Genomic DNA, 55,614 nt, shown 5'->3' with positions numbered 1-55,614 from the left:
TCGTGTTCTCGATCGCGACGCCGACGTTCCTCAGCCTCGGCAACATCAAGGCGATGCTCGTCGCCGCCGCGATCCTGGTCATCCTCTCGATCGGCCAGTCCTTCGTCATCACCACCGGCGGCATCGACCTCTCGATCTCGGCGACGATGACCGTCGGAGCGGTCGGCTTCGGCATCGGCTGGAGCGCCGGCTGGGGCTTCTGGCTCTCGGCGCTCGCGGCCCTGCTCTTCGCGGGGCTGATCGGAGTGATCAACGGCTTCCTGATCGCGAAGGGCAAGGTCACCGACTTCATCGCGACACTGGGCACGCTCTCGGTGGCGACCGGCCTCGCGCTGATCGTCTCCGACGGCAAGCCGATCACGGTCGGCAGCCCCGAGCTGCTCCGCCTCACCACCGGCTCGATCGGGATCATCGGCTACCCGATCATCCTGGCCGCGGTCATCGGAGTCGTCGCTTGGGTCGTCATGTTCCGAACCCGCTTCGGCCTGCACGTGCAGGCGGTCGGCGGCAACGAGGAGAGCGCGGTCGCCAACGGCATCAAGGCAGGACGCGTGCGCATCGCGGTGTACATCATCGCCGCCGTCCTCGCCGGAGTCGGATCGCTCCTCCTCGTCGCCCGCGTCGGCGCCGCGGAGCCGGCCATCAACACGCAGTACCTGCTCAACTCCATCGCGGCCGTCGTGCTCGGCGGAGTGAGCCTCACCGGCGGCAAGGCCAAGATCGTCGGCCCGATCATCGGAGCGTTCCTCCTGACCGCGCTGACCAACGGCCTGACCCTGCTCGGCGTCTCTCAGTTCTACCAGCCCCTCGCCGTCGGCCTGGTGGTCGTGCTCGCCGCCCTCATCACCCGCTACCAGAAGAAGTGAGCCCAGCCATGACCAGCGACATCCTGCTCGAAGCGCGGGACATCAAGAAGTCCTTCGGCGGCGTCCACGCTCTCAAGGGAGCGTCGATGTCGATGCGCCGCGGCGAGATCACCGCCCTGATCGGCGACAACGGCGCGGGCAAGTCCACCCTCGTCCGCTGCCTCTCCGGCGTGCACCCCGCCGACTCCGGCACCATCACCCTCGACGGCGACGTGGTGCACTTCACCACTCCGCTCGGCGCGCGGGACGGCGGCATCGAGACGGTGCACCAGACCCTCGCCCTGGTCGAGGACCTGACCGTGTGGCAGAACTTCTTCCTCGGCCGCGAGCTCACCAAGGGCGTGCCCGGGGTGCGGTTCCTCGACCGGACGCAGATGAAGAAGACGGCCCAGGAGCTGCTCGGCGACCTCGCCGTGAACGTCCCGCCGGTCACCAGCAAGGTCCGCCGCCTCTCGGGCGGCCAGCGCCAGGCGGTCGCGATCGCCCGGGCCGCGGGCTGGGGCAGCAAGATCGTGATCATGGACGAGCCGACCGCGGCGCTCGGCGTCCAGGAGACGGCGCGCGTCGAGAAGATCATCCTCAAGCTGCGCGACGCCGGAGTGGCCGTGCTGCTGATCAGCCACAACTTCGACCAGGTGATGCGCCTGAGCGACCAGGTGTGGGTGATGCGCGCGGGCCTCGCCGTCGCCGGCCGCCGCACCGCCGAGACCAGCGGCGACGAGCTCGTCTCGCTGATCACGGGCGCGAAGGCCGCCTGATGCACCCCGAGTTCCTGCACCGCGGGAGCACGGAGCGCTCGTCGCCGATCGGGGTCCACGCGGGCCTGCTCGTCGGCGACTGGACGCCGGAGTCGGGGCGCCGCGCGATCGGCGCCGCCGCCTCGATCGGCTTCGACCTGATCGAGATCCCGGCGCCCGACGACCCCGACGCCTCCGCGTGGACCGCCGACCTGCTCGACGAGCACGGGATCGACGCGGTCGTCTCGCTCGCGCTGGACGCCGACTCCGACATCACCGACCAGGCCACGGCCGGCCGCGGCGAAGAGCGGCTGCTGGCGGCCGTGCGGTTCGCCGAGGCGATCGGCGCGCGGTACGTCGGCGGAGTCACCTACTCGGCCATGCGCAAGTACGAGCACGCGGCCGACGCGGCTGCCCGCTCGCGCTCGCTCGACGTGCTGCGGAGGGTCGCCGCGGCCGCCGCTCCCGCCGACGTCGTCGTCGGCGCGGAGTACGTGAACCGCTACGAGAGCAATCTGCTGAACACGGCCGCCCAGACCGCCGCGTTCCTCCGCGACCTCGACGCGCCGAACGTGCTCCTGCACCTCGACACGTTCCACGCCCACCTCGAGGAGGTCGACCTCGCGAGCGCCGTCCGCGACGCCGGCGACCTGCTCGGCTACCTCCACGCCTCCGAGAACCACCGTGGAGAGCTGGGCACCGGGAGCACCGACTGGACCGGGCTCGCGGCGGCGCTCGCCGACTCCGGCTACCGCGGCCCGCTCACCCTCGAGAGCTTCTCGCCCGCCGTCCAGCCCCCGGCCTCGGCCGAGGGCATGGGCCTCTGGCGCGAGCTCTGGCACGACCCGGTCGCCCTCGCGACCTCCGGCCACGCGTTCCTCGCGGACCTGCTCGACACCGACCCCGCGGCCCGACGCCGCCCCTGAACCTCTCGAACCAAGGAGCACCACCATGACCACGAACCCTCTCGGAGTGCACGCCCTCGTCTTCGCCGGCGGCACCACCCCCGACGAAGTGACCGCGACGATCGAGCAGACCAAGGCGGCCGGATTCGACCTGCTGGAGCTCTCGCTGCACGACGTGCAGAACCTCGACACCGCCTCCGCCCGCGCCGCCCTCGAGGCGAACGACCTCGGCATCGTCTGCTCGCGCGGCCTCGCCTTCTCGGCCGACGTCTCCAGCGACGACCCGGAGGTGGTGGCCCGCGGCGCGAAGCTGCTCGCCGACTCCCTCGAGACCACCCACGCGCTCGGCGGCACCCACTTCACCGGCGCCCTCTACAGCGCGCTCGGGAAGTACAGCGCGCCCCTCTCGGCCGCGGGCCGCGCGAACGTCGTCTCGGTGCTGACCGACCTCGCCGCCGAGGCCTCGACGAAGGGCATGACCCTCGGCCTCGAGATCTGCAACCGCTACGAGACCAACGTCATCAACACCGCCGCGGACGCCCTGCGCCTCGCCGACGACATCGGCGCCGACAACGTCCTGATCCACCTGGACACGTACCACATGAACATCGAGGAGGACGACTTCTTCCGCCCGGTGCTGCTCGTCGGGGATCGTCTCGGGTATGTCCACATCGGCGAGAACCACCGCGGCTACCTCGGCAGCGGCCACCTCGACTTCACGACGTTCTTCCACGCCCTCGCCGCGATCGACTACCGCGGACCCATCACCTTCGAGTCGTTCTCGTCGGCCGTCGTCTCGCCGACCCTCTCGAACGACCTCGCCGTGTGGCGGAACCTCTGGAACGACGGCCCCGCGCTCGCCCGCCACGCCCACGGCTTCCTGGTGAACGCGCTGGAGAGCAGCCGTGGCGAGGCCTGAGACCGAGGTCGCGCCCGACGCGGTGCGGCCCGGCCTCGACGAGCTGGCCGGGCGCGCGCTCGCGCTGACCTCGCCGGGCCGCCGCGCGATCGTCGCGATCGCCGGCAGCCCCGGGGCCGGCAAGACCACGCTCGCCCGGGCCGTGGTCGCCCGCGCGAACGAGCTCGCGGGGGAGGGGACCGCCGCCTTCGTGCCGATGGACGGCTTCCACCTCGCCAACGCCACGCTCGACGAGCTCGGCCGCCACGATCGCAAGGGCGCCCTCGACACGTTCGACGGCTGGGGCTTCCTCGCCCTGGTGCGGAGGCTGCGCGCCGAGACCGACCACGTCGTCTACGCGCCCACCTTCGAGCGGACCGTCGACGAGGGAGTGGCCGGCGCGCTGGCCGTGCACCCCTCCGCGTCGCTCGTCGTGCTGGAGGGCAACTACCTCCTCGTCGACGAGGGCCCGTGGGCGCTGCTGCGCGCCGAGTTCGACGAGGCCTGGTTCTGCGCGACTCCCGAGACCGAGCGCTTCGAGCGCCTGGTCGACCGCCACGTCTCCTTCGGCCGCGCCCCCGAGGCGGCCTCCGCCTGGGCCTCCGAGGTCGACGGGCGGAACGCGCTGCTGATCGAGGCCACCCGCGACCGCGCCGACCTGATCGTGTCGGGAACGGCGGCGGGGGTGGTCTGACGCCCGATGTGGCGGAGGAGCGGTCCGCTTCGGGGCGCGACGTGGGCTCTCGGGCGTGTCCGGCCGGTCGGCCGGTCGGACGACGGAGGACCCGTCGCCCGGCGGATGCGGTCTCGACGGGTCGGGTGTCAGGCTCGAGGGATGGACGACTCGACACGGAACTCCTCGGAACAGCCCGCTCCCACCACCCCGCCGGCCGCTGCGCCCCCCGGAGCCGGGCAGCCGCCCCTCCCCGTCGCTCTCCTCCTCCTGCTGCGGCGGAGCGACGGGCGGCCCGCGGCTTCGTCGGGCGCTCTCGACACCGTCCTGGCCGCCTCCGTCCTCGCGGAGCTCTCCCTCCAGCGGCGCGTCGAGGTGGACGCCGGAGCCGTCGCCCTCGGGCCGGAGCGGTCGGCGCTCGGGGACGCCGTGCTCGACGGGGCACTCGGGTGGATCGCAGCGGAGCGAGCACCGCGCAGCGTCTCCTGGTGGATCGCCCGCCTCACGCGGAGGGAGCTGCATGCCGCCCTCCTCGAGCGGGTCGCCGCCGTGGAGCCGGCGGAGGACGAGCGGCTGCGGATCCGGGTCGCCGAGGTCCTCGCGGCTCGGACGGCGCCCCTTCCGTCGGACGCGGCGCTCATCGGCCTGCTCGACGCGGCCGGAGCGCTCTCGCCGAGGCCCGGCATCCCGGACCGGCAGGCGATCCGGTCGCTCGCGGCGCAGCACTGGGCAGGGCCGGCGGCCGCCGCCGTCCTCGCGGGAACCGCCGCGAGCGTCACGGGAGCCGCGGTGATCGCGGCGACGACGACGGTCACGATCACCGGCATGTGATCCGACGCGTGCGGCTCGCTGAAGCCGCGCGCCCCTACTCCGCCGGGTAGTCGGGCGCGACGAAGACGCAGAACGGGTGGCCCGCCGGATCGGCGAGGACGTGGAGCGCCTCCTCCGGGTCGTCGCTCCTGTCCTCGATCAGCTCGGCGCCGAGGGCGAGCGCCCGAGTCTTCTGCCGGTCGAGCTCGTCGGCGTCCGCGACCATGAAGTCGAGGTGCAGCTGCTGCGGGACGGGCCCCTCCGGCCAGGTCGCGCGCGGCAGGGCGGCCACCCGCTGGAACGTGAGCTTCGCGCCGTCGGCGGTGACGATCGCGACCCACTCCGCCTCGTCGTCCGAGCCGTCCGCGGGCGGCTCGTCGCCGGGGCGGTACTCGCCGCCGAGCAGGGCGAGGTAGAAGGCGGAGAGGGCGCGGGCGTCCTCCGTGTCGAGGACGACCTGGCGCAGGCGCATGCGGGCAGGGTACCGCCGGACGGCACCGGAGAGGGATGACGTGCTGTGCGGGACGGCTGCGGCGGGCCGGGCGTCGTGGGTCGCGGCCCGACGTCGGCTGAGAAGGGGGGTCCCTGCCCCGACACGGCAGGCCGCGTCTCAGCGGAGGTTGTCCAGCTCTCTCGCTCCCGACCGCGCCGCCCTGCCACTCCGCGCCCGCTTCCTCAACCCCTCCCGGCTCCCGGCCTCGCGCCAGGGCCCGGCGCGTACTGTGGCCGCTGACTCACGACGGCTACGAGGGAGACACCATGACGGAGCAGATCGGAATCCCCGAGGCCGCGGCGCTGGGGAGCGAGCAGCGCAGCATCGCGATCCTCGGAGCGGGCGGCGACCTCACCGAGCGGCTGCTGCTGCCGGGCCTGGGCCGGGTGGCCGAGCTCGCGCGCGACCTCGAGCTCACGCTGATCGGGGCGGCGCGCACCCCGCAGACCGACGAGGAGTGGCAGGGCCTCGTCCGCCGCAGCCTCGAGGCGGCCGGAGTCGCCGCGCACACGGTCGAGGCGCTCGCGTCGCGCGCGCGCTTCGTCGCCACCGACGCCTCCGACCCGGAGCAGCTGAAGGCCCTCCTCGACGCCTGCCCGTCGACCCCGGTGCTCTACGTCGCCCTGCCGCCGGCGATGGGGCACAAGGTCGCCGCCTCGCTCGCCGAGCTCGACCTGCCCGAGGAGCTGGTCGTCGCCATCGAGAAGCCGTTCGGCGAGGACCTCGACGACGCGATCGCCCTCAACGCGGCGTTCGCGAAGGTCCTCCCCGAGAGCCGCCTCTGGCGCATCGACCACTTCCTCGGCAACGCGACCGTGCTGGGGATGCTGGGCCTGCGGTTCGGCAACAGCATGCTCGAGGCGAGCTGGAGCGCCGAGTGGATCGAGAAGGTCGAGATCGTCTACGACGAGACGCTCGGCATCGAGGGCCGCGCGGCCTTCTACGAGAAGACCGGCGCGCTGCGCGACATGCTGCAGAGCCACCTCCTGATGGTGCTCGCGCTGACCACGATGGAGCGCCCCGACGAGGTCGCGCCCGACGAGGTCCACGCGCGCATGGCCGAGGTGCTCGGCGCCGTGCGGCTCTGGCGCGACGACCCCTCCTCCGCCCGCCGCGCCCGCTACACCGAGGGCCGCGTCGACGGCCGCTTCTTCCCCTCCTACGTCGACGAGCCCGACGTCGACCCCGAGACCGGCACCGAGACGCTCGCGCAGCTGCTGCTCCAGGTCGACACTCCGCGCTGGGCGGGCGTCCCCTTCGTCCTCCGCTCCGGCAAGGCGATCGGCGACCCGCGCCGCGAGGTGGCGATCCACTTCCGCGCCGCCACGCCCCCGCGCGGCCTGCAGGCGGCCGAGGGCGACGCCGGGTCGGTCCTCCGGATCGGTCTCAAGGGCGGCGACGTCAGCCTCGACCTGGTCGTGAACAGCGCCGACGAGCTGACCGATCTCGAGCGCACCACCCTGACGGCGCAGCCCGGCGCGGCCACGCTCGACCCCTACGCGCAGGTCCTCGCCGGGATCCTGCAGGGCGACACCCTGCTCTCGGTCCCGGGCGACGTGGCCGAGCAGTGCTGGCGCATCATCACTCCGGTGCTCTCCGCCTGGGCCGCGGGCGACGCTCCACTGGACGAGTACGAGGCGGGGAGCGCGGGGCCCGAGGGCTGGTGAGCTCGCGGTGAGGCGCGCGGGCTGAGGCGTCGGCGCGTGGCGTGCTGCGGGGTCGGGTCCGCCGACGCCGGTCGCGTCGCCTCCCGCCCGGCTCCGCTGCTAGCCGTCCCGCTGGTCGACCCGTCCCGCCGGTCGACCCTCCTGCTGGTCGACCTCGCCGCCCGTTGACCCTCCCGCCTGTTGACCCTCCCGCCGGGGGAGACGGGATGCTGGAGGCATGTTGGGCATCGGGGAGTACGCAGGCATCACGGGTCTGAGCGTGAAGGCGCTCCGGCACTACGACGAGAAGGGCGTGCTGGTCCCGGCGGAGGTCGACGAGCGGTCGTCGTACCGCCGGTACGCCGACGCCCAGGTCCGGGCCGGAGTCGTGATCAGCGCCCTCCGGAGCGCGGGGGTGCCGCTGCCCGAGGTCGCGGCGGCGACTCGAGCTGGCACCGCGGCGGAGGCGCTGCAGGCGCACAGGGAGCGCGTGCTCGCGGAGCGGGAGCAGGAAGACCGGGCGTTCGACGCCGCCGAGGTGACGCTGCGGGCGCTCGCCGTGCCGGTCGAGGTCGCCGAGCGGACGATGCCGGCGCAGCCGTACGTCGGCCAGGTCCTCACGATCGCGCTGGACGAGGTCGACGGTCCGGGCGACGACGAGGCGAACGAGATCTTCGGCGCGCTCGCCACTCGAGTGCACACGGCAGGGCTCGAGCCGACGGGACGTTTCTGGACGGCGCTCCGGGCGGGCGAGCCGGGTTCGGCGGAGCTCGTCTGCTGCTGGCCGACGTCGGTGGAGGCGGAGGGCGACCTCGCCGATCTCGCCGCGATCCTCCCCACGCGCACCGAGCTGGTCGCCACCTGGCGCCCCCGCGACAGGGAGGAACTGCCCGAGGGGACCCTGCATCCGGCGATCGTCGCGCTCTTCGACGCCGCCGGAGACCGCGGCCTGCGGCTCGACGGGGTCGAGGTGCGGCAGACGGTGCTGGGGGAGGGGCCGGAGGACGTGGCGGTCGAGGTGTCGCTGACCGTCGCGGGGTGAGGGAGGCCGGAGCGTGCCTCAGGTGGGCCGGGTGCCAGCGCTCGAGGACCGGCTCGGCAGGACCGGCTCCTCAGGACCGAGCGGAGGCGGGTGTGGCGCCGTCCGGCCGATCCCGCGCCACTTCGTGCCGCGGTCCGGGCCGTCTCCGTAGGCTCCGACGCATGACGAGCGGTGTCGAGGCCGGAGTCCATCGCGGTGACGAGCGGACGGTCCTCCACCGCCCGTGGTTCGCGGTCGCGGCCTCCCTGGTCTTCGCCTTCGGCTGGCTGGTGATCCCCGGCGTCGGCTGGCTGATCGGCGCCGTCGCCGTTCTCTGCAGTTCGGCGTGGACGCGGTCCGAGAAGGGATCGGCGCTGGCGATCCCGCTGGTCGCGGCCGCTCTGGTCGGCAGCGGGGTCGGGCTCTTCTACGGTCTGCACGGCGCGCCGAGCTCCAGCCTGACGACGTGGACGGCGGTGGGGGCCGGGATGCTGGCGGGAGGCGCGGCGACTGCGCTTCTGGGGGTCCGACTGTGCGCTCGGGCACTCCGCCGGCCGGAGGAGTCCGCTGGGGGCTCGCTCTCGGCAGCCGCCCCGGCCTCGGGCGCGCACGACGTCGGCTGAGAGGAGGGGCGTGGGCTCCTGAGGGAGGCCGCCCTGTCTCAGCGGGGGTTGTGCGGCCGCTCGCCGGCCCCGCTCGCGTCGTAGCGGAGCCGCACCAGCTCCGAGCCCGGCAGAACCGTCGCGTCGAGGAGGCGCAGCCCGTGCTGCGGCGCCCCGGAGTAGAGCGGCGTCCCGCCGCCCGCGAGGCCTGCGCCGACGAGGATGATCAGCTCGTCCACCAGACCCTCCTCGAGGAGCGGATTCCAGGTGGTGCCGCTGCCGAACATCAGCAGGTCGCCCCCGTCTCCCTGCTTGAGCAGCTCGATCTCGGCCGGACCCTGCTCCCGCGGCACGATCCGGGTGGTGGCGGCCCACGGCGCCTCCGGATCGGGAGCCAGGGAGTCGCTGATCACCAGCGCGTCGAGCGACGTGACCAGCCGCGCGGTCTCGTGCTCCCGCTCGCCCGCCGTCCCATCCGCGGCGACGGCGCTCCAGCTGTCCCAGTTGTCGCGGAACCAGCCGCCGCCGTAAACGAGCGTGCCCGCGCGGCGCAGCAGCTCGAGGTTGTGGTCGTTGAACGCGTCCTCGAACGGCAGCGCCGAGAGGTCGTGCCCGGGCCCCTCGAAGCGGCCGTCGAGCGAGGTGAGGACGGAGACGACGAGCCTGCTCATGCGGGGGATGCTACTCAGGCGGGGGTGCCGGGTGAAGGGGTGCGCACCCCTCCTCACATCGCCGCCCCCAGCGCGTCCCGCAGCGTCGCCCGCGCCCGCGCGTGCCGGCTCCGCACGGTCGCGGCGCGGAGGGACAGGATCTCGGCCGCCTCGGCGAGGGAGAAGCCGTCCCAGTAGACGAGGGTGATGATCTCCTGGTCGACGGGCTTCAGCTGCGCGATCGCGGCGCGGACGTCCTCCGCGGCGTCGTCGGCGGGTGCGGGTGGGGTGATGCGGAGCTCCTCCGCCAGCCGCTCGACGAGCGCGCTCCTCCGGGTCGCGGTGCGGCGCTGGCCCGAGAGCACCCGCCGGGCGACGCCGAACGCCCACATCCGCGCGCGCGTCTCGTCCTCAGGGATCGACCGCTCCTTCCGCCAGAGGATCAGGAGGGTGTCGCTGAGGAGGTCCGCGGCGTCCTCGGGGCTCGCCGTCCGCCGTGCGAAGTAGCGGAGCAGGTCCGGCGCCTCCCGCTCGACCAGGGCCGTGATCTCGGCCTCGCGGTCGCGCGCGGGGGAGCGGACGACGCTGCGGGCCAGGGACGGTGCCGCCTCGCCGGCGCTCATCACAGCTCTCCCGTGCAGTCGGTGCTGCCGCCCAGGCCGCCGTCGCCCTCGACGATCACGCCCTCGGGGATCGTGTCGAGGATGTGGTCGTCCGCCGCGGTGATCCAGGCGCGCCAGCGGATCGTCTCCTCCGAGAGGCCGGGGCCGTCGCTGTTCATGTCCGAGGCCAGCCAGGCGGGGTCGGTCGTGTAGGCGAGCGCGTCGTCGTGGATCCGCTGGCCGATGCCGTTCCAGTCCTGCGCGCGCAGGTAGTCGGTCGCGGAGGTGGTGACCTCGCGGTAGTCGATCTCGCCGTTGAAGTAGTCGATCGAGCACGACACCGCTGCGCCGGAGTCGGTGGTGTAGCTGATCGGGATCGTGAAGTCGGGGACCGAGCGGACGTCGGTGCCGGCGCTGGTCGCCAGCACGAGACCCGGGACGAGGAGGACGGGAGCCGCCAGCCACCACGCCCTCGACCGCGCGGGACGGCGGGGCGCGCGTTCGCGGGTCTCGGCGATCACGCTGTGCAGGGCGGTGCGGACACCGGGCGCCCGGTCGTCGGTCGCGGGGTCGCTGCGGGAGAGCAGGTCGTCGAGTGTGCGTCGCGTCATCGGGTCCATCCTTCGTCGGTCGGGCGTCTACCGAGTACGTGGCCGGGTGGGGCCCGAGCGTTGCACGGGACCTGACGGGAGGAGTGAGCCGAGCCGGTCGCGCGCGCTCACTTCTTAGAACTCCTTCGCGAGGACCCGTCAAAAGGCGCCATATTCGGCTTCACCCCGGTCCTTTTCTCATCGGTTATGGCCCCGACAAGGGGGGGCTCACTTCTCTATGGCGAGAGGGAGGCCGACCTATACGTTCATCTTCGGAAGCCCGCGGGGAATGCGTGCTCCCCTCCGGAGTCTGGGGCCTCCGCACTCGCTGCGACATCCGTGTCGTTCGTCGTGTCGACGTTTCGCTCATCTCCACGATCGACAACACGACTGAGAAGCAGAACCATGGCTTTCACGACCCGGCGGCGCCGCCACTCACGGCACCGATCGCCGTCGCGCCTCGGAATGCGGGCCGTCGTCTTCGCGACGATCGGCGCTCTCCTCGTCGGCTCGTGGGGGCTCGGCGACGTCTCCGCCTCGTCTCCCGCTCAGGCCGCGAACCAGGCGGATCCGGTCGCCGGCGACGCCCCCGCCCTTCTCCCGACGCCGGTCGCACCGACACCGCCGGCAGCCCCCGAGGCCGATCCGGCACCCGCTCCGTCGGCACCCACTCCGTCAGCGTCCGCCCCGTCGACGTCCGCCCCGCCCGCACCCGCCGAGGCCGCGGAGTCGCCGAGTGCCACGGCGGAGGAGCCCGCTCAGGACGAGCTCGATCCCGCAGCACCCCGCGGCGCCGCAGAGACGGAGCAGCCCGTCGAGACGGCGCCCGCCGGATCGGCGCCCGCTCCCACGGCGGCCTCGGACGACGATCAGGAGTCGGACCGCGGCCCGCCCGCGACGGCGCGAGCAGCGGGAGGCTTCTCCACGCTCGCGGCCGGCGTCGCCGAGGCCCCGCGGCAGGTGTGGACGGAGACCTTCGAGCAGGGCCTGACCGCCACCCCGAGCGCGCTCACCGCCTACGCGAACGGCCGCTACACGGCCGCCACCGGCTGGTCGACCGCCACGAACTGCACCGGCGTCCTGGTCAACTACACGGCGCCCTACCCCAACTCCGCCTTCTGCCCGACCCGGCCCCTCCTCACCGTCGGCACGGGATCGTCGGCCGCACGCGAGACCCGCCGCATGGCGGACGTCCTCGGACAGGTGGCGGCCGGAGTGCCGGGGTCCACCTCCAGCAGCGCCCCGGCCAACGGCTCGAACACCGGCACGCAGGCGAACCACGCCCTGGTCGAGTACCCGTACGCCGCCATCACCGGCGGCACGACCGTCGCCCAGAGCGCCGCGGGGATCGGCGTCTCCGCGCCCGCCGCCCGCTACTACGCCGTCGGCATGAACGCCGCCGGCGGGCAGTGCGGGACGAACAACGCGTCCCTCTCCCTCAACCTGGTGTCGGGCGGGTCCACCGTCCTCACCGGATTCGCGGCACCGGTCGTGCCCTGCGCCGCGACCGGCGGCGTGTTCTACACGTCCCCGACCCTCCCGCTGGTCGGCGGGCTCGGCTCGCTCGTCGATCCCGCGCTCCCCGCCTCCGCTCGCGCCGCCGCCTACACCGGCACGAGCACCGCGCTCCTCACTCCGGCGCAGATCGCCGCAGCCCAGGTGCAGCTCGTGAACACGGTCACCGGCACGGGAAGCGCCTTCGCCGTCGACGACCTCCGCGTGCTCGACGTCACTCCCGCTCTCGATGCGGCCTTCACGCAGGCCGTGCCGACCGCGACGGCGCCGACCACGCTGACCTACACGGTCACCAACACCAGCGACCTCCTCGCGAAGGCGGACTGGCGCTTCTCGACCGCTCTCCCGGCCGGCCTCGTCGTGGCCCCGACGCCGGCTGTCGGCGGGTCCTGCACCGACGTCACCGGAACGGCGTTCGCCGTGACCGCGGCCGCCGGATCCTCCACCGTCTCGACGCTCGGCGGCGATCTCGCCGCGGGTGCGACCTCGTGCACGATCTCCGTGGACGTGGTGGCCGCCGCCGCCGGGACGTACAGCACCGGGACCACGACTCCCACCGGCCTCATCGCCTCCGCCCCCACCTCGGTGACGATCCAGGCCGCGACGACCCTCACCGTCCGGAAGAACCTGCCGGTGCGCAGCGCCACGGGCGACCAGTTCACGCTCTCGGTGCGCAGCGGCACGACGGTCCTCGCGTCGGCGACCACCACGGGCACCGCCACCGGGATCCAGGCCGCGCAGATCAGCCGCCTCACCGTGCAGTCCGGAGCGACGTACACGATCGCCGAGGCGCAGACCGCGGGCGCAGGCCTGGGGTACTCCAACAGCTACGAGTGCTCGCGCGGCGGCACGGTCATCGCCTCCGGAGCCTCCGCCGCCGGGTCGATCACGATCCCCAGCGAGGCGGGAGCGGAGGTGCTCTGCACCTTCACGAACACGGTGCAGACGCCGCGCCTGTTCTGCGACACCGGCCGCTTCTACTCCCTCACGGCGGCCGGCGCCCTGCAGCAGGCCGACATCGTCACGGGATCCCTGACCTCGATCGGCAGCTGGTCGGGGACCGCCGAGGCCAACGCGCTCGGCGTCGGCGCGAACGGTGCCTTCGCCTACGCGCTGGACCGCTCGTCCGACGCGACGGACGTCGACGCCGTCCTCAAGTGGACGCCGGAGGCCGGCTTCCAGAGGATCGCGAACAGCGCGTACACGACCGTGGCCGGCGGAGCGCAGGTGACCGGCAGCATCGTCGCCGGCGCGGTCGACCTCCGGACGGGCCGGTACCTGTTCGGCAGCTTCGCGAGCGGCCAGTTCTACATCTGGAGCTTCACCGAGGCCAACCCCGTCGCCACCCGGTTCGCCCTCGTCGGCTCCTTCCCCACCTCCGGAACCCCCAACGGCAACGGCGACATGGCGTTCGACGCTCGCGGCAACCTCTACGTCGTCGGCGCGGGCTCGGTCAACAACGCCAGCAGCGCCGCGATCTTCACCGTGCCGGCCGACGCCCTGGCTGCGGCGACCGGCGGCACCCTCCCGGTGAACACCTCGATCGCGAAGGCCGTGACGGGGACCGACGCCGCCTTCGCCAACATCAACGGCATCGCCTTCTCGCCGCGCGGAACCGTCTACCTCGCCAACGGCGACGTCGCCGCCGCGAACGGTGTCCCCGCCATCCCCGGCAGCGCCTACGAGTTCGACGCCACCACCTGGACCCGCGTCAGCGGCACGCCGCGCGTGAGCGTCAACGCCGTCGACCTCTCCGGCTGCTCCTCGCCGGCCACGATCACCGTGCAGAAGAGCGTGGTCGGGCGCCTGGCCGCGGCGGACCAGTTCCAGCTCACGGCGGCCGCCGGCTCTCCGGCGTCGCCCTTCGCCACGGCCACCACCACCGGTGCCACCACCGGCCGCCAGACCGCGCAGATCGGCCCCTTCCCCACTCCGATCAACAGCACGGTGACGGTCTCGGAGGCGATGGCCGCGGGCTCCGCCTCCCCGATCACCGCCTACACGAGCATCTACGAGTGCTACGCGGACGGCGTGCGGGTGAGCACGGGCTCGAACCCGACCGGGACGGTCACCCTCCCGAACCGGCTCGGCGTCAACGTCACCTGCACCTTCTTCAACTCCCCGCGCCCCGCCTCGACGGTGCGCATCACCAAGACGATCCGGGACGCCTCCGGCACGACCCGCCCCGGCGTGGACTGGACGGTGGGCACGACGGCGACGGCCACCGCGGGCACCGTCGCCCTGCTGCCGGAGCAGTCGCCCCGCCAGCAGACGGACGCGGCGGGTCAGGCCGCCTGGACCGTCCTGTTCGGCACGGAGGCGTCGCGGGCGACGCTCACCGTCTCGGAGGTGCAGCAGACGGGCTTCGCGTTCGTCAGCGGCGCCTGCACGGTCAACGGCGCCGCGCGGGCGACCACGTTCTCGCAGTCCGGGACCGTCATCAGCGCGAGCCTCACCGGCATCGCCTCCGCGGCGGTCGTGGAGTGCTCGATCGTGAACCGGCCCACGGCCTCCCTCACGCTCGTGAAGACGGTGAGCTCCGGCAGCGCGCTGCCCAGCGACTTCACGCTCAGCGCCACCGGCCCGACCGGCGCCCTGCCCGGCCCGACCGGCCGCGCGGGCTCCGCGGGCGTGTCGGCGATCCCCGTCACCCCGGGTGCCGCCTACCGGCTCGCCGAGACCGGGGGCTCCGCCACCTATGTGCAGACCGGGCCCTGGCAGTGCCGCACCGACACCGGCGCCGCACTCACCGTGAGCGCGGCCGGAGACGTGACCCCGACGAACGGCGCCGCCGTCACCTGCACCGTGGACAACGCCAGCGCGACGATCACCCTGGTCAAGCAGGTCCTGCGCCCCCAGACCGGCTTCCAGGCCGCCGACTGGCGGGTCACCGCGACGCCCGCCGCACTGGCCGGAGCGACGCTCCCGACGGAGACCCGGGCCGGCGCGGAGTACGTCGCCGCGGGCAACCCGGCGAGCACCTTCGAGGTGCGACCGGGTCACGGCTACACGCTGTCCGAGGCGGCGACGGATCCGACGCGCCGCCTCGCCTACCAGGAACTGCGTCTCGAGCGCCTGACCGGGACGACGTGGTCCCCGGTCGCCTCGCGGACGATCACGGCACCCACGGCCGGTCAGACGGCGGTCTACCGCTTCGTCAACGCCCCCGTGGACCCCACACGCCTGCCGCTGACCGGTGGCGCCAGCACCGACGCGTTCCTCCTGGGCGGGGGGTCGGTGCTCACTCTCGCACTCGGCCTCCTCCTCTGGGAGCGGCGCCGGAGGCTGCGAGGCCCCTCCCGGTGACGCCCCGACCGAGAGCCCCGGCGCTCTCCCGCAGACCCCTTCCCGCACACCTTCGACTCCACGACACCAGCACTCACGACCTCAGTAGGAGAGATCACATGTCCCGCTCACTCACCAGGCGGTTCGCCGCCGCAGCCGGCGTCCTCGCGCTGAGCGCTGCGGCGGTCTTCACCGCCGTCGCGCCGGCGTCAGCGGTCACGCTGCCCGGCAACATCGACCCCACCATCAGCCGCACCCTCACCGTGCACAAGCTCGCGCTGGGCTCCAACAACGGCCAGGCGATCGGCACCGGCCAGGAGATCACGGTCCCCGGGGACGCGCTGCCCGGCGCCGTGTTCACCGCCGCGCGCGTCCAAGGCGTCGACCTCACCACGCCCGACGGCTGGAACCAGGTCGCGAACCTGACCCCGGGCACCGCCGCGACCCGTGTCACCGCCGCCGACACCTTCACCGCCACCAGCGGCACGGACGGCGAGGCCGTGTTCAACAACGGCGCGAGCATGCCGCTCGGCCTCTACCTCGTGACCGAGACCCAGCTCCCCGCCGGAGCGACCAACGGCGCGGCGCCGTTCCTCGTGACCCTGCCGTTCCCGACGGGCCCGACCGGTGCGCCGGCGAACCAGTGGATCTACGACGTCCACGTCTACCCCAAGAACGCGGTCACGGAGCTCACCAAGACGCGCGTCCCCGCGGCGGCGAACTCGGTCGAGGCGCGCAACCCCGACCTCATCCGCTGGGCCATCGCCTCGGACGTCCCGGTGCTCGCCGCCGGTGACACGCTGGACACGTTCACCCTCACCGACACGCTCCCCGCCGAGCTGACCTACCTGCCGACCGGCCCGGCCGGCGTCGCGCCCACCGGCATCACGGTGACCAGCGCCGCGGGCACCGCGCCCGCACCGGCGTTCATCGCGAACACCGACTACACGCTCGGCTACGACGCCGCGACCCGGAACGTGACGCTGAACTTCTTGCAGTCCGGCCTCACGAAGCTCCAGGGCCTGCAGGGCGGCGTCGTCACCCTCACGGTGCTCACCCGCGCCACCGCCATCCCGGCCAACGGCATCATCACCAACTCGGCGACGAGCGTCGTGAACGGGGCCACGGAGACGGTCACCGGCAGCACCCCGATCGGTCAGCTGACCGTGTACGCCTACCAGAACAACGGCGCCAACCGCGTGCCGCTCGCGGGTGCGGTCTACCAGGTGTTCCTCACCGAGAACGACGCCAACCTCGGCCAGAACCCGGTGTTCATCAACGGCAACCAGAACTGGACCACCGGAGCGAACGGCTTCGTCGAGATCCCGATCATCACGCCGGGCAACTACTACGTCCGCGAGCTGACCCCGCCCGCCGGATTCCGTCTGCCCACCCCGGCCCAGGTGCTGACGCAGGTCGTCGCCGGACCGAGCTCGGCCACCGCGCCGATCCAGAACTACGTCGAGTTCCTCCACACCCAGGTGCCGGCGTTCGCCCTGCCCCTCACCGGTGGCGGCGCGCAGTGGTTCACCCTCGGTGGAGGCGCGCTCCTCGCCCTCGCGATCGGTTCGGGCCTGATCGCCTCGCGCCGCCGCACCGCGCTGGCTGCTCAGACCGCGGAGTAACGTCACACCATGACGAAGTCGAATGCGGGGCACCCGTCGGGTGCCCCGCATTCCTCTGTCTCCGACCAGTTCCCCAGCAGGCGGCTGCTCCACCGCCGACCGCGGTGGCGGCTGCCGATCGCCCCGCTGGTCATCGCGCTCATCAGCCTCTCGGGAGTGGCGCTGCTGCTGTACCCCGTCGCCGCCAGCTGGCTCAGCGCCGTCGAGCAGGCGCGCGAGATCGACTCCCTCACGCAGGACATCACCGACCTCGGCGCCGAGACCCTCCGGCAGAACCTCGTCGAGGCCCGCGCCTACAACCAGAGCCTCAGCGGAGGCGGCGCGGCCGTCGCCGCGAACGAGCGCCTCCCCCTCGCCGACGACGAGCAGGTCGCCGACCGCGAGCGCTACTCCTCCCTCCTGCGCGGCGACGCCGAGGGACTGATGGCCCGGATCAGGATCCCCGCCATCGACGTGGACCTGCCGATCTTCCACGGCACGAGCGACGCCGTCCTCGAGCGCGGCGTCGGCCACCTCGAGGGCACCGCCCTGCCGGTCGGAGGCCCCTCCACCCACTCGGTGCTCACCGGCCACCGCGGCCTCGCCTCCGCCGAGCTCTTCACCCACCTCGACCGCGTCGACGTCGGCGACACCTTCACCATCGAGGTCTACGGCGAGGTGGTCACCTATCGCGTGCGCGAGACGCTGGTCGTCGAGCCGGAGGACACGCAGAGCCTCCTCGTGCAGCCCGGCCAGGACCTCCTGACCCTAGTCACCTGCACCCCGCTCGGGATCAACACCCACCGCATCCTCGTCACCGGCGAACGGGTGGTCCCGACGCCGCAGTCGGACGTGGACGCGGCGGGGGAGTCGCCCGACGTCGCCGGGATCCCGTGGTGGGCGGTCGCGGCCGGAGGCGCGGTGGTGGCAGCCGGGTTATACGTGTGGTGGGCGGGGCGGCCGGCGCGGGGTGCGTGGGCGCCGGTGGTGGTCGCGGACGAGGAGCGGGACAGGGTTCCCGCGGGTCCGTGAGGCGAGGGGGTGCGGATCTCCGCCGTCCTGCTCCGGTCGCCTCGGCGCCGTGCTGTCCTCGTCGGCGGGATCGCGGCCGTGCCGGCCCGGTCAGGCGGGGCGCCACTCCTCGAGGAACTCGGCGACCGTCTTCGTCTCGAGGTCGAGCTCGACCTGCCCGAGGAGGTAGTGGGGGTCGGTGAGGTCGGCCTTCACGCGGATGATCTCGGCTCCGGTGTCGAGGCGGACGACGACGAGGTCGTAGGGCGCGAGGAACCCGCTGCCCAGCGCCATGTCGATGGTGAGGCGGAGCCGGCCGAAGCGCCGCAGCTGCAGCTCCGCGCGGAGGTGCTCGGCGGCGACCTCGGGGGCGTCGGGAGTGAGGTCGGGCATGGGGGAGACGGTACCGAAGCGGGGGTGGCAGATCCCTGGCCGCTTGTAAATGGGCGGGTCGTGACAGGAGCTGCCGTGAGGCAGTCCCGCAGACCGACCGTCACCGCCCGGCTCTCCGGCGCCTCGATCAGGTTCTTCGCCACTGCGGCGGAGAGGTAGGACGTCGCGTCGTGCCGGCGCAGAGTGACGACCGAGGCGACGGCTCGCACCGCCAGGACGATCGGAGCGAAGCTCGGCCCTGAGGTCAACCAGTCTCCGACCGCGACGCCGACCTCGGTCATCGGGATCAGCAGAGTCATCGGATCGAGTCGCCCTGCGTCTCTTCGCCTAGTCGCGGAATCATTCCTGCCGCCTATGCGGAGGCGGTTCGGCTGGATACGGTCAACGCTCGTGGCGTCGAAAGTACCGCCCGCCAGCGCCGTTCGCTAGCGACCCGCGAGGCCGGACCCGCCACCATCCCTGTCCAGATCGCGGAGGGCGACGAGACGACTGCGGTCCGGATCGTCCAGCGGACCAGCGAGAACGATCAGTTCCCCGATCTAGCGTCCGCGAACCACACCGCTCCGCGCAGCGCGCCCTCGACGAGCGAGCTTGCGCACAGGCCAAGGCCCCTGCGGAGGCCGAGCTGACCGCCCGTGGATTCGCGATCCTCGACAGCGAGGTCTACTACGGCTACACCAGCCACACCAGCATCCGCGACCTCCGCATGGAGGACGGCTCCCGCGTGGACGCCGCCGATATCGAGAACGTCGAGGGACGCGCCTCATATGTGCGGGTCGTGTTCACCGGCAAGAGCGCCGATCTCAGCTACTACCTCTCCGACCCGCGAGCTGCGGGCTTCCGCAAGGAGGGCGGGAACACCGCAGGCCCGATGACCGACGAGCAGAAGGCCGAGCGGCGCATCCTCATCACCAACAACAAGGCGTGAAACGCGGCCGAGACGGTTCGCCGCGAGTGGATCGCCTCGTTCCTCTCCCGCAAGACCCTCCCAAAGGACGCGGACCGCGTAATTGCCCTGGGCCTCACCGTGCACCGCTTCTCGGTGTCCTCCGGGATGAGCGACGGCAACGCCCTCGCGCACACCCTCCTCGGGATCACGCAGCCCTCCGGCTACCACGCCGACGCTCTCGGCGCGCTGGTCGAGGCGAACCCCGCGAAGGCCCGCCTCGTCGCGCTGGCCGTCGTCCTCGCAGGGCAGGAGGCGAACACGAGCAGGGAGTCGTGGCGCCGGGGAGATGAGCGCGCCGCCGCTCACTTCCGCCAGCTCGCGGCCTGGGGCTACGCGCTCTCCCCGGTCGAGCAGGTCGTCACCGGCGACACCACCGCAGCCGACGCCGCGGGCCTCAGCTAGCCCTCTCCGCGGGGACCGGCAGCCGCCGGTCCCCGCCCTCCCGCCTCGACTCTGCAGAAAGGCCCACCATGACCACCACCACGACTCCCGCCGTCGACGTCGACATGTGGGGACACACCCCGGCGCTGCGCGACGCGCAAGGCGCCGTCGACGCCGCCACCGCCTCCGGCGACCCCGACGCGATCGCCACGGCCGCGCGTGCGCTGATCGTCGCCGCGGCCGCGCACGGCTGGCCTACCGCGACCGCTCTCGTGTTCAAGTACGAGACGACCGGTCCCGTCGCCGGAGTGTGGGGACTTTGGCGAGTCCTCGACGCCGACCGGACCGTGCTCCGAGCGTGGGACGACGACCCCGACCCGATGACCGACGAGTCGGAGGAGGAGTTGGTCGCCCTCGACCTCATCAGCAACCGCCGAGCGACCCAGGACTACACCGACTTCGGAACCCCCATCGGCTCCACCGTGCTCATGCTCCGCACGATCGCGCTCTGAACAGGTGCGTGCGGGCCGACCCGAAACGGGCCGGCCCGCACGAGGGGGAGAGCCCCCTCGACCCCCCGGTCACGCGCGTGAAACGGCCGCCCGCGCTCGAGCGGTGATCAGCGGCGAGGGCGCGGCTTGTACGTTTTCCCCGCCCGGATGTTCCGGTTCTCAATCACGCCGACGACCGCTAGGCCGACGGCCACGGCGATGAGCAGTACCCATCCGAGGACGTTGAACCACTCTCCAGTGAACGCCGCAAAGGTTTGCTCGCCGGCGACCGCGAAAGCATCGACGACAAGCCGAACCACACCAAGCCGTTAGAAATTAGTGCTGCGCGCGCGAGCTTGGTGCGAGGCTTCAACATGCGCTCACCCTCCCACCGGGTTCTGAGCGTGTCCACCGCACTCCCTCATCTGGTTGGCGGTTATCAACTCTCGTCATCGTTCCGCGAGCGATGCGCGCGGACGGCAGCGACGACGGCCAAGACGCTGAAGAGCAGCGACGACCGGCGCGAGCACGAAGATCAGCGCCACCGGACCCAGTTCCAGCACATCCGCAGGAGAGGCGCCCAGCTCAATCTGCATGCGACTACTGGCCGGACGCAGTTCGCGGTCGCCCCTATGATCCGGGCATGGTCTCAGTACTCGTCCGGAAAATCACCAGCAAGCACGAACGCGACATCCGCACGATGCAACGCCGACTGTTCACCGACGCAGGAGAACGGATCGCCGCGACCCCCGGGCTGCCCGACGCCAAGGCAGCCAAGCTCGCACGAGCTCGCGCACGAGACATGCCCCACCTCCGCGGACGCTCACTGAGCAACCGACGCGCCGAGGTGTCCGTGATCATGGACCGCGGCCCCGCCGCCGACCTTGAACCCGACTCCGGCGTCGACCCGACGCTCTCACTCGTCAGCGTGTCCGTGAAGGGCTCGAATCTCCTCGTCGGCAACTCCGAGATCCTCGGCCCCGAGGAGTACGCCGCCTGGGCGCAGGCCGTCGTGGGGGAGTCCTGGGCTGGCGGGCTCTACGCGGCAGGGGCACTGTCGGGGAACGACGACAAGCGGCTCTCCACGTTCTACTTCTACGTATTCACTGACCGCGACGGCCGCGCCGTCGAAAAACCGGCCAACTGGTCGCTACCGCTCGAACCAGTCGTAACGTAAACCATTTCACGTTGGAAAAGAAAGAATTTGTCGACACATATGCGTCAGGAGGCTGTCGGCACATCGCTTGGAGAAACGTTCTGGCGATGACCGGACTCCTTCCATTTCGGTCCAACAGCAGCGTATAACTGCCGGAAAAAATCATCCGCTGTCCAGGTGATGAATCGATCTGTATAGTCATCGACGTTAAGCTGCCGATCCTTCCACCCTTGCAGGCGAGAGGCCTGCACGAAGGCCATGACATTCGGATCGATAAACGGAGAAACCCAACGCTCGTGAAACTTGTAAAACACCGGATCCTTCCAGACGGTGTCAAGGTCCCGGTCCCGCATGCTATAGCCCACGTACCACCACGGACGAACGCTGGATTCCTCCATTCTAACAACCACGCTGCGGATCGCAGTCGATCGCGCTTCATTCAAGCCTGCGGAAGTGCGACTGATATTCGCGACAATAGTTTCGGGTTTAGTGATGTCCCCGTGCAACTTGAGTAGCGGCACGGGCCCGCCATTCTCGAGATATGTGTCAAGGGCCGCGGGGAACGCCTTGAGTTCTTCTTCCGTCGCAAAAGCTTGCACGTCTCCGGCTTCACACCTGGCTTCAATAACTTGATCGAAGTTCACGGTGATCAGCAATAAGCGCCGCTTCAAACTAACAAGGCTCCTGAGTGGATCATCTCCCACTCGATTTTCTGTAATTGCAGCTATAATCCTGTCGTGCATTTTTGCGAAGCCGACCAGGGAACTAGAAAACCTCTGCGACTCCTCTTGTTGCTCATGTTCGAGAACTGTCTCGAGGGTTAAAGTATCCACAAAAGATTCTTCACCCACTGCAATCTCAATCGGGCTCAGCTGGCCACTTGCAGCCAGATCAGCCCACCATTCGTGAGCCACAATATTGAAGGTGCTCTCATCGACAGGCTGCTCCATCAATCGGCTTAACACTTCATTACGCAATTTATCACCCGATGGCAACCCGAAGCCCACACTGGCGCCTGCGCCGAGGAACAATACGAATAAGGGCATTGAAGACTCATCGTGCCGCGATATTGTCCTTAGCGGAAGAGCTGACTTTCTCCAGACATTTCGCCACCCAATGCCGTCGTTCGCAATTCTAGCGAGCAAACTCGGATCACCGCTGCAATGAATGTCGACGTGAAGTTGCCCTTCGCATGACAAGAGCAAGGTTGTCCCCGTTGACATCCCAAGCAAGGTCGGAAGGTCGTTGACGAGATCCCATATAACTCTTGTGTGTTTATGTTCTAACGAGGCCTCAGAGTAGGCGAACGCGACCAGATCGGACTCGCGAAGGAGATCCGTACACAAGCTGGTAACAATGTCGCGAATCGTCTGCTGAGCAGCGTTTGCCGAGTCGTAGTCCTGCGCACCAACAACGCGAGCTCGGTCGGAATCGACCTCTAGGCTGAGAGCAGCCTCTGGATAGTCGACATTGAAGCTGTCGAGCAGAATATTGATCGCCGCTATCATCTTGGGGGCATCAGTTGATAGATCACCGGATTCGACCCAATCCGCACCCGCCCCGGACGAATCAAGAAGCACGCCGTCTTCAGCACGAAGCGCCTCGCTGATTAGAGGCATCCACTTCTCACGCTCAGCGAGCCATACAGACAATATTCGAGGGCTACTTGATTGCTCGCGCGCAGCATGAGATTTCAAGGACGCTTGCAACCATTCGAGCACATCCGCGGTATTCAAGGTTCTGACACCCTTTCGCCGTCTGTCCACTGCAACAGCTCGGCCCGCAGACGCAGAGTATTTGAAGGGCGCTCGAAGGCCACGCCCAATGCGCTCAAAACCGGCCGAACGCTCTGGTAGGCGGTTAGTGCACTGTCGACCGCTACGAGTGCTGCTTCTCGCCCAACAAGGGCTTGCCGCAATCTAAGCCTTGCCGCCAACTCCCACTCTGGGTCGATCCATATGCCTTCGTCTCCTTGATGCAGACCTTGACCGAAGCGACGCGCGATTTCACCGAGAGCCCAGCCTCGATACAAATCTAAACCCCGCTCAGTTGCCTTGTCCTGCTTAGATAAAGCATGAGCAAACGACAAAGTGGGTATCGCAATTGCCCGAGATATTTCGTCTGACTCAGCTTGATTGCGAGGAGCCGGCAGTCGGCGCGACCGGTCAGTGTTTCGATTCACCAAGAGTACGAAGAGAAGGCCCGCCGCCGTCGGCCGAAGGGTCGCTGTCTCTTCTTGCAGGAGACCAGTGACGCTACGAATCCGTTGCTGATTCCATTCTTTGTACACTGAAGTGAGCGTTGCGAGTGCGTTCATCTGAATTTCCGCGGATGGCATTTTTACGATGCCGGGTTCGTACGGGCTTTCTCTTGCCTGCAGAAGTAACCAGAGAACTACCACGCCCTCAGGAGTAACCAGCCAGCGGTCTGCACCAACAGCTAGAAACAGCTCTTCCTGCTGAATGGAGGCATCTAGGCGAACGCTAGATAGTCGGCTCACCTCTTCTCGCAATCGTTTGCCGCTCGCGATCGGATCGAACCACCGGCGCAGAAAGGACAGTGACGTGAGGAGATCGTCTATAGTGCGCAGCTTCAACTCGCGCGCTTCGCTTTTGATTGTTCGGTACTGTACGGTGAGAACCATATCTAATGCGTGGCGAAGCGACGTGGCCTCTAGTGACGTCAATTCGTCAGAAACTCCAAAGATTTGCACTACTTGGCCCTCTCAATGTCGCCGGCGAGCGATTCCACAACGTAATCCGACGCTGCGAAAAGGGCGGTCTGTGTTCTCGCCTCGAACTCGACCTGGTTGTCGCTGCTAGGAAGCATGACAACGACCTGACTCGCGATTGTGCCAAGTACATCGGAGCGAACATATTGCATCAGCTGGCCGAAGCGATCTCTTGCAACGAACGCTCCAAACTCGTCGAGGAATACCAAAACATATTCGGCCCGGCTCGACAAGTTTTTTAGCGTTTCTAGCTTCGCTCTCGTATACGCGAATACTTGTTCACCTGATGAGAATGCTTCAAGCGGCCGACGTCGACGCTTGCCGTCTGAGGAACGCCAGACCACCGCTCGTCCCTCGAGGTCGTAGTCAACCTCGCTTGCGTCGTCGAACAGCTCTCGACGCAATACGTCTTGCGACAGGAGATCGCTCACTTCTCCTTCGACCCACCTGCTGAGATGGTGTCCGAGCGACGTGTCGTTCAGATTGCTCAAATGCCACTGTTGAGCGTCCTGATGCACCAGCCTTGGCGCCAAATTGTGCGCTTCGCGCTGCAGGAAGGCTGTCGCGGTCGCATACCGGTCTCTCACAGTGGACGCCGCATCTTCAAGCTCTTCGATCAAGTCGCCGATAAAAACGACGAGTTCAATCAGTATTGCTTCTTTTGGGAGCAAACTAGGCGCGTCGAGGTTGACGGTTAAGCTTTCCGCGAGATCAGGCAGATCATCAAGCGAGCATTGGTGTTTCTTCATCCACGGGGCAACTGCTTCTCGCAACGTGCCCCAACCAGGTGAGGTAGCCAGCGAGTTCGCAAACGCTGAGATATGTGAGCGCAGAGATCGCACTTCCGCTCGGGTGCGGGTTAGCTCGGCGTTGTGATCCCTCTCCAGCGCAATCGTGGCGTCAAGCTGTCTTTGGGTGTTGAGCACGTCGGACATCGTCTCCGTCATGCGCGCTGGCAAGTTGGTTCGCCAAGTCTCCAGGTCGAGAGTAACGTTTTGCAATCCGAGCGCTTCAAGTTTCGAGGATACGACCGCGTTTATCTCCTGTTTCAATGCGTCCGGGTGGATGAGCCGGTCGCCCAAGTCATCGAGGGCCTGATCTGCCTCGTCCTGGTCGCTCTCAGCCGAGTAAATTAGTTGCGACGCGTTATCGGTGACCGAGTCAACACCCGCCGCGGCGCGCACCTGCATGACAGCAAGCAGCGCCTCACTTGTCGCAGCAACGAACTGATCTCGTTTGTCAGTTAGTGCCGAAGTGACATAATCACGTTCTTGGCGCTCACTTTCGGACAGCTGAAGAAACTCGTCGAGCGCTTTATTTGCGTTTTCGAGATTCTCGCTTTTTCGGTCCACCGCGGAGACGATTTGCGGAAAGGATTCGAGAAGACGGATCCGAACGGATAGCTTGGTTAGCTCGGCTTCTATCGCTATGACTGCATCGGATTTAGGCACATCTCGCAATGAAGACCGACGACGGGAAAGACCTTGTATCAATTCACTGGCGGTGATTTCGCGATCAAGCTCTACCACTACCTCATCATGAAGGTCGTTGGGTAGAGTCAGTAGTGTTCGTTCTACCGCTACTGTCACCTCGCGGATGGAACCCGCCGCATATTGAGTCTTTTTTGCTTTTTCTAGCTCTGCTCGGTCTGTTCTTGCGTCAGTAAGCATCCTGTTTGCTTGTAGGCGCGATGGTCTCTCGCGGAGTCCCAAACTGCGCAAGACTTCGGCCTCGTCGAAATGCGCACGAGTGTATGCATCGGTCCGTAATCGTACCAAACGCGCTAATTTCGCGAAGTCATCGCGCGAGCCTAACAGGCCCGCGTTCCGACTGTTGAGTAACTGTTCTTCCAGGCGAGAAATATCGTCTTTGAGAGTTGAGCGTCGGGTCCAAGCATCCTCGTACTCTCGAAGCGATGCTAGTCGGGCGTCAATTCGCTCGAGAACTTGAAGGTCCGAGAGCGCTTGATTTGCGCGCTCGGCCCCTTCTTCATGTGACCTTCGTCGCTCGTCAAGCTCCTCACGTTCGCGCTCGAGGCGTGAAGACCGATCGATGAGAGCGAGGCCTTCGCGGGCGGAGATTTGCGGTGTCCCCAAAAGGCCAGCCCAGACGTTAGACCACCTGGTTGTCAGGCGATTCACTGCCTCAGCCCGGTGCGCAACCTCTTGTGCGCGTTGATGAAGCGCCAGGCCGATTGTCTCTCCTAAAGTTTCATCGCCTGCGACCCGTCGAACCTGGATCTTTGATCGAAGGGTTGGCCAGTCGACCTCAGTGCCATCTATGAAAGCTTGCCCGGGGTTGCGTGCGGCGCTGGCTTGATCAGCTGAGTTCCAAGTGCTGCTGTCCAGCAGGACTGTTATCAGAGGACCGGTGCTTGGCTCAAAGTTGATTTTGATTTGACCGAGTTGTTCGACCAAGCTACTCCACGCTCTGGGGAGGCCAGCGTAGGGAAGTTCCCCTGCAACGAGTTCAAGCAGCCGCGCGGCCAGAGACTTTCCGATCCCGTTTCGACCTTCCAGACGAGCAAGACGAATATCCGGTATCTCCGGGATGACTCGAAGTGAGCCCCCGATCGTCTCGAACGTTATACGCATTAGTTCTGAGCCTGTTGTAAAAATAGCTCCGCGATCATGTCGATGGGATCACGCGGTTCGCTCTCGAGATGCGCTTGGAGGACTGTGGTGAGTGCGGCGGTGCGGGACGGAGACAAGACCTCCAAGTTGCGCGGGTCAATATTCGATATCTTTCTTATCGTCTCTTGCAGGCGAACGTCGCGCTTACTCTCAGTCATCGAAGGTCCCCTGCGAGTCGGCGCTCTTTTGCTAGACGCACTCTTCGACGGGCAGTAGTTGCATAGCTTTCAGAAAGCTCGATCCCATGCGCCCTTCGACCAGCAAGTATGGCTGCCTCCAGAGCACTTCCCGTGCCGCAGAACGGGTCAAGGACAAGGCCGGCTGGCGGCGACGACGTTTCAATTCGAGGACGTACCAGATCGACAGGGAAGGTCGCACTATGGCCGCCTGTACCGCGGTGAGGGTTCACGCGGATTACATCGTTTGCGCCCGGCTCGGCTGCGCTCAGATCGTAGTAGTATTTCGCTCTTCCTGTTGAAGGGCGGAGCACAAAGTGGAAGAGGTGCTCATGGGAGAGGCGCAGTCGGTCGCCCTCGGCGCGGGGTGGGACGGATGTCTTCGCCCAGATGACATCGTTTCGCAATATCCATCCCGCGTCTTGCATTGCAATGGCGAAGCGGGACGGAATCAGTAGAAGCTGTTTATCAACGAACGCGCCGCCCGACGGCGTTCTGCGTCGTGTGCGCCCGCCCGCACCAAGCCCCTGCCTGCCGTCAGAGCGAATACTTGACCACCGGGCGAAGTAGGTGTCGCCTAAGTTTACCCATACGCTTCCAGTTTTTTTGATGGCTGGCTTGAGACGTTCGAAGATTTCTACTAGGTGCCCAACGAACCACTGTGGGTAGGGCTCTAACCCGAGAACGCCGCCGTTTGCTCGGTACCAGTCGTATCCGGGTGCGTGATTGGCGAGGCCGGCCTTTGGAATGTTGGGGTGCGCCGATGCCCATTTGTCGAGCACCTGCTCGTCGTGCTCGTGACCATATGAGCGGAGGCCCCAGTAGGGAGGGCTTGTTACTACGCAGTCGACCGTCGACGGTGCCAAGCGAGCTACGCGGTCGTACGCGTCTCCGACTGACACAGCAGGGAGAGGTTGAGATGTCTGGTATTCATCGTCTGGCGTCGTGGTTTCGTGCGACTCACCCAGTGGCTCGTCCAGGTGCATGTGGCCTCCATCGACTGCAGTGCGTACCCATGAGACTACCGAGTGACGGGCAAGCGTTGAGTGCGGGGTGCCGACGGTCGGCGCCAGGCCGCGCGCGTACCGTCCACGGCGATTCGGCTCCTGAGTACGGAGGCTTGGAAGGTAAAGCGTGGTGCGAACCCGCGCCCGAGCCTAGCGGCGCACAGACCGGGTATGGAAGCGAAGAGGCCGACGGAACTTCTGGTGCTCCGCAGTGAGCGCCAGTGGATGGCTTGGAAAGCATTAGCTTCCTGGGACTCGCGGTCGCCTCACGGGGGAAGCCCGAGCGCTCGTCGGATCTCGGGCGCACGTTTGTCTCGGCAAGGCGTCTCGTGGCGGGACGTCTCGCTTTGGGTTCGCGAGGGGGTCTTTGAGGCGGAGCCGCACCACAGTTGCTTGGCCTCGGGCGCACGTCCGATAGATCGTTGCGCTCGGCTGCACCTCGACGCGCCCGTCGCTGCTGGGATCCCGCAGCTGCAAGCTCTGCGTCGTGGCGCCCGGGGAGCAAGGCCGTAGTCGAGCGCTCTGGGGTGAGGATGCGCCTCGAGTGAGCCGAGGGGCAAGTTGGTGCCTTCGCGTGTTGCATCAGCCGATTCAGCCGGATCGTGATTGCTCTACTCACACCGCCACCCTGCTGACGGAGCGCGGGTCATCCGATTGTCGTTCGAGGTGCGTCGGGAGCGTCAGTGTGCCCTTGCGCGAGGGAGGGAGCCCGTCGCGGCGCGCGCCGTCACCCTTCTACTTCCGCCGGTTCAGCACCTTCGTCCCCACCCCCGCGATCGCAGCTCCCACGATCGGCGCGACCAGGAACACCCACACCTGCCCCAGCGCATCCGGCCCCGCGAACACCGCGGCGGCGATGGACCGCGCCGGGTTCACCGACGTGTTGCTCACCGGGATGCTGATCAGGTGCACGAGGGTCAGCGTGAAGCCGATGGCGAGCGGCGCGACGGCCTTGTACTCACTCTTGGCGGTGACGGAGAGGATGACGGCGACGAAGACGGCGGTCAGGACGATCTCGGTCAGCAGGACCGCGCCGAGGCCGAAGCCGCCGGGGGAGGCGGCGCCGTATCCGTTGGAGGCGAAGCCGGAGTCGCGGGCGGCGGCGAGGTAGCCGGCGGGGCCGTCGGCGGCGACGAGGAAGACCACTGCGGCTCCGACGAGTCCGCCGAGGATCTGGCTGACGATGTAGCCGGGGATGTGCTTCCACTCGGTGCGGCCGGCGATGGCGAGGCCGATGCTGACGGCGGGGTTGAAGTGGCCGCCGGAGATGTGGCCGACGGCGTAGATGCCGGCCATCACGGTGAGGCCGAAGGCGAAGGCGAGGGCGACGCCGAGGAAGCCGACTCCGAGCGCGTTGCCGGAGTCGGGGAAGGCGGAGGCGAAGACCGCGGTGCCGACGCCGCCGGCGACCAGGAGGAAGGTGCCGAACGCTTCCGACGCGTAGCGCGCTCCGGCCGAGTACTGCTCGGCGTGCTCAGTGCGCTGCTCGCTCGTGGTGCGGCTGGCGGAGTGGGGGCGGGCCATGGTCGTTCTCTCTCTCGGGACGGGGGAGTGCTTGCGGGGTCACCGGGCACCGGGACACTCCAGCACCCGGCAGCCGAGCCGGAGCCGGGACGCGGAGGGCTCTCAGACTCCGTCGCTCGACGGTTCCGTGAGCGGCCGGGAGCCACTCGCTCGGAGGCCATCCCGGGCGCCCACACACAGGTGTCCGTCACGGTAGCGACCGGCCGACACGTGCACGTCGCAGCACCGGGGACAGGCGGGAATCACGCCCCAGGTGGCACGCGCACGCCCTCACCCACCTCCCTCTTCTCCTCCGCCCGCCTCCCTGCTACGGTTTTCTGAACCGGTTTACAAAACCGGTTCAGACGTGGCGACGAGCGAAGGAGCTCCTATGGCGGGCAGACCGACGATCCTCGACGTCGCGCGTGAGGCCGGTGTGAGCAAGGCGCTCGTCTCGTTCGCGCTCAACGACCGGCCGGGCGTCTCGCCCGACTCCCGCGAGCGGATCCTCCGCGTCGCAGCCGAGCTCGGCTACCGGCCCAGCCTCACGGCCCGCTCCCTCTCCACCAGCGTCTCCTTCGCGGTAGGCCTCGTGGTGGCGCGCGACCCGGCGGTCATCGCGGCCGACCCGTTCTTCCCCTCCTTCATCTCGGGGGTCGAGCGGGTGCTCGCCGAGCGCGGCCGGGTGCTGGTGCTCAGCGTCGTCGACCCGGGCGCCTCCGAGGAGGCCGTCTACCGCACGCTCGCGGCCGACCGCCGCGTCGACGGCGTGTTCCTCACCGACCTCCGGCAGGACGACTCCCGGCCGGCGCTGCTCGCCGAGCTGCAGATCCCGGCCGTCACGCTCGGGCGCCTCGAGGGCTCCTCCTCACCCGCCGTCGTGATGGACGACTCGGCCGGTATCGCCGACGCCGTCCGGCACCTGGCGGAGCTCGGCCACCGCCGCATCGCCCACGTCGCGGGGCCGGACCACCTGCTCCACTCCTCCCGCCGCCGCGAAGCCTTCACGCGGGCCTGCACCGACGCGGGGCTCGAGCCCACCGCGCTCGTCGCCACCGACTTCAGCGCGGAGCAGGGTGCGGCGGCCACGGAGCGGCTCCTCGACAGCCCGACCCCGCCCACCGCGATCGTCTTCGGCAACGACCCCATGGCCATCGCCGGCCTCGGGGTCGCTCACGCCCGCGGGCTCCGGCTCCCCGACGACCTCTCGATCACGGGCTTCGACGACTCCGAGATCGCCGCCCACGTCTACCCGTCGCTGACCTCGGCCCGCACGCGCCCCGCGCGCTGGGGCGAGGAGGCCGCCCGCACGCTGCTCGACCTCATCGAGTCCGGCAGCGCCCCCGACGTCGACCTCGAGCCCGCCGGGCTCGTGGTGCGCCACTCGACCGCTCCTCCGCGGCCGTCGACCCACTGAAGACGCGTGCGCACCGTCGCGCACGCCGGACAAGGAGAACACCATGGCCCCCTCGACGACGAGACGCTGGCTGACCGGGATCGCCACCGCCTCCCTCGCGACCCTCGCCCTCACCGCCTGCAGCGGCGGCGGCGGAGCGTCGACCGACCTCACCGCCACCGGCCCGATCACCATCTGGTACTCGAACAACGAGCAGGAGGTCCAGTGGGGCAAGGCGATGGTCGACGCGTGGAACGCGGACCACCCGGACGAGGAGATCACCGGGCAGGAGATCCCCGCAGGCAAGAGCAGCGAGGAGGTCATCGGAGCCGCGATCACGGCCGGCAACGCGCCGTGCCTCGTCTTCAACACGGCCCCGAGCGCGGTCGGCCAGTTCGAGCGCCAGGGCGGACTCGTCGACCTCTCGAAATTCGACGGCGGCGCCGACTACATCGAGACCCGCAGCGGCGACCTCGCCGAGCAGTACCAGAACGCCGACGGCGAGTACTTCCAGATGCCGTGGAAGAGCAACCCGGTCGTCATCTTCTACAACAAGGACCTCTTCGCGAAGGCGGGCCTCGACCCCGAGAACCCGTCGCTGTCGACCTACGACGACTTCCTCGCCACGTCGAAGACGCTGGTCGAGTCGGGAGCCGCGCCCGCCGCGATCCAGCCCGCGCCCACCAGCGAGTTCTTCCAGACCCAGTTCGACTTCATGCCGCTCTACGCCGCGGCCACCGGAGGGACGAGCCTCGTCGAGGACGGCAAGGCCACCTTCGCCGACGACGAGGGCTACGAGGTCGCCGACTTCTGGAAGAGCCTCTACGACCAGGGCCTCGCCGGCCGCGAGCAGTACCAGGGCGACGCCTTCGCCGACGGCCAGGCCGCGATGTCGATCGTCGGCCCCTGGGCGGTCTCGGTCTACGACGACCTGAACTGGGGCTCCGTCTCGGTGCCGACCCCCGACGGCACGCCCGCCGAGGACACCTGGACCTTCAGCGACGCGAAGAACGTCGGCCTCTACTCCGCCTGCGCCAACAAGGGCACGGCCTGGGAGGTGCTGAAGTTCGCGACCAGCGAGGAGCAGGACCGCTCGCTGCTCGAGACCACCGGCCAGATGCCGCTGCGCACCGACCTGCAGACCACCTACGCCGACTACTTCGAGGCGAACCCCGCCTACCAGCGCTTCGGCGACCAGGCGAGCCGCACCATCGAGGTGCCGTCGGGGCCGAACACGGTGCAGATGCTGCAGGCGATCCGCGACGCGTGGGGCAAGACGGTCATCTTCGGCGAGGGCGACGTGAAGACGGCGCTCGACGGAGCGGCCGAGACCGTCACCGGGCTCGCCGGCCAGCAGTGACCCGGCCGTGACCACCCTCACCCGCCGGCCCGCGCCGGCCTTGGCACCGGGGAAGCGGAGCCTCCTGCACCGCGTCCTCGGGCCCCAGCCCCTCGGGCTGCTGTTCGGCAGCCCCTACCTCCTCTTCGTGCTCGCGGTCTTCGCGTTCCCGGTCGTCTACTCGGTCTGGATCGCGTTCCACGACTTCTTCTTCGCAGCTCCCGGCGTACAGGTGGAGCGGCCGTTCGTCGGCCTCGACAACTTCGTCACGGCGTTCTCGAGCCCGCAGGTCATCCGCTCGTTCGGCAACATCGGGATCTTCCTGGTGATCAACGTGCCGCTTACGGTGGTGCTCTCGCTGCTTCTCGCCGCGGCGCTCGACAAGGTCGTGCACCTGCGGACGTTCCTCCGCGTCAGCTTCTACGTGCCCTACGTCACGGCGAGCGTCGCGGTCGTCGGTGTGTGGCTGTTCCTCTTCAACGGGAACGGACTGGTCAACAGCCTCCTCGGGCCGCTCGCGCCGAACCCGTCGTGGCTGATCAACGAGCAGCTCGCGATGCCGATCATCGCTCTCTACGTCACCTGGAAGCAGCTCGGGTTCTACATCCTGCTGTACCTGGCGGCGCTCCAGAACGTGCCGAAGGAGCTCTACGAGTCGGCCTCGACCGACGGCGCCGGACGCATCCGCCAGTTCTGGTCGGTGACCGTGCCGAGCGTGCGGCCCGCGACCCTCCTGGTGCTGCTGGTGTCGACCGTCACGGGAGCGAACCTCTTCACCGAGCCCTACCTCCTCACCGGCGGAGGCGGCCCCAACGGCGCGTCCGCCTCGCCCGTGCTGCTGATGTACCAGCTCGGGATCCAGCAGGGGCAGCCCGACGTGGCCTCGGCCATCGGCGTGGTCCTGGTGCTGCTGGTGCTGGTCATCGCCTATCTGCAGAACCGCTTCGCGGGGGAGAGGAACTCATGAGCACCCTGTCCAGTGCCGGAGGCGCCGCCTCGGCCGTGCCCGCCGCCGTCGCCCCCGAGAAGTCGCCGCGGAGGCGCCCCGTCGGCTCCAGCCGCGGAGCCGTGATCCTCCGCGGAGTCGTGCTCGCGATCGGCGCGGTCGTCTTCCTCTTCCCCTTCTACTACATGATCGTCGGCTCCCTGCAGACGGATCCGGACCCCACGTTGGCGGGAGCGATCCCGGAGCCGGGCAACCTCACGCTCGACAACTACGTCAACGTGAACGAGCGGATCAGCCTCCTCACCGGCCTGGTCAACTCCGGGATCTTCACCGGCGGCGTGCTGCTGTGCACGGTGTTCTTCGGCGTCCTCGCCGGATACGCGCTCGCGATGCTGCAGTGGCGGGGGCGCAACGCGGTGTTCGCGCTCGCCCTGCTGGTGCAGGTCATCCCGTTCCAGCTGCTGCAGATCCCGCTCTACGTGCTGATCGCGCGCGACTACGGGCTCGCGGACAGCCACCTCGGGATGATCCTGCCGTTCGCCATCAACTCGACGGCGGTGATCATCTTCCGGCAGTACTTCCTGCAGCTCCCCAAGGAGCTGTTCGAGGCGGCCCGGATCGACGGCGCCGGCGAGCTGAAGCTGCTGTGGACCATCGCGCTCCCGCTGGTGCGGCCCGCGCTGGTGACCGCCGTGCTGCTGACCTTCATCGGCCCCTGGAACGAGTTCCTCTGGCCGTTCCTCATCACCAAGGACGCGTCGCTGCAGCCGCTCGCCGTGTCCCTGGCCAACTACATCTCGAACGTGGCGTCGTCGACCGACAACCCGTTCGGAGCGATCCTCGCGGGAGCCGTCGTGCTCGCCGCGCCCGTCGTGGTGCTGTTCATCGTGTTCCAGCGCTACTTCGTCTCGACCGATCTCGGATCCGGAGTGAAAGGCTGACCATGTCTCCCACCCTCACCACTGTCCCCTACCGTCTCGAGCGCGTCGGCGTCGTGATGGAGCCCGCCCCGGGCGACGAGCTCGAAGCCGAAGGGGTGCTCAACCCCGGCAGCGGCCGCGGACCCGACGGCGAGCTCTACCTCCTGCCCCGGATGGTCGCCGCCGGCAACGTCTCGCGCGTGGGCCTGGCCCGCGTGGTCGTCGAGGGCGGCGTGCCCGTCGGAGTCGAGCGCGCGGGCGTCGTGCTCGCACCCGACCGCGGCTTCGAGCGCGGCGCGCACAACGCCGGCGTCGAGGATCCGCGGATCACCTTCATCGAGGCGCTCGGCCTGCACGTGATGACCTACGTCGCCTACGGGCCGCTCGGGCCCCGGACGGCGCTCGCCGTGTCCGAGGACCTCCGCGACTGGCGGCGCCTGGGCCCGGTGACCTTCGCCTACGACGACGCGCTCGACATCGACCTGGGCCTGTTCCACAACAAGGACTGCGTGTTCTTCCCCGAGATCGTCGCCGCTCCGGACGGCACCCGCTCGTTCGCGGTGCTGCACCGGCCGATGTGGGACCTCGGCGAGACGCGGCCGGGCGAGGGCGTGCGCCTCCCGGCCGGGATCGAGGACCCGCGGCAGAGCATCTGGATCAGCTACGTGCCGGTGGACGAGGTCGACCGCGACCTGGCGAGCCTCACGCGCTGGACCCGGCACCGGTTCCTCGCGGGCCCGGAGTTCCCGTTCGAGGAACTGAAGGTCGGCGGCGGCCCCGCGCCGCTGCGCGTGCCCGAGGGGTGGCTGCTCATCCACCACGGGGTGACCGGAGTGATCGACAGCGCCTTCGCGCAGCAGCAGCACGTGAACTACTCGGCCGGAGCGATCCTCCTCGACGGCGATGACCCGTCGCGGGTGATCGCGCGCACCGCCGAGCCGCTGCTCGAGGCCGAGACGGAGGAGGAGCGCAGCGGGATCGTCCCGAACGTCGTCTTCCCGACGGCGATCGAGGAGATCGACGGACAGCACTACGTCTTCTACGGCATGGCCGACTCGAAGATCGGCGCTGCCCGCCTCGTCCGCACGGACGGCTGACGTCGCTGATCGAGTCCGTCGGCGCCTCCCGCTGATCGACTAGCCGCGCATCGCGTATCGAGATCCGCCCCCCACATCCCCCACCCAAGGAGAGTTCGATGACGAACACGCTCACCAGATCGGCGGCCGTCCTGGCCGCCGCCGGCCTCACCGTCGGGGGCCTCGCCCTCGGCGCGACCCCCGCACAGGCGGCCGAGCCGCTGACGAACACGGCGCACCTCGACTTCCTCCTCGACACCGCAACTCCGGTGCCCGAGCCCGGCCACACCACCTACCGGCTCGACGAGGAGCCGACCCTGGTGATGCCGTGGACCTACGCCGACGCCCGCGACGGCGGCGCCTTCGAGCGCGTGGGCGGTGGCCGCCTCGATCCGGCGACCGGCGACTACGAGCAGGGCGCGTTCAACACCGACGACATCTCGCGCGCCGCGGTCGTCTACCTCCGCCACTGGCAGCAGACCGGATCGACCGAGAGTCGCGAGAAGGCCTTCGAGACGCTCCGCGCCCTCGCCTACTTCCAGACCACCGAGGGCGACGACGCCGGGAACGTGGTGCTCTGGATGCAGACCGACGGGGAGCTGAACGCGAGCGCCGAGCCGGTCGAGCTGCCGGATCCGAGCGACTCCGAGGACAGCTACTGGCTCGCCCGCACCCTCTGGGCCCTCGGCGAGGGCTACGCGGCGTTCCGCGACACGGATCCGGAGTTCGCCGCCTTCCTGCAGGAGCGGCTGCGCCTCGGCGTCGCGGCGGTCGACCGCGAGGTGCTCACCCGCTACGGCGAGTACGCGCAGGCCGACGGCGTGCAGGTGCCGGCCTGGCTGATCGTCGACGGGGCGGACGCCACCTCGGAGGCGCTGCTCGGCCTCTCGGCCTACCTCGAGGCCGCCCCCGACGACTCCGCGGTGCGCACGAGCACGGCCCAGCTCGCCGAGGGCGTCGCCGCCTACGCCCGCACCACGACGACGGAGGCGGACACCACCGCCTGGCCGTACGGCGCGATCCTGCCGTGGACGAAGTCGCGCACGCTCTGGCACTCCTGGTCGTCGCAGATGGCCGGCGGCCTGGCCGCGTCGTCCGCGGCGCTCGATGACTCCTCCCTCCTCGAGCCCGCGATCGTCGACGGCGCCCGCTTCGCTCCGGAGCTGCTCACCGCCGGCGGCCCCGACAACGGCTGGAACCCCACTCCGACCGACCGCGTGCAGATTGCCTACGGAGCCGACTCCCGCCTGCAGAACTCGCTCGCCCTGGCCGACGCCACCGGCTCCAGCGCCTTCACCGACCTCGCGGCCGTGCAGGGCGCCTGGTTCTTCGGCCTGAACCGCAGCCTCGGCCCGGTCTACGACCCGGCCACCGGAGTCGTCTTCGACGGCGTCCAGGCCGACGGGTCCGTCAACCGCAACAGCGGCGCCGAGAGCACGATCCACGGCCTGCTGGCGATGCTGGCGCTCGACGCGCATCCGGACGTCGCCGACCGCGCCCGCACCGTCGCCACCGAGCGCTCGCGCGACGGGCTGACGCTGGTCGAGGCCGAGAGCGCGCGCGGCGGCACCGTCGTCACGCCCGAGTCGTCCTGGACCGGGGAGGCCGGCTGGAGCGGCTCGTACCTCTCGCTGACCGACCCGCGCCGCGCGGTGTCGATCCCGATCGGCCCGTCCACGCAGGACCGCGTGGTGGAGGCGGTCATCGACCAGCCGCAGCGCGGTACGGAGCGCACGCCGCTGAGCGTCTGGACGTCGGGCTCGCGCCCGCTCGACCTGCTCCGCTCGACCGTCGGGTCGCAGGGGGTCACCGAGGCGTCGGGCGCGCTGCTCCCGGAGAAGCTCCGCCGCACCGTGCCGACCGGATCGACGAGTGTCCAGGTCCGCCCGCTGAGTGGGCAGACGCGCCTCGACGCGCTGCTGGTGCGCCCGCTGGTGACGCGCCTCGTGGTCGGAGGAGAGGGCGGCCGCACCGAGCTGATCCGCAACTCCACCGACGGAGTGCGCACCACGGCGATCGGCGTCTCGGGCGGCTCCGGCACCCTGCGCGTCTACTCGCAAGACGGCGCGCTCGTGAGCGAGACGTCGCCGTCCGGTGCCGTCTCCGTGCAGCTGCCCGCGCAGGGCTTCGCGGTGCTGGTGGGCTGAGGGCGGCCCTGCTGGTCGAGTAGCCGCTGCTCGATCGGCAGGGGGCGGTGAGTCCACGGAAGTCGCGGTACTCGCGTTCGAGTACCGCGACTTCTGCGTTCTCGCGGGGGCGAGGGCGGCGGGGAGGCGCGCGGCTGGGCGGGGACCAACAAGTGGATGAGAGCGCTCTCTCGAAAACGCTTGACCTCTCCGCGGGGGCGTGCGTAAGCTCGCCGCACACCTCGTGAGAGCGCTCTCACATACGCGGAACAGCACGCGTGAGAGCGCTCGCAGGGGTGCCCCACCACCATCACGAAGGAGTGACCGTGCCCTATTCACGACGCACCAGGATCGCCGCGGCGATCGCCGGCGCCTCGGCCCTCGCCCTGATCGTCACCGGATGCTCGTCGGGATCCGACGCCTCCGAGGGCGGCGAGATCGAGCTGACCGTCACCACGTTCAACGCCATGGGCTTCGACGAGCTCTACGGCGAGTACGAGGACGCCAACCCGGGGATCACCATCGTTCCGAACAACATCGACACCGGCGGCAACGCGCGGACCGACGCGTTCACCAAGCTCGCCGCCGGCTCCGGACTCGCCGACGTCGTCGCCATCGAGGAGGGCTGGCTCGGCTCCGTCATGGAGGTCTCGGACCAGTTCGTCGACCTGCGCGACCACGGCATCGAGGACCGCAAGGCCGACTGGGTCGACTGGAAGTACGAGCAGGCGACCGACCCCGAGGGACGCGTCATCGGCTACGGCACCGACATCGGACCCGAGGGCCTCTGCTACAACACCGCTGCCTTCGAGGCAGCGGGCATGCCCACCGACCGCGCCGCCGTCGCCGAGATGCTCGGCGGACCGGACGCGACCTGGGACGACTACTTCGCCGCCGGCCAGAAGTACCACGACGCCACCGGCAAGGCCTGGTTCGACCACTCCGGATTCGTCTGGAACGCCATGGTCAACCAGCTGCCCGAGGGGTACTACACCTCCGACGGCGAGCTGAACGTCGAGGGCAACCCGGAGCTCGAGGAGCGCTGGGGTCAGCTGACCGACGCCACTGCCTCCGGCCTCTCGGCCGCGCAGAAGGCGTGGGACTGGAACAAGGGCAAGTCGTTCACCGACCAGACCTTCGCCACCTTCGTCTGCCCGGGCTGGATGTTCGGCACGCTGAAGAGCAACGTCGAGGCCGGCGGCGGCAACGCCGAGGCCACCGGCTGGGACTTCGCCGACGTCTTCCCCGGCGGCCCCGCCAACTGGGGCGGCTCGTTCCTCTCCGTCCCGACCCAGTCGAAGCACCCCGCTGAGGCCGCCGCGCTGGCGTCGTGGCTCAGTGAGCCGGAGCAGCAGCTGAAGGCGTTCGAGGCGGCCGGACCGTTCCCGAGCACCCTCGACGCGCAGAAGGAGCTCGCCTCCGCGGCCGCTCCCGACCCCGGCATGAACGACTCCCCGACCGGCGCGATCCTCGCGCAGCGCGCCGAGGGCGTCGTCGCCCAGTACAAGGGCCCGGACGACTCGCTGATCCAGGAGAACGTCTTCGGACCGGTCCTGCAGAAGGTCGACCGCGGCGAGATCGACGGCAAGGAGGGCTGGAACGAGGCGCTCCAGCTCCTCGGTGAGCTCGTCGACTGATCCGGTCGGGCCGACGCCCGGGGGCTGACCCCTCCGGGACGAGGCCCCACCATCACGGGAGGTCCGGCCGCCACCGGACCTCCCGGTCCCCGTGCGGCCGGGCCGCCCGCATCCCGGGCCACCTCGCCGCACGGGAGAAACGCTGCCGCCCGCCGGCCGAGGCCTCTCCGGCCCCGCTGCCCGCGACTCCTCCCGGCCGGCCCCGCCGCACGAGAGACTCCGGCCCCGCCGCATCCCCTCCGACTCCGACTCGACCTCGAAGAGAGCGCCATGACGAGCACACTCACCCCGCCGACCACGGCGACGCCCCCCGCGGGGAAGCGGCGCCCGGCGCCCCGACTCCCGCTGACCTTCCGCCAGCGCGCGAGCCGCTTCGACGTGAAGGCCTCGCCCTACCTCTACATCTCGCCGTTCTTCCTGCTCTTCGCGCTCACCGGCGCGTTCCCGCTGGTCTACACGCTCGTCGTGTCGCTCTACGACTGGCAGCTGCTGCAGGGCCAGGGCGACTTCGTCGGGTTCGCGAACTTCGCGGCCGTGCTCGGCGACCGCTTCTTCTGGAACTCGATCGTCAACACGCTGAGCATCTTCCTGCTCTCCACGATCCCGCAGCTCGCCGTCGCTCTGCTGCTCGCGGCCGCCCTCGACCAGGCGCTGCGGGCCAGCACCTTCTGGCGGATGAGCGTCCTGCTGCCGTACATCGTCTCGCCGGTCGCGGTCGCGCTGATCTTCTCGAGCGTCTTCAGCGACCAGGAGGGCCTGATCAACAATCTGATCGGCCTCGTGGGCATCAGCCCGATCGAGTGGACGAACGACCGCCTCGCAAGCCACGTCGCGATCGCGACGATGGTCAACTGGCGCTGGACCGGCTACAACGCCCTCATCCTCCTCGCCGCCATGCAGGCCGTGCCGCGCGAGCTGCACGAGTCGGCTGCGATCGACGGGGCGAACGCGTTCCGCCGCTTCCGCTCGATCACGATCCCCAGCATCCGGCCGACCCTGATCTTCGTGATCATCACCGCCACCATCGGCGGCCTGCAGATCTTCGCGGAGCCGCGCCTGTTCGACGTGTCGAACGCGGGCGGCATCGGCGGCTCGGACCGGCAGTTCCAGACCACCGTCCTCTACCTCTGGGAGATGGCGTTCTTCCGCCAGAACTTCGGCGAGGCGGCCGCGATCGCGTGGCTGCTGTTCCTCCTGATCGTGCTGATCGGCCTGCTGAACTTCGCGATCTCGCGGCGGATCGCCTCCGTCGAGAACCGGATCTCGCAGCGCTCGAAGCGCCGTTCCGCCCGCCCCGCGACCGCCGACGAGATCGCCGCCGCGGACCCCCTGCTCACCACCACCGGCCTCGGCCAGAACGAGAGCGAGCGATGACCGCCCCCGCCACCTCCGCCGCCTTCCCGGTGCGCCGCGTCCGCGCCTCCCGCGCCGGCCGCGTCGACCGGCCCGGCTTCCTCACCTACGGGCTGCTGAGCGCCTTCATCCTCGGCTCGACCTACCCGCTGTGGTGGTCGTTCGTCGTGGCGAGCGGCTCGAACGCGACCCGCAGCGAGACCCTGCCGCTCGTCCCGGGCGGCAACTTCCTCGCCAACGCCTCGCAGGTGCTGACGGCGATCCCGTTCTGGACGGCGCTGCTGAACAGCGTCATCGTCTCGGGGATCATCACGCTCTCGGTCGTGTCGTTCTCGACGCTCGCCGGCTACGCCTTCGCGAAGCTGCGGTTCCGCGGGCGCGACGGCCTGATGATCGGAGTCGTCGCGACCATGGCGATCCCGACGCAGCTGGGCATCATCCCGCTGTTCATCCTGATGCGGCAGCTCGGCTGGACCGGCTCGCTCGGCGCCGTGATCGTGCCGACGCTGGTCACCGCGTTCGGCGTGTTCTTCATGCGGCAGTACCTGGTCGACGTGATCCCGGACGAGCTGATCGAGGCGGCGCGCGTGGACGGAGCGAACCAGTTCCGGACGTTCCTCACCGTCGCCGTCCCGGCGGCACGACCGGCGATGGCGATCCTCGGGCTCTTCACGTTCATGATGGCGTGGACCGACTTCCTCTGGCCGCTGATCGTCCTCAGCCCCACGAACCCGACCCTGCAGACGGCGCTCGCGCAGCTGCAGTCGGGCTACTACGTCGACTACTCGATCGTGCTGGCCGGCGCCGTGCTCTCGGTGATCCCGCTGCTGGTGCTGTTCCTCCTCGCCGGACGCCAGCTCATCGCGGGCATCATGAGCGGAGCGGTGAAGGGCTGAGGCCCGGAGACTCCCGCGGGACCGGGTCGGGGGACATCGGACCGCGGGACGGGGGCCTCGGGCCCGGGGCCGTGGTGCCCCGGGTCCGGGGGTCGGGGGGTGCGGTGAGGGATCGGGCAGTGGACTGAGCGGCCGGCGGGTTCGTGGCTCGGCCGGTCGTCGTGCTCGGCTCATCCCGACCGTTGCCGCGCAGGATCCCGCCGATCACGCTCCGCCCGAGACCTCCTGGCCCGACCTCCCGCCGCCTAGGCTGGCGCGGAGGAGGCGACATGGAGCCGAAGGACCCGCGCGACGAGGACCCCTCGAGCGGGCCGGCGCAGCCGCGTCCAGGGGACGGGCCGACGCCGTCGGAGCAGGCGCTGCGCGCCATCCGCGATGTCGCGAACGGAGCGGATCCGACGAGCGAGGCGTTCCGGCTGTCGAACGACTTCACCGACCGGCAGGCCGAGCGGCTCCGGAGACTCCTCGCGCGCTTCCGCCGCGGGCGCTGACGGGCGCGAGGCTCCCGGCCTCCGCCAGTGTGCGATCGATCGCCGCGCGCCGGTCGCGCCGGTGATCGCCGAGGCAGCGCCCCCGACCGCTTCGCGCCACCCCGAACGGCCTCGATCCGCGCCCTCGCAGGCCGCGGACTCACTCCGCCGGCCCGCTCCGCCGCCCCGCATCACCCCCGAATGGCCGCGATCCGCGCCCCTTCACGCCGCGGACGCCCCGCACGAGCCCACTCCTCCGGCGCTCGGCTAGCCTCGGAGGCACCCGCGAGGAAGGCCCGCATGACCCACGACACCGCCTCGGCCGCCCCGACCCTCGAAGCCGTCGCCGCGCTGGCCGGAGTCTCCCGCGCGACGGTCAGCCGGGTCGTCAACGACTCCCCGCGCGTGAAGGACGGCGCCCGGACGGCCGTGCTCGCCGCGATCGAGCAGCTCGGCTACGTGCCCAACCGCGCCGCGCGCTCCCTCGCCAGCCGCCGCACGCAGACCGTCGCGCTCGTGGTGCCGGAGTCGGCGGCGAAGGTGTTCGCGGATCCGTTCCTCGCCTCGGTCGTGCAGGGCGCCGCGATGGCCTTCGCCGGCACCGAGTACACGCTCACCATCGTGATCGCGTCCGAGGCGGCGCCCGAGAAGACGCGGCGCTACCTGCTCGGCGGCAACGTCGACGGCGCGCTCGTCGTCTCGCACCACAGCGGCGACCACTCCTACGCGCAGCTCGGCGCCTCGCTCCCCGTGGTCTTCGGCGGGCGGCCGCTGACGGAGGAGGGCGGCAGCTACTTCGTCGACGTCGACAACACCGGAGCGGCGCGCACGGTCACCGAGCACCTCCTGGGCCTCGGCCGCACGGCCCCCGCGATGATCGCGAGCCGCCAGGACATGCCCGCCGCGATCGACCGCCTGTCGGGCTGGCGCTCGGCCGTCACCGCCGCGGGGCTCGACGACTCGCTCGTCGAGTACGGCGACTACTCGCCCGAGGACGGCGCGACCGCGATGCGCCGCCTGCTCGACTCCGGGCGGCCGATCGACGCGGTCTTCGCCTCCAACGACCAGATGGCGGCGGGCGCCCTGACGGCGCTGCGCGAGCGCGGCCTCACGGTGCCGGGCGACATCGCGCTCGCGGGCTTCGACGGCGACTACTTCGCCGAGGCGAGCGAGCCGCGCCTCACCACGGTGCGCCAGCCCTCCACGGGCCTCGGCGAGGCGATGGCGGACGTGCTGGTGCGCCTCCTGGCCGGCGAGGAGGTGCAGCGCGTGACGCTGCTGCCGACCGAGCTGCTGGTGCGCGGCTCCACGGTCGCGGGCGCGTGACCCCGCGCTGAGTGCGCTGACCCGTTCGCTGAGTCGCCCGGATCGGCTCCCCGCTGCGGTGTGTCGCGAGCCGATCCGGGCGACTCAGCGCTGGACGGGCTCGTCGGGGATCTCGAGCAGGTGGAAGGGGCCCCGGGGGAGCGGGCCTGTGCTCCACAGCGCGACGACGGCCCAGCCGAGGTCGGCGTGGGCGACGGCGCCCTCGGGCAGGGTCCGGGTGAAGAGCGCGTAGTCGATCCCGTCGAGGGGGAGGGGGCTCACGTCCCACGCGGGCCGGTCGGCGGCCAGCTCCTGAGCCCGCGCCTCCGCCGCCACCATCGCCGCTCGCGTCCGGTCCTCAGGCAGGCCGGCGGGGATCACCGAGAGGAGGAGCGAGCCGATCGCGAGCGTGGCCGTCGCGACCGGGTCGGTGACCACTCCGTGCACCGAGCCGCGCGGCCCGAGGCGGACACCGGTCAGCCGCAGCGTCCGGACCGAGTACGAGCCGCCGTCCCGCTCGGCGCGGACCGAGAGGTCGTCGACGGGCCCGTCGTCCGTCCGCCCGCTCCCGTCGACGGACCACGGATCGGAGACGGGGACCAGCGCGCGCATGCCCTCATCCGACTCCCTGCTGCGCCGCCGGTCAAGAGGCGCAGGGCCAGGACCGCCGCTGAGCTGCCCGCATCGGCTGGCAGGTCCGGCGTGTCGTGAGCAGATCCGGGCAACTCAGTGCGGAGGAGGCGCGGAAGTGCTGAGACGTGGAGGCCCGCAGGCGCTGCTCAGAACTCCTCGTAGTTGTAGGGCTCAGGGTCCTCGTCGATCACGGGGCGCGCGATCGTGGCGCGGTTGCTCTTGATGCGGGAGCGGATGTCCTCGACGGCGGCCTCGACGGCGCCGGTGGTCGACTCCTCGTCCTTGATGGAGACCTCGACGGGGACGGCGACGAGCTCGCTGCTCGCGTCGAGCGTCATCTTCGCCTCGATGAGCTCGCCGTCCTCGGTGAACGCCGGGACCGTGACCGCTTCGGAGTGCTCCTGGCGGTCGATCGCGGTCACCAGGTCGAGGAGGGCCTCGGTCACGGCGTCGGTCGTCACGAAGCTCTTGGAGGCGTAGGTCAGCTGCTGCATGCCTCCACTCTCCCGAACGGGAGCGCCCCTCGCGCGGGGTTGCGCCTCGTCGGCCCAGCCCGTAGCGGAGGGGCAGCACGACCGGCGCGGGCGCGAGGAGTCAACCCTCTAGGCCGCGATCCGCGCGTCCGCTTCCCTGGTGGCGGGGCCTCGGGAGGAGGCGCGGGGGTCTCGGGATCCCGGGGCCCCGGCACTCGATCGGGAGGGGACCGGATGCGGCGTCGGGGACTCCGCGGCGACCGGGCGTTCCAGGGCGGCCTCCTGATCGGAGTCGGCCTCATGGCGGCCGTCGACGAGATCGTCTTCCACCAGATCCTCGCCTGGCACCACTTCTACGACCGCTCCACTCCGGCGATCGGCCTTCTCTCGGACGGGCTGCTGCACGCGGCCGAGATCCTCGCACTCGTCGGCGGCGGCTTCCTGCTCGCCGACGCCCGGCGCCGATCCGCTCTGCGTCCGCGCACGGCGTGGGCCGCGGGGCTCACAGGGGCGGGACTGTTCCAGCTGTGGGACGGAGTCGTCGACCACAAGCTGCTCCGCGTGCACCAGGTCCGCTACGACGTCGACCTGCTCCTCTACGACTCCGCCTGGATCGCCTCGGGAGCGGTGCTGCTCGCGGCGGGGCTGCTCCTCCTGCCGCGGCGACGGCGTGCGACGGCGTGACCCCGCACGCCGACCACTCCCTGCTCGACCCGGGCCTGCTGCTCCTGGTCCCGCTGGCCGCGGCGGCGGCACTCGGAGGGGGCGCCGCGGCACTCGAGCGGCGGCGCGGACGGCCGTGGCCGCTCCACCGCACCGCCCTGCTCCTCGGCGGGCTCGCGACCGCGGCGCTCTGCTTCACGGGTCCGCTCGCGGAGTGGTCGCACGCGGATCCGCGCGGGGCGATGCTGACGCACCTGGTCCTCGGGATGCTCGCGCCGCTCCTCCTGGTGCTCTCGGCCCCCGTCACCCTGGCCCTGCGCGCGCTCGACGTCACGGCTGCCCGGCGGCTCTCGCGGCTGCTCCGGAGCCGCCCGGCCCGTCTCCTCGCCCACCCCGTGACGGCGCTCCTGCTCTCGACGGGCTCCCTCTGGCTCGTGCACGCGACCGGACTGCTCGCCGCCGCGCACGCGGATCCGCTGCTGCACCTCGCACTCGGCGTGCACTTCCTGCTCAGCGGCTGCCTGCTGACGGCGGCGCTCGCCGGAGTCGATCCGAACCCGCACCGCGCCCCGTTCGGCCTGCGCCTGGGTGTGCTCGGAGCGGGCATCGCCGCGCACGGGCTGCTCGCGACCGTGCTCTACGCGGAGGCTCCGGACGAGACCGGACGCCAGGCGGCGCTCCTGCTGTTCTACGGAGGCGACCTGCTCGAGACGGCGCTCGCCGTGGTCGTCTGCGCCCGGCGCTTCGCGGCGACGGCGCCCCGGCAACCCCCTCCGCCGAGCGCGCCCTGCTCCCTACGCTCGGACGCATGCTCCTCATCTTCGGGACCCGAGCCGTCGAGGACCTCCTCCGGACGCTCGTCTTCGTCTGCCGCGTCTGCGGGCAGCGCGACGAGCAGCGGATCCTCCGCCGCCGGACGCGCCTCTCGCTCTTCTTCGTCCCCGTCCTGACCGTCTCGACCCGCTACCTGCTCGAGTGCTCGCACTGCGGCACCGTGTCCCCGATCAGCAAGGAGGAGGCGCAGGGCTCCGTCCGCTGGGCCGGCAACTCCGACCAGTGACCGCCCCGAGCGGGAGGCTCCCGCGGTGCGCTCAGCGCACCGGAGCCGGTACCGCCACGGGACGCGCGGCGACCGCGGCCGCGCGCCGCGTCGCCCAGTTGTTGAGCAGCAGCGCCGTCACGACGATGGCCGCGCCGAGCAGGGCGACGGGCCCCGGCCGGTAGCCGCCCGCCATGCTGATCGCGAAGGTCGTCACCGGGACGAGGTTCTGGAAGAGCGTGCCGTTGAGGGCGCCGAGCAGCTTGATGCCCGTGTTCCACAGCAGCACGGCGACGACGCCGGCCAGGAGTATCAGGTAGGCCAGCTGCGGCCAGGCCGCGAGCACCTCGGCCCCGGTCGGCGGGTGCGCGGAGCCGGTGGCCGTCGCCACGGCGACCGCGACGGCGATCGAGGGGCAGCCGAGCGCGGTGGTGAGCGTCGAGTACCGCAGCGCCGACCAGCCGGGGAACGCCGCGGCTCCGCGCGTGTAGACGACCCAGCAGATCGCTCCGAGTAGGGCGAGCAGCTCGCCGAACCCCAGCTCGCCGTCGAGGAGGAGGGCGACGTCGCCGCGGGTGACGACGAGCGCGACTCCGGCGAGCGCGAGCAGGATGCAGCCGACGGTGGCGGCAGGCGGCAGGCGACGCGCGCCGATGCTCGCGAGCACCGCGCCGATCGCGGGCATCATCCCCATCATCAGGCTGACGTTCGGGGCCGAGGTGAACCGCAGAGCCGTGAAGGCGAGCAGGCCGAAGCCGGCGAATCCGGAGGCGCCGAGCAGCGCCAGCCGCCACCCGCGGCCGTCGAGCCGGAAGGCGCGGAGCCCCTCCGCCCGGGCGAGCAGCAGGGCGAGGACGACCGCGGCGGCCGTGTAGCGGATGAGGGTCATGAAGAAGGAGTCGACCGTCGCCGCGATGCTGTCCGCGACCGGGAGCATGCCGCCCCAGAGGATCGGCGGGATCAGGCAGAAGAGCAGACCTCGCGACCGCATGGCGCCCCTGACCCGTCGGGTGCGGCCGCCCCGGGCGGGGGCCGTCGCTCGATGGTGGACCCCGGCGGCTCGACGCACAAGAGCGCCGCCGACCCCCGAACGGCCCGTCGCGGGGCCGAGCGGAGAGGGGTGCGCCGGGTGTGGAGGAGGCTCGGCGAGCCGACTGACCTGGTACGACGAGGACGAGGGAGCCGCAAGGACCTTGCGTGGCCCCTTTAGGGTGACAAAATTCACTTGCTTCCATCATCTCCGTGCCCCTAGGTTGATCGCAGCACCCCCCGATGCTGTCCTCTGTCAGGCCCTGCTCCGATCCCCCCGTCGGACGCCGATCCTCACTCGGGTCGCGCCCACCCCGGCGACGACCTCCGTTCCGCGCGGGCGCTCATCAGCGCACATCGGCCCCCGGCCGCGGAGAGGAACAGTCATGAGCACACAGCCCGGCCACGGCGCGGACGAGCCGGCGGCTCCCCGTCGCCGGGCGACCTGGGAGGCGCACGACGAGACGGCCTCGCGCCCGCTCTCGGGACGCCGTGCCGCCCGCCCCGGGCGCGAGCGGGTCTCCGCTCCGCGCCGCCTCGCGTCCGCGCTGCCTGCCGGAGCGGTGACGATCCCCGCTGGAGCGGTGACGATCCCAGCCGCCCCGACCGCGCTCCTGGAGCGCTCGGCCGCCCCGACCGCGCTCCTGGAGCGCTCGGCCGCCCCGACCGCGCTCCTGGAGCGCTCGGCCGCCCCGACCGCGCTGCTCGAGCGTCCGCCGGCCCCCGCCGCGGTCCTCGAGCGCACCGTGCTCCCCGCCGTCGACGCCGACCGGCTCCCTCCGGCGTCCATTCCGATCCGCGGCACGCGCCCCCGCAGCGGCCGCCGCGCCTCGTCGCGCATCGGCGACCTGGTCGCCGCCCTCCCCGCCCACAACGAGGAGGCCGGGATCGCCGCGGCGATCGAGGGCCTGCGGCGGCAGACGTGGCCGCCGGACCGGATCGTCGTCATCGCCGACAACTGCACCGACGCCACGGTCGAGATCGCTCTCGCGCACGGCGCCGAGGTGTTCGTCACCGTCGGGAACAGCCACAAGAAGGCGGGCGGCCTCAACCAGTTCCTCGCCGAGGTCCTCCCGGGGCTGCAGGCCGACGACCTGGTGCTCGTGCAGGACGCCGACTCCGCGCTCGACCCCGGGTTCCTCGAGATCGCCCGCGGCAGGCTGCACGGCGGCATCGGCGCGGTCGGAGGAGTGTTCCGCGGCGGCGAGGGCGGCGGCTTCGTCGGCCACCTCCAGCGCAACGAGTACGCGCGCTACGCCCGCGACGTGCGCCGCCTGAACGGGAAGTGCCTGGTCGTCACGGGCACCGCGGCCGTGCTCCAGGTCGCCGTGATGCGCCGCATCAGCGCGGCCCGCCTGGCCGGCTCCCTCCCCTCCGGAGACGGCATCGGCGGCATCTACGACACCACCGTCCTCACCGAGGACAACGAGCTCACGTTCGCGATCCGCCACCTCGGCTACGACGTGCTGAGCCCTGCCGGCTGCACCCTCGTCACCGAGGTCATGCCGACCTGGGGAGACCTCTGGCGTCAGCGCCTGCGCTGGAAGCGCGGAGCGGTCGAGAACTGCGTGCAGTACGGCTTCACGCGGGTCACGGCTCCCTACTGGGGGCGCCAGCTGCTCACGATGCTCGGCTGCATCATCACCTACGTCTACCTGGCCACGATCGTCTACGCCGTCGGCTGGGGCGAGCTGAGCCTCCAGCCGTTCTGGCTGGCCGTCACCGCGATCTTCGTCGTCGAGCGGATCGTGACGGTCCGCGACCGCGGCTGGCGGTACATGCTCGCCGCCGCGTCGATGTACGAGCTCGTCGTCGACCTGTTCCTGCAGGTCGTCCACACCAAGGCCTACCTGGATGCGCTGACACGCCGTCGGCGCGACTGGTGAAACAGAGAGAGAGACATGTACAACCACATCGGAACAGCCGCCGGAGCCGGAGTCGGTGCCGGAACGCTCGCCATGACCGGGTTCGACTCGGTCTGGCTGGCACTCGCGGCCTTCGCCCTCATCGCTGCGGGGACCGCCGTCCTGCGCATCGCTCCTCGCCGCAAGCGCGAGGTCTGAGACACGGTGGCGGGCGGGGGACAGCCCGCGCCCGTCACCGTCCCACGACCGCCGTCGCCGCGGAGGTCCGGCTCGCGGTGGAGTAGCCGGTCTTCGTCCCGGTGACTGTCAGCGTGATCCGCTTCCCCGCCTGAGCCTTCGTGAGCGTGAACCGCGGCGACGTCGCTCCCGCGATGGCCGCGCCGTCCGCCTTCCACCGGTAGGTGAGGTTGACGGGAGTCGGCGTCCACGGACCCGGGGCTGCCGTGAGCACCGCTCCGACCCGGGCCGTGCCCGTGACGGTCGGCGTCGCGGCGCCGAGGGTGCCGGCGGCGACCGGTGCGGTCGGCTGCGAGGTCGTCGGGCCGGAGCCGTCGGCGGCGCTCACCGTCACGGTCACCCGCTTGCCGACCGCGGAGGAGGGGACCACGAGATCCGGACCCGTCACTCCCGCGATGTCGACGCCTCCCGCCGCCCAGCGATGCACGAGCGGTCCCGTCCGGCCGGCGGAGGAGGACAGGGTCGCGCCCACCGCGGCGGTCCCGACGACGACCGGAGCCGGCGCCGCGTCGGACCGGTAGACCGCGACGTGGTCGACGAGCATCGTCCCGCCGGAGCTCTTCGGAGCGGCTGCACTGTCGCACCCGCACACGCCGTTCGGCAGCCCGCCCCCGATGGCGAGGTTCAGGATCAGCAGCACGTCGTTCGGGACCGCGGCCTGCCACGCGGCCGTCCCCACCTCCGACTCCCGCACCACGTGCCGGGTGACGCCGTCGACGAGGAACTCCACGCGCTCGTCGCCGGGCACGGTCCGGTCGAGCAGGGCGGAGTAGCGGTGGAACCCCGTCACGCAGGACGCGCAGTCCAGCATCCCGCTCGTCCGGCCGACGGGCTCGTCGCAGGGGCCGCCGTCCGGCACTCCGCAGTGCAGCGTCTGGATCACCTGGGCGGTGCCGTTGACGGCCTCGAGCATGTCGAACTCGCCGGTCGCCGGCCAGTCGATGACGGCGTTCGCGTCCCGCCCGAGAGCCCAGAAGGCGGGCCAGTAGCCGGTGGCCTGCGCGACGTCCGGCAGCTGGATCGAGGCGGTCATCAGCAGTCGGCCGCCCGCCGGCGCCGAGAACGACTTGTCGGCGGTGACGATCCGCCCGGAGGTCCAGGCTCCGGCGGAGTCGCGGAGGGCGCGGATTCCCAGAGCGCCGCCGCCCGTGAGGAAGACGTTCGCCGTCGACGCGGTCGTCCGGTCGACCGCCCCGGTGCCCCAGGTGCCGACCTCGTGCTCCCACTGGCTCCCGACCGGCGCGCCCGCCGGCCCGGTGAAGTCGTCGCGCAGGAGCGTGGTCCAGCCCGGGGCGTCGGCGGGTGCCGCCGTGACGGCCTGGCCGGCGGACGAGGCGGTCGGAGTCGTGGACGCCGGTGCGAGGGCGGCGACCGCCTGCGGGGGTGTCGCCGCCAGCACTCCGAGGCACAGGGCTGCGAGGGCGAGGGCGAGTCGCGGCCGGTCGAGGAGTCGTGAAGGCATGGCGAGTCCTCTGCGTCGAAGGGGCGCGCAGCTGCACGCGCCTCGACGCTAGTGAGGAGTACTCGCTCTCCCCCCACCCTCCAGGCGGGGTGATCTCCGGCACGAAAGCTCACGACCGGGCTCGGCCGGGCCGGGTCCAGGGTGCTGGCAGAGGGGCGGCCGCCGTCGCCTCCGATCGCCCGTTCGAAGGAGAACACCATGCACCGTCGTTTCACGGCCACGCTCGCCGCGATCGCCCTCGCCCTCGGAGGGGCCGTCGCCGTCGCTACCCCCGCCTCCGCCGGGCAGCTCGTCTACCGGAACGGCGGCCCGGGCAACTGCTACGAGGTCCGCTCGCAGCGCGACTCCCTGGGTCGCGCGCAGGTCACGGTGTGGTGGCACTGCGACCAGGCGAGCAACGTCAAGGTCATCTGGAGGAACGGCCCGGACAGCGGCTGCAACACGATGAGCGTCATCAACCGCAAGTTCAGCGACAGCTCGGGAGTCGCGTCCCGCTTCGACCGCCTCGTCTCCTGCTGACCCGGACGGGCTGCCCCTGATCCCTTCCGCGAGACGCCACCTCGGTACGCGGCACGCCGCGCGAGGTACTCGGGTGGCCTCTCGCGGGAGGGGGGCGGCGGCGGCCCCGCTCAGTGCTCGGCGCGCCCCGAATCCTCGATGAGGCGCACCTTCACGTTCACGGCGAGCGGCCCCGAGACCGACGGGTCGGCGGCGAGCAGCGCGTGCATCCGCTCGCCCACCAGGCGGAGCGTCTCGGGGGCCGGCAGTGCGGCGGACGCGGCGATGTGCGCGCTCACCGTGGTGAACCCCTCCGACCGGTCGATGTCGACCAGCACGTCGGGCTGCCGCAGGTCCAGCTTCACGGCGAGCGCGTCGGCCGCGGCCTCGACGATCGGCTGGGCGGGGTAGACCCCCGCGACTCCCTCGATGTCGCGGATCTCGGCGGTCAGCCGCTGCGAGAGCTCGGTGTCGTCGGTCATTCCCGCTCCTCCCGGTGGGGGTACACGTCGTCGACGGTCACGTCGATCGCGCCGACGGTCAGCTCGGTGTGGCGCTCCAGGGCGTAGCGGATGCGCTCGCGCAGGCGGTCGGCGGCCACGGCGACCGGCAGGCCGAACTCGAGGGCGCAGGTCACGTCGATCCGCACCACCGCGCCGGGAGCCGAGACGTCGCCGTCGAGGGTGCAGCGGCCCATGATGACGCCGCCCATCGTGTCGCCGGCGCGGCGGATCATCCCGCGCACGGCCGCCTCGGTGAGCGCCAGGCGGAGGGTCGGGTCGGGGTGGCGGACGGGGATGTCGCGGCCGGAGCGCACCTCGGAGCGGATCGCGTCGAGCAGGCCGGCGATCCAGACCTCGTCGCGGTCGGGCTCGCGGTCGGCCTCCTGGCGCAGCGCCCGTGCCGAGAGCTCGGTGAGGCGGGTGAGGTTCGCGAGAGCGAGCCGGCACGCGGCGGAGTTCTCGATCGAGGGGTCGCGCGGCTCGCGGCCGCGGTCGAGGTACTCGCCCAGCTCCTCGAGCGTGTGGCCGTCGAGGTCGTCCTCGGGCACGGCGGCGTCGTCGGTCATCGCCATGCCTCCAATTCGTGGAGCAGGAATCGACGGGCCCGGGCGAGGAGGCCGCGGACCGTCGAGACGGGGAGTTCGAGAGCGTCGGCGATCTCCTGGTAGCTGTAGCCGGCGGTCTCGCGGAGTAGCCAACAGCGTCGCTGATCAGCAGGCAATCGGTCCAGCGCTTCCCAGACCGCGTCCAGCTGGAGTCGCGCCTCCACGATGCGCTCGGGGGAGTGCTCGGGCGGCGCGGGCGGGTCCCAGTCGTCGATGTCGTCGTGGCGGCGGCGGACGCGGATCCGGTCGATCGCCTTGTGGGTGACGATGCGCATCAGCCAGTTGCGGATGTGCGCCGGGCTGTCGAGATCGGCCAGACGCCGCCAGCCGGTGAGGAACGCTTCCTGCACCACGTCCTCGGACTCCGCCTCGGAGCCGAGGAGCTTCGCGGCGTAGACGCGCATGAGCGCGCCGTGGCGGCGGGCGAGCTGCTCGAACGCCTGCACGTCGCCGTCGACGGCGCGCGCGGCGAGGGTCGCGTCGGACGCGTTCAGGAGGGGGTCGTCGTCGATGAGCGCCTCCTCCGCGGTCCCGCGCGCGGTGTCCCGCGCGCCGATGCCCTCAGTGTGGGGCGCCGTCCGGCATGACTACCAGCCTTGACAACGGGCCGCCGAATCCGCTGGCCGGATTGCGAGTGCCGCCGATGGGGGACGCCTCGAGACGGGATTCGTGACATTCCGGCTCCTCGACACGTCTTGATTCCGTACCCCTCGTGCGTCCCCCCGAGCGCACGGACCCCGAACCCGGAAGAAGTCCCCCATGCACTGCTCCCTCCGCCGCCGCCCCGGGCGGACGTCATGAGCGAGTCGACCTTCACCCTCGGCAGCCCGTTCGCGGGCGACGAGCGGGCCGACCGGCGCTACGAAGCCTCCGGCGACGATCCGTCCGCCGCGTCCGCCGTCTACTCCGAGGCGTACGGCGGAGGCGAGTTCCGCGTCGCTCCGTCGCAGCGCGGCTTCTCCTACCGCTACGCCGTCCGCGGCAGCGACCGGGTGACCCTGCGCACCTCCGACTGCTCCGGCGCCCTCACCGGCCAGGTCCCCCACCTGAAGGAGTACGTCGTCGGGTGGTTCCGCGCCGGCGGCGGACGCCTGAACCTGCCGCCGTTCACCCGGACCGGCGCGCTGTCCGCCCCGTTCCTGTTCCCCGCGGAGCGCCAGTTCGGGCTCGAGTTCGAGCCGCACCGGCAGAACCTCATCCACTTCGCCCCCGGGTTCCTCGAGGACGTCGCGACCGAGACGCACGCCGGCCCCCGCCAGCCCGTCTCCTTCGACCACGGGGCGGACGCCGACCCCGGCGTCCTCGCCCGCTGGCGCGCCGCGGTGACGGAGGCGAGCGCCGCGCTCGCGACGGCCGCGATCACTCCGCTCGTGCGCTTCACCGCCGAGCTCGACCTCGCCCGCGTGCTGCTCCTGCTGTTCCCGTGGCGCGCGTGGGACGTGCCGGCCGTGCTGCGGCGCCCGTCCGCCTCCCGCACCCGGGTGGCGCTCGACTTCCTCCAGCACCACGCCCACGAGCCGATCACCCCGGCCGACGCCGCCCGCGCGGCCGGACTGCACACCCGCACACTGCAGCAGGCGACGAAGCGGCACCTCGGGGTGTCGCCGTCGGTCTACCTGCGCGACGTGCGCCTGGACCGCGCCCACTCCGACCTGGTCGCCGGCGACCCCTGCTCGACCACCGTCGCCGCGGTCGCCCGCGAGTGGGGCTTCGGCAACCTCGGCCGCTTCGCGAGCGCGTACCAGGTGCGCTTCGACGAGAAGCCGAGCCACACGCTGCGCCGCTGACGCGCAGCCCCAGCGTGCCCGAGGGCCCGGACCGTCTCAGGACGGTGCCGGGCCTTCGTCGTCTCCGGGTGCGTCCCGGGGGACCGTCTCGGAGGACGGCTCCGGCTCGCGGGGTGGAGTGACGCTCAGCCGGCCGGCAGCGCGGAAGGAGCTCGCCGAGGTCATCGGCTTCCTCGCCTCGGACGCCGCCGCTGAGATCGTGGGCGCGGAGATCGTGGTCGACGGCGGCACGGTCCGCACGGTCTGAGGCCGCCCAGCCGCTCCGGCCTCCTCGTGAGCGGTTGCTCATCGACGTCGCCAGATGGGGCGCCACGCGAGAACGAGTCACCGAAGACCGCCTCACCCCTACCCCGCACCAGACCCTCATCGCCGACGCCGACCCTCGAGGGCGTACAGCCGGTCGATGCAGCGCCGTCCCCAGAACGGTCTTCGGTGGGTGGAGCAGTCGCGATAGCGACGGAAGCAGTGGTGGCGTTCTGCCGGGCAACGCTCGCCTACGACACCTGGATCGGCGAGCTCTACCCGTTCGTGAGTTAGTAGCCAGCAGTGGCCTACAGGACGGTGGACCCTGTGAGCGTGCCCTGCATGAGCACCACAGGCGCTACGACCATCCGAGACGGTGATGACGCGTTCACGATGCGCATCCTTCTCCCCACGGACGCGGGGGAGTACCCCATGTACGTCCACCGCAAAGCGGAGAGCACTCCCTGGGCCGTCACGTCGACGCGCTCACCCGCCTGAACCGCGCGCGGCGTCGGCCTGGCGATGATCAGCCACACCATGTCCGACCTCCTCGCACTGGCCTCCTCGGAGGATCAGATGAAGGCGAAGGGCTTCGTGGAACGCTCCGGCATGGTCATCTGCGGCGGCCTCCCCGGCGCGGAAATGCCGCTGCTGACCTCGGCCGTGCCGATGTCGATCGCGGAGCAGGGGATGCTCACCTCCTGGCAGGACCCGCCCGCCTGGGACCCCGTGTCCGGGCACGAGTCCGAGCCTCCCGGCCGAGGCCGCTTCCTGATCAAGGTCGGCGGACGTCCCGGGATCCCGGTGCGCGTCGAGCTGACCGCGGCGGAGAGGGAGGTCAACGACACCAACAAGTTCTGGCACGCGACCTCCCGCGCCGGCCGCGCAGCGGAACCGCTACCCACCGATCCCGTCAACGTCGAGATCCTGCCGTGAGCGTCCTCGTCGCGCTCGGCGCGAGCTGCGTCGCAGCCAGCGCCGGCGGCGCCTCGATCGTCAGCGCGCTCCGCGCCCGCCAGCGGACGGCGGACCGCGACCGGTTCCTGCTCACCCTCTGCTGGACCGGCGTCGGGCTCATGGCGGGCTTCGTCGCCTGGGACCAGTGGGACCGGGTGATCGCGTGAGCTGCCCGTCGACGCTCGCGTTCGAGGGCTACCGCTGGACGTGCCAGCGATCCGCCCCGGGAGAGCACGGCTACCACACGACCGACCTCCCCGTCTCCTTCGCGGAGCGGGGCCTCGCGGTCCTCTCCTGGGGAACCTCGCACCAAGCACCCGCCGATGACTGCACCCCGCGGTGGGTCGGCCCGATCTACACGGAGGAGTCCGCATGAGCGCCACCGCCAACAACCGCCGCCGCGAGCCCGGCAAGGCCAATAACGACGCTCTGATGCTCGGCGCAGCCCTCGCGGCGATCGCTGCAATCGGCATCGTCTGGGTGGACGTCGCGGTCGGGTCGCAGCTCGACGGAGTGAACGAGGGTCTGCCCTCGGATCCGTTCGACATCATCTCGGGCCTGTTCCGCGGCCGAGTGGTGTGGTCGACGTCCGCAACGATGATCGCCGCGGCCGCGGCCGCGGCCGCGGCCGCGGCCGCTGTCGCCGTCATCGTCCTCGTGGGCCTCTGGCTCGTGTGGATGCGCTCGCTCGGACGGAAGAACCGCTCAAGCGTCGACCACGCCGCCCGATACATGGCGACCCCGCGCGACCTGGCGCCGATGATGCGCAAGGAGGCGTTGAAGAAGTCCGCCCGCCTCGGCGTCGCTGAGAACCCCGGCGTCCCGGTG

The 55,614-nt window shown here is 70.5% G+C and carries 55 protein-coding genes and 2 pseudogenes (1 of these 57 only partly in view); 38 read left to right on the top strand and 19 right to left on the bottom strand.

Going from position 1 to position 55,614, the window contains the following annotated elements; all coding sequences use genetic code 11:
* The 6 genes from C5D09_RS05520 to C5D09_RS05495 form a co-directional block, all read left to right on the top strand.
* Window positions 1-866: the 3' portion of an ABC transporter permease gene (locus C5D09_RS05520; RefSeq protein WP_104222714.1), read on the top strand. The gene continues 115 nt to the left of window position 1, outside the view; the window shows 866 of its 981 coding nt (coding positions 116-981); its start codon lies beyond the left edge, outside the window; the stop codon is at window positions 864-866.
* A gap of 8 nt (window positions 867-874) precedes the next feature.
* Window positions 875-1,624, top strand: a complete 750-nt coding sequence (locus tag C5D09_RS05515) for an ATP-binding cassette domain-containing protein (RefSeq protein ID WP_104222715.1) — start codon at window positions 875-877, stop codon at window positions 1,622-1,624.
* The gene (locus tag C5D09_RS05510) at window positions 1,624-2,529 is read left to right on the top strand and encodes a sugar phosphate isomerase/epimerase (protein WP_104268798.1); all 906 of its coding nucleotides are present in this window, start codon (window positions 1,624-1,626) and stop codon (window positions 2,527-2,529) included. Before C5D09_RS05515 ends, C5D09_RS05510 begins: the two co-directional genes overlap by 1 nt.
* A gap of 25 nt (window positions 2,530-2,554) precedes the next feature.
* Entirely contained in the window at window positions 2,555-3,427 is an 873-nt protein-coding gene (locus C5D09_RS05505; RefSeq protein ID WP_104225811.1) for a sugar phosphate isomerase/epimerase, read from the top strand.
* The gene (locus tag C5D09_RS05500) at window positions 3,414-4,100 is read left to right on the top strand and encodes a nucleoside/nucleotide kinase family protein (protein ID WP_208543338.1); all 687 of its coding nucleotides are present in this window, start codon (window positions 3,414-3,416) and stop codon (window positions 4,098-4,100) included. Before C5D09_RS05505 ends, C5D09_RS05500 begins: the two co-directional genes overlap by 14 nt.
* 141 nt (window positions 4,101-4,241) lie before the next feature.
* Window positions 4,242-4,910: a GPP34 family phosphoprotein gene (locus C5D09_RS05495; protein WP_181067893.1), complete on the top strand. Its 669-nt coding sequence runs from the start codon at window positions 4,242-4,244 to the stop codon at window positions 4,908-4,910.
* Window positions 4,911-4,944: 34 nt separating this feature from the next.
* Here C5D09_RS05495 and C5D09_RS05490 read toward each other — a convergent pair whose 3' ends face one another.
* The gene (locus C5D09_RS05490) at window positions 4,945-5,361 is read right to left on the bottom strand and encodes a VOC family protein (protein WP_104262559.1); all 417 of its coding nucleotides are present in this window, start codon (window positions 5,359-5,361) and stop codon (window positions 4,945-4,947) included.
* Window positions 5,362-5,648: 287 nt separating this feature from the next.
* Between C5D09_RS05490 and C5D09_RS05485 the strand changes: the two genes are divergently transcribed.
* The 3 genes from C5D09_RS05485 (at window position 5,649) to C5D09_RS05475 (ending at window position 8,672) form a co-directional block, all read left to right on the top strand.
* On the top strand, window positions 5,649-7,049 hold the full coding sequence (locus C5D09_RS05485) for a glucose-6-phosphate dehydrogenase (protein WP_104268796.1): 1,401 nt from the start codon (window positions 5,649-5,651) through the stop codon (window positions 7,047-7,049).
* Between the two features lie 217 nt (window positions 7,050-7,266).
* Window positions 7,267-8,070, top strand: a complete 804-nt coding sequence (locus C5D09_RS05480; protein WP_104268795.1) for a MerR family transcriptional regulator — start codon at window positions 7,267-7,269, stop codon at window positions 8,068-8,070.
* Between the two features lie 161 nt (window positions 8,071-8,231).
* Window positions 8,232-8,672 (top strand): hypothetical protein, encoded by a 441-nt coding sequence (locus C5D09_RS05475; RefSeq protein ID WP_104268794.1) that lies wholly within the window; start codon window positions 8,232-8,234, stop codon window positions 8,670-8,672.
* 38 nt (window positions 8,673-8,710) lie between these two features.
* Here C5D09_RS05475 and C5D09_RS05470 read toward each other — a convergent pair whose 3' ends face one another.
* Genes C5D09_RS05470 through C5D09_RS05460 form a run of 3 tightly spaced genes read right to left on the bottom strand, consistent with a single transcriptional unit; the run spans window position 8,711 to window position 10,514 of the window.
* A complete protein-coding gene (locus tag C5D09_RS05470) occupies window positions 8,711-9,322 on the bottom strand; it encodes a dihydrofolate reductase family protein (RefSeq protein ID WP_104268793.1) in 612 nt (203 codons plus the stop codon).
* Window positions 9,323-9,375: 53 nt separating this feature from the next.
* Complete coding sequence (locus C5D09_RS05465) at window positions 9,376-9,924, bottom strand: RNA polymerase sigma factor (protein ID WP_104225818.1); 549 nt, start codon at window positions 9,922-9,924, stop codon at window positions 9,376-9,378.
* Window positions 9,924-10,514 carry a hypothetical protein gene (locus C5D09_RS05460; protein ID WP_104262552.1) on the bottom strand — a complete coding sequence of 197 codons (591 nt, stop codon included), beginning with the start codon at window positions 10,512-10,514 and terminating at the stop codon, window positions 9,924-9,926. The genes C5D09_RS05465 and C5D09_RS05460 overlap by 1 nt, the downstream gene beginning before the upstream one ends.
* Window positions 10,515-10,898: 384 nt before the next feature.
* Here C5D09_RS05460 and C5D09_RS05455 point away from each other — a divergent pair, with 384 nt between their 5' ends.
* The 3 genes from C5D09_RS05455 (at window position 10,899) to C5D09_RS05445 (ending at window position 17,929) form a co-directional block, all read left to right on the top strand.
* Window positions 10,899-15,314: an LPXTG cell wall anchor domain-containing protein gene (locus C5D09_RS05455; protein ID WP_146085610.1), complete on the top strand. Its 4,416-nt coding sequence runs from the start codon at window positions 10,899-10,901 to the stop codon at window positions 15,312-15,314.
* Window positions 15,315-15,412: 98 nt separating this feature from the next.
* A complete protein-coding gene (locus C5D09_RS05450) occupies window positions 15,413-16,918 on the top strand; it encodes a SpaH/EbpB family LPXTG-anchored major pilin (RefSeq protein WP_104268791.1) in 1,506 nt (501 codons plus the stop codon).
* Window positions 16,919-16,927: 9 nt separating this feature from the next.
* Window positions 16,928-17,929: a class C sortase gene (locus tag C5D09_RS05445; protein ID WP_219813049.1), complete on the top strand. Its 1,002-nt coding sequence runs from the start codon at window positions 16,928-16,930 to the stop codon at window positions 17,927-17,929.
* Between the two features lie 90 nt (window positions 17,930-18,019).
* Here C5D09_RS05445 and C5D09_RS05440 read toward each other — a convergent pair whose 3' ends face one another.
* The gene (locus tag C5D09_RS05440) at window positions 18,020-18,301 is read right to left on the bottom strand and encodes a hypothetical protein (protein WP_104257763.1); all 282 of its coding nucleotides are present in this window, start codon (window positions 18,299-18,301) and stop codon (window positions 18,020-18,022) included.
* Between the two features lie 724 nt (window positions 18,302-19,025).
* Here C5D09_RS05440 and C5D09_RS05435 point away from each other — a divergent pair.
* From C5D09_RS05435 to C5D09_RS05425, 3 genes are all read left to right on the top strand, one after another.
* Window positions 19,026-19,229 (top strand): hypothetical protein, encoded by a 204-nt coding sequence (locus C5D09_RS05435; protein WP_146085609.1) that lies wholly within the window; start codon window positions 19,026-19,028, stop codon window positions 19,227-19,229.
* Between the two features lie 126 nt (window positions 19,230-19,355).
* Window positions 19,356-19,652 (top strand): hypothetical protein, encoded by a 297-nt coding sequence (locus tag C5D09_RS05430; protein WP_146085608.1) that lies wholly within the window; start codon window positions 19,356-19,358, stop codon window positions 19,650-19,652.
* A gap of 68 nt (window positions 19,653-19,720) precedes the next feature.
* Entirely contained in the window at window positions 19,721-20,143 is a 423-nt protein-coding gene (locus C5D09_RS05425; protein ID WP_104268788.1) for a hypothetical protein, read from the top strand.
* Between the two features lie 107 nt (window positions 20,144-20,250).
* On the opposite strand, the gene C5D09_RS17090 is transcribed toward C5D09_RS05425, so the two are convergent.
* Window positions 20,251-20,442 (bottom strand): hypothetical protein, encoded by a 192-nt coding sequence (locus C5D09_RS17090; RefSeq protein ID WP_146085607.1) that lies wholly within the window; start codon window positions 20,440-20,442, stop codon window positions 20,251-20,253.
* A gap of 129 nt (window positions 20,443-20,571) precedes the next feature.
* Window positions 20,572-20,718 (bottom strand): hypothetical protein, encoded by a 147-nt coding sequence (locus C5D09_RS17415; RefSeq protein ID WP_181135008.1) that lies wholly within the window; start codon window positions 20,716-20,718, stop codon window positions 20,572-20,574.
* A gap of 47 nt (window positions 20,719-20,765) precedes the next feature.
* Here C5D09_RS17415 and C5D09_RS17085 point away from each other — a divergent pair, with 47 nt between their 5' ends.
* Window positions 20,766-21,299 carry a hypothetical protein gene (locus C5D09_RS17085; protein WP_146085606.1) on the top strand — a complete coding sequence of 178 codons (534 nt, stop codon included), beginning with the start codon at window positions 20,766-20,768 and terminating at the stop codon, window positions 21,297-21,299.
* A gap of 44 nt (window positions 21,300-21,343) precedes the next feature.
* Here C5D09_RS17085 and C5D09_RS17080 read toward each other — a convergent pair whose 3' ends face one another.
* From C5D09_RS17080 to aqpZ, 5 genes are all read right to left on the bottom strand, one after another.
* Window positions 21,344-22,999: an SIR2 family protein gene (locus C5D09_RS17080; RefSeq protein ID WP_146085605.1), complete on the bottom strand. Its 1,656-nt coding sequence runs from the start codon at window positions 22,997-22,999 to the stop codon at window positions 21,344-21,346.
* Window positions 23,000-23,010: 11 nt separating this feature from the next.
* The gene (locus C5D09_RS17075) at window positions 23,011-23,991 is read right to left on the bottom strand and encodes a hypothetical protein (protein WP_146085604.1); all 981 of its coding nucleotides are present in this window, start codon (window positions 23,989-23,991) and stop codon (window positions 23,011-23,013) included.
* Window positions 23,991-26,426 carry a hypothetical protein gene (locus tag C5D09_RS17070; protein ID WP_146085603.1) on the bottom strand — a complete coding sequence of 812 codons (2,436 nt, stop codon included), beginning with the start codon at window positions 26,424-26,426 and terminating at the stop codon, window positions 23,991-23,993. Before C5D09_RS17070 ends, C5D09_RS17075 begins: the two co-directional genes overlap by 1 nt.
* Before the next feature lie 370 nt (window positions 26,427-26,796).
* Window positions 26,797-27,804 carry a site-specific DNA-methyltransferase gene (locus C5D09_RS17975; RefSeq protein ID WP_104268784.1) on the bottom strand — a complete coding sequence of 336 codons (1,008 nt, stop codon included), beginning with the start codon at window positions 27,802-27,804 and terminating at the stop codon, window positions 26,797-26,799.
* A gap of 756 nt (window positions 27,805-28,560) precedes the next feature.
* On the bottom strand, window positions 28,561-29,349 hold the full coding sequence (aqpZ, locus tag C5D09_RS05400; protein WP_104268783.1) for an aquaporin Z: 789 nt from the start codon (window positions 29,347-29,349) through the stop codon (window positions 28,561-28,563).
* Window positions 29,350-29,719: 370 nt separating this feature from the next.
* Here aqpZ and C5D09_RS05395 point away from each other — a divergent pair, with 370 nt between their 5' ends.
* From C5D09_RS05395 to C5D09_RS05345, 11 genes are all read left to right on the top strand, one after another.
* A complete protein-coding gene (locus C5D09_RS05395; RefSeq protein ID WP_104268782.1) occupies window positions 29,720-30,745 on the top strand; it encodes a LacI family DNA-binding transcriptional regulator in 1,026 nt (341 codons plus the stop codon).
* A gap of 43 nt (window positions 30,746-30,788) precedes the next feature.
* Complete coding sequence (locus C5D09_RS05390; RefSeq protein ID WP_104263404.1) at window positions 30,789-32,084, top strand: extracellular solute-binding protein; 1,296 nt, start codon at window positions 30,789-30,791, stop codon at window positions 32,082-32,084.
* 7 nt (window positions 32,085-32,091) lie between these two features.
* A complete protein-coding gene (locus C5D09_RS05385; protein WP_104268781.1) occupies window positions 32,092-33,030 on the top strand; it encodes a carbohydrate ABC transporter permease in 939 nt (312 codons plus the stop codon).
* Window positions 33,027-33,950 (top strand): carbohydrate ABC transporter permease, encoded by a 924-nt coding sequence (locus C5D09_RS05380; protein WP_104268780.1) that lies wholly within the window; start codon window positions 33,027-33,029, stop codon window positions 33,948-33,950. The genes C5D09_RS05385 and C5D09_RS05380 overlap by 4 nt, the downstream gene beginning before the upstream one ends.
* A 2-nt stretch (window positions 33,951-33,952) precedes the next feature.
* Complete coding sequence (locus tag C5D09_RS05375) at window positions 33,953-35,026, top strand: glycosidase (RefSeq protein WP_104268779.1); 1,074 nt, start codon at window positions 33,953-33,955, stop codon at window positions 35,024-35,026.
* Window positions 35,027-35,124: 98 nt separating this feature from the next.
* A complete protein-coding gene (locus C5D09_RS05370; protein ID WP_104268778.1) occupies window positions 35,125-37,152 on the top strand; it encodes a hypothetical protein in 2,028 nt (675 codons plus the stop codon).
* Between the two features lie 305 nt (window positions 37,153-37,457).
* The gene (locus C5D09_RS05365; protein ID WP_104224001.1) at window positions 37,458-38,768 is read left to right on the top strand and encodes an ABC transporter substrate-binding protein; all 1,311 of its coding nucleotides are present in this window, start codon (window positions 37,458-37,460) and stop codon (window positions 38,766-38,768) included.
* Window positions 38,769-39,038: 270 nt separating this feature from the next.
* Window positions 39,039-40,142, top strand: a complete 1,104-nt coding sequence (locus C5D09_RS05360; protein WP_104247219.1) for a carbohydrate ABC transporter permease — start codon at window positions 39,039-39,041, stop codon at window positions 40,140-40,142.
* A complete protein-coding gene (locus C5D09_RS05355; protein ID WP_104223961.1) occupies window positions 40,139-41,017 on the top strand; it encodes a carbohydrate ABC transporter permease in 879 nt (292 codons plus the stop codon). Before C5D09_RS05360 ends, C5D09_RS05355 begins: the two co-directional genes overlap by 4 nt.
* Window positions 41,018-41,286: 269 nt before the next feature.
* Window positions 41,287-41,508 (top strand): hypothetical protein, encoded by a 222-nt coding sequence (locus C5D09_RS05350; protein WP_104223962.1) that lies wholly within the window; start codon window positions 41,287-41,289, stop codon window positions 41,506-41,508.
* A gap of 279 nt (window positions 41,509-41,787) precedes the next feature.
* The gene (locus tag C5D09_RS05345) at window positions 41,788-42,813 is read left to right on the top strand and encodes a LacI family DNA-binding transcriptional regulator (protein WP_104223963.1); all 1,026 of its coding nucleotides are present in this window, start codon (window positions 41,788-41,790) and stop codon (window positions 42,811-42,813) included.
* Between the two features lie 84 nt (window positions 42,814-42,897).
* On the opposite strand, the gene C5D09_RS05340 is transcribed toward C5D09_RS05345, so the two are convergent.
* A complete protein-coding gene (locus tag C5D09_RS05340) occupies window positions 42,898-43,404 on the bottom strand; it encodes a hypothetical protein (RefSeq protein WP_104268777.1) in 507 nt (168 codons plus the stop codon).
* 167 nt (window positions 43,405-43,571) lie between these two features.
* Entirely contained in the window at window positions 43,572-43,919 is a 348-nt protein-coding gene (locus C5D09_RS05335; RefSeq protein WP_104223965.1) for a hypothetical protein, read from the bottom strand.
* Window positions 43,920-44,132: 213 nt separating this feature from the next.
* Between C5D09_RS05335 and C5D09_RS05330 the strand changes: the two genes are divergently transcribed.
* The 3 genes from C5D09_RS05330 to C5D09_RS17970 are packed head-to-tail and all read left to right on the top strand — an operon-like array spanning window position 44,133 to window position 45,621.
* Entirely contained in the window at window positions 44,133-44,582 is a 450-nt protein-coding gene (locus C5D09_RS05330; RefSeq protein WP_104268776.1) for a DUF2243 domain-containing protein, read from the top strand.
* Complete coding sequence (locus tag C5D09_RS05325; RefSeq protein ID WP_104268775.1) at window positions 44,579-45,511, top strand: cytochrome c oxidase assembly protein; 933 nt, start codon at window positions 44,579-44,581, stop codon at window positions 45,509-45,511. The genes C5D09_RS05330 and C5D09_RS05325 overlap by 4 nt, the downstream gene beginning before the upstream one ends.
* Entirely contained in the window at window positions 45,463-45,621 is a 159-nt protein-coding gene (locus C5D09_RS17970; protein WP_374953265.1) for a hypothetical protein, read from the top strand. Before C5D09_RS05325 ends, C5D09_RS17970 begins: the two co-directional genes overlap by 49 nt.
* Window positions 45,622-45,652: 31 nt before the next feature.
* On the opposite strand, the gene C5D09_RS05315 is transcribed toward C5D09_RS17970, so the two are convergent.
* On the bottom strand, window positions 45,653-46,591 hold the full coding sequence (locus tag C5D09_RS05315; protein ID WP_104223969.1) for a DMT family transporter: 939 nt from the start codon (window positions 46,589-46,591) through the stop codon (window positions 45,653-45,655).
* A gap of 424 nt (window positions 46,592-47,015) precedes the next feature.
* On the opposite strand from C5D09_RS05315, the gene C5D09_RS05310 reads away from it, so the two are divergent.
* A complete protein-coding gene (locus C5D09_RS05310) occupies window positions 47,016-48,515 on the top strand; it encodes a glycosyltransferase family 2 protein (protein WP_104268774.1) in 1,500 nt (499 codons plus the stop codon).
* A gap of 15 nt (window positions 48,516-48,530) precedes the next feature.
* A complete protein-coding gene (locus tag C5D09_RS17410) occupies window positions 48,531-48,692 on the top strand; it encodes a hypothetical protein (protein WP_167305255.1) in 162 nt (53 codons plus the stop codon).
* A 34-nt stretch (window positions 48,693-48,726) separates the two neighbouring features.
* Here C5D09_RS17410 and C5D09_RS05305 read toward each other — a convergent pair whose 3' ends face one another.
* Window positions 48,727-50,193: a family 16 glycosylhydrolase gene (locus C5D09_RS05305; RefSeq protein ID WP_104268773.1), complete on the bottom strand. Its 1,467-nt coding sequence runs from the start codon at window positions 50,191-50,193 to the stop codon at window positions 48,727-48,729.
* A gap of 198 nt (window positions 50,194-50,391) precedes the next feature.
* Between C5D09_RS05305 and C5D09_RS05300 the strand changes: the two genes are divergently transcribed.
* Window positions 50,392-50,712: a hypothetical protein gene (locus C5D09_RS05300; protein ID WP_104268772.1), complete on the top strand. Its 321-nt coding sequence runs from the start codon at window positions 50,392-50,394 to the stop codon at window positions 50,710-50,712.
* Between the two features lie 110 nt (window positions 50,713-50,822).
* Here the strand turns inward: C5D09_RS05300 and C5D09_RS05295 are convergent, their stop codons facing one another.
* The 3 genes from C5D09_RS05295 to C5D09_RS05285 are packed head-to-tail and all read right to left on the bottom strand — an operon-like array spanning window position 50,823 to window position 52,245.
* Window positions 50,823-51,173, bottom strand: coding sequence for a hypothetical protein (locus C5D09_RS05295; RefSeq protein ID WP_104223972.1), 351 nt, complete (start codon window positions 51,171-51,173; stop codon window positions 50,823-50,825).
* Window positions 51,170-51,760: an Asp23/Gls24 family envelope stress response protein gene (locus C5D09_RS05290; RefSeq protein ID WP_146076902.1), complete on the bottom strand. Its 591-nt coding sequence runs from the start codon at window positions 51,758-51,760 to the stop codon at window positions 51,170-51,172. The genes C5D09_RS05295 and C5D09_RS05290 overlap by 4 nt, the downstream gene beginning before the upstream one ends.
* Window positions 51,757-52,245 carry an RNA polymerase sigma factor gene (locus C5D09_RS05285; protein ID WP_244248147.1) on the bottom strand — a complete coding sequence of 163 codons (489 nt, stop codon included), beginning with the start codon at window positions 52,243-52,245 and terminating at the stop codon, window positions 51,757-51,759. The genes C5D09_RS05290 and C5D09_RS05285 overlap by 4 nt, the downstream gene beginning before the upstream one ends.
* A gap of 351 nt (window positions 52,246-52,596) precedes the next feature.
* Between C5D09_RS05285 and C5D09_RS05280 the strand changes: the two genes are divergently transcribed.
* The 5 genes and pseudogenes from C5D09_RS05280 to C5D09_RS05260 form a co-directional block, all read left to right on the top strand.
* On the top strand, window positions 52,597-53,586 hold the full coding sequence (locus C5D09_RS05280) for a helix-turn-helix transcriptional regulator (protein ID WP_104247226.1): 990 nt from the start codon (window positions 52,597-52,599) through the stop codon (window positions 53,584-53,586).
* Window positions 53,587-53,704: 118 nt separating this feature from the next.
* Window positions 53,705-53,833, top strand: coding sequence for an SDR family oxidoreductase (locus C5D09_RS17065; RefSeq protein ID WP_146085602.1), 129 nt, complete (start codon window positions 53,705-53,707; stop codon window positions 53,831-53,833).
* 472 nt (window positions 53,834-54,305) lie between these two features.
* Window positions 54,306-54,765: pseudogene (locus tag C5D09_RS05275) on the top strand (ATP/GTP-binding protein); the annotation flags it as partial.
* Window positions 54,762-54,953, top strand: a complete 192-nt coding sequence (locus C5D09_RS05270; RefSeq protein WP_104268771.1) for a hypothetical protein — start codon at window positions 54,762-54,764, stop codon at window positions 54,951-54,953. The pseudogene C5D09_RS05275 and the gene C5D09_RS05270, both read left to right, overlap by 4 nt.
* Window positions 54,954-55,158: 205 nt before the next feature.
* A pseudogene (locus C5D09_RS05260) lies at window positions 55,159-55,614 on the top strand (hypothetical protein); the annotation flags it as partial.

It is taken from the genome of Rathayibacter sp. AY1C9 (genome assembly GCF_002932315.1).
Classification (GTDB): domain Bacteria; phylum Actinomycetota; class Actinomycetes; order Actinomycetales; family Microbacteriaceae; genus Rathayibacter.
Note: the sequence above shows the minus strand (reverse complement) of the source record. Positions and strands in the feature narration are given on the sequence as shown.

What these genes read in the sequence shown, in the direction of transcription:
- C5D09_RS05515 (WP_104222715.1), top strand. Translation starts at nt 875, where the DNA reads ATGACCAGCGACATCCTGCTCGAAGCGCGGGACATCAAGAAGTCCTTC.
- C5D09_RS05510 (WP_104268798.1), top strand. Translation starts at nt 1,624, where the DNA reads ATGCACCCCGAGTTCCTGCACCGCGGGAGCACGGAGCGCTCGTCGCCG.
- C5D09_RS05505 (WP_104225811.1), top strand. Translation starts at nt 2,555, where the DNA reads ATGACCACGAACCCTCTCGGAGTGCACGCCCTCGTCTTCGCCGGCGGC.
- C5D09_RS05495 (WP_181067893.1), top strand. Translation starts at nt 4,242, where the DNA reads ATGGACGACTCGACACGGAACTCCTCGGAACAGCCCGCTCCCACCACC.
- C5D09_RS05490 (WP_104262559.1), bottom strand. Translation starts at nt 5,361, where the DNA reads ATGCGCCTGCGCCAGGTCGTCCTCGACACGGAGGACGCCCGCGCCCTC.
- C5D09_RS05485 (WP_104268796.1), top strand. Translation starts at nt 5,649, where the DNA reads ATGACGGAGCAGATCGGAATCCCCGAGGCCGCGGCGCTGGGGAGCGAG.
- C5D09_RS05480 (WP_104268795.1), top strand. Translation starts at nt 7,267, where the DNA reads ATGTTGGGCATCGGGGAGTACGCAGGCATCACGGGTCTGAGCGTGAAG.
- C5D09_RS05475 (WP_104268794.1), top strand. Translation starts at nt 8,232, where the DNA reads ATGACGAGCGGTGTCGAGGCCGGAGTCCATCGCGGTGACGAGCGGACG.
- C5D09_RS05470 (WP_104268793.1), bottom strand. Translation starts at nt 9,322, where the DNA reads ATGAGCAGGCTCGTCGTCTCCGTCCTCACCTCGCTCGACGGCCGCTTC.
- C5D09_RS05465 (WP_104225818.1), bottom strand. Translation starts at nt 9,924, where the DNA reads ATGAGCGCCGGCGAGGCGGCACCGTCCCTGGCCCGCAGCGTCGTCCGC.
- C5D09_RS05460 (WP_104262552.1), bottom strand. Translation starts at nt 10,514, where the DNA reads ATGACGCGACGCACACTCGACGACCTGCTCTCCCGCAGCGACCCCGCG.
- C5D09_RS05455 (WP_146085610.1), top strand. Translation starts at nt 10,899, where the DNA reads ATGGCTTTCACGACCCGGCGGCGCCGCCACTCACGGCACCGATCGCCG.
- C5D09_RS05450 (WP_104268791.1), top strand. Translation starts at nt 15,413, where the DNA reads ATGTCCCGCTCACTCACCAGGCGGTTCGCCGCCGCAGCCGGCGTCCTC.
- C5D09_RS05445 (WP_219813049.1), top strand. Translation starts at nt 16,928, where the DNA reads ATGACGAAGTCGAATGCGGGGCACCCGTCGGGTGCCCCGCATTCCTCT.
- C5D09_RS05440 (WP_104257763.1), bottom strand. Translation starts at nt 18,301, where the DNA reads ATGCCCGACCTCACTCCCGACGCCCCCGAGGTCGCCGCCGAGCACCTC.
- C5D09_RS05430 (WP_146085608.1), top strand. Translation starts at nt 19,356, where the DNA reads ATGAGCGACGGCAACGCCCTCGCGCACACCCTCCTCGGGATCACGCAG.
- C5D09_RS05425 (WP_104268788.1), top strand. Translation starts at nt 19,721, where the DNA reads ATGACCACCACCACGACTCCCGCCGTCGACGTCGACATGTGGGGACAC.
- C5D09_RS17415 (WP_181135008.1), bottom strand. Translation starts at nt 20,718, where the DNA reads ATGCAGATTGAGCTGGGCGCCTCTCCTGCGGATGTGCTGGAACTGGGT.
- C5D09_RS17085 (WP_146085606.1), top strand. Translation starts at nt 20,766, where the DNA reads ATGGTCTCAGTACTCGTCCGGAAAATCACCAGCAAGCACGAACGCGAC.
- C5D09_RS17975 (WP_104268784.1), bottom strand. Translation starts at nt 27,804, where the DNA reads ATGCACCTGGACGAGCCACTGGGTGAGTCGCACGAAACCACGACGCCA.
- aqpZ (WP_104268783.1), bottom strand. Translation starts at nt 29,349, where the DNA reads ATGGCCCGCCCCCACTCCGCCAGCCGCACCACGAGCGAGCAGCGCACT.
- C5D09_RS05395 (WP_104268782.1), top strand. Translation starts at nt 29,720, where the DNA reads ATGGCGGGCAGACCGACGATCCTCGACGTCGCGCGTGAGGCCGGTGTG.
- C5D09_RS05390 (WP_104263404.1), top strand. Translation starts at nt 30,789, where the DNA reads ATGGCCCCCTCGACGACGAGACGCTGGCTGACCGGGATCGCCACCGCC.
- C5D09_RS05380 (WP_104268780.1), top strand. Translation starts at nt 33,027, where the DNA reads ATGAGCACCCTGTCCAGTGCCGGAGGCGCCGCCTCGGCCGTGCCCGCC.
- C5D09_RS05375 (WP_104268779.1), top strand. Translation starts at nt 33,953, where the DNA reads ATGTCTCCCACCCTCACCACTGTCCCCTACCGTCTCGAGCGCGTCGGC.
- C5D09_RS05370 (WP_104268778.1), top strand. Translation starts at nt 35,125, where the DNA reads ATGACGAACACGCTCACCAGATCGGCGGCCGTCCTGGCCGCCGCCGGC.
- C5D09_RS05360 (WP_104247219.1), top strand. Translation starts at nt 39,039, where the DNA reads ATGACGAGCACACTCACCCCGCCGACCACGGCGACGCCCCCCGCGGGG.
- C5D09_RS05355 (WP_104223961.1), top strand. Translation starts at nt 40,139, where the DNA reads ATGACCGCCCCCGCCACCTCCGCCGCCTTCCCGGTGCGCCGCGTCCGC.
- C5D09_RS05350 (WP_104223962.1), top strand. Translation starts at nt 41,287, where the DNA reads ATGGAGCCGAAGGACCCGCGCGACGAGGACCCCTCGAGCGGGCCGGCG.
- C5D09_RS05345 (WP_104223963.1), top strand. Translation starts at nt 41,788, where the DNA reads ATGACCCACGACACCGCCTCGGCCGCCCCGACCCTCGAAGCCGTCGCC.
- C5D09_RS05340 (WP_104268777.1), bottom strand. Translation starts at nt 43,404, where the DNA reads ATGCGCGCGCTGGTCCCCGTCTCCGATCCGTGGTCCGTCGACGGGAGC.
- C5D09_RS05335 (WP_104223965.1), bottom strand. Translation starts at nt 43,919, where the DNA reads ATGCAGCAGCTGACCTACGCCTCCAAGAGCTTCGTGACGACCGACGCC.
- C5D09_RS05330 (WP_104268776.1), top strand. Translation starts at nt 44,133, where the DNA reads ATGCGGCGTCGGGGACTCCGCGGCGACCGGGCGTTCCAGGGCGGCCTC.
- C5D09_RS05315 (WP_104223969.1), bottom strand. Translation starts at nt 46,591, where the DNA reads ATGCGGTCGCGAGGTCTGCTCTTCTGCCTGATCCCGCCGATCCTCTGG.
- C5D09_RS05310 (WP_104268774.1), top strand. Translation starts at nt 47,016, where the DNA reads ATGAGCACACAGCCCGGCCACGGCGCGGACGAGCCGGCGGCTCCCCGT.
- C5D09_RS17410 (WP_167305255.1), top strand. Translation starts at nt 48,531, where the DNA reads ATGTACAACCACATCGGAACAGCCGCCGGAGCCGGAGTCGGTGCCGGA.
- C5D09_RS05305 (WP_104268773.1), bottom strand. Translation starts at nt 50,193, where the DNA reads ATGCCTTCACGACTCCTCGACCGGCCGCGACTCGCCCTCGCCCTCGCA.
- C5D09_RS05300 (WP_104268772.1), top strand. Translation starts at nt 50,392, where the DNA reads ATGCACCGTCGTTTCACGGCCACGCTCGCCGCGATCGCCCTCGCCCTC.
- C5D09_RS05295 (WP_104223972.1), bottom strand. Translation starts at nt 51,173, where the DNA reads ATGACCGACGACACCGAGCTCTCGCAGCGGCTGACCGCCGAGATCCGC.
- C5D09_RS05290 (WP_146076902.1), bottom strand. Translation starts at nt 51,760, where the DNA reads ATGACCGACGACGCCGCCGTGCCCGAGGACGACCTCGACGGCCACACG.
- C5D09_RS05280 (WP_104247226.1), top strand. Translation starts at nt 52,597, where the DNA reads ATGAGCGAGTCGACCTTCACCCTCGGCAGCCCGTTCGCGGGCGACGAG.